A 57671-nucleotide genomic window follows, 5' to 3' on the forward strand; every position below is an offset into this window, starting at 1 on the left:
CAACAAAAATAGTCGCATCGATATAGGTACAGGCTGCTTTCGGACGACCAGTTTTCGCATTAATCGTCGCTTCTTCAGTCTTGAATGATTCAATTTGCACAGTTAAATCATAAGGCAACTCTTCACCTAACTGACGCATGATTTTTTCACGAATCACTTCAGAAGCCAGGAAACGTTCTGAACGGTCGGTAATTTGATCCAGTGAATAAAGCGGTGGCTGGAACGGCAAATATTTTTCAATGGTATTACGTAGATGCTCAAGGTTGGCACCACGTAAAGCCGATACAGGAACAATCTCGGCAAAGTTCATCAATTTTGCACGTTCCTGAATTAATGGAAGTGCCTGATTTTTGTTCTCAAAAGTATCTAACTTGTTGATGACCAGGATCACCGGCATTTCTGCATTTTTCAGCTTTTCCAGTACAAGCTCATCGTTTTGCGTCCACTTTTGCGCATCCACAACGAACAGCACCAGATTGACATCGCGAAGTGCAGAATGTGCAGCACGGTTCATCATTTTATTGATGGCACGTACTTCTTTTTTATGCATTCCCGGCGTATCGACAAACACTGCCTGAGATTTTTCACGGCTATCAATCCCGACAATCTTATGACGCGTAGTTTGTGGTTTACGTGAAGTGATTGAAAGTTTTTGACCCAGCAAATGGTTCATCAATGTCGATTTACCCACATTCGGGCGTCCCACAATAGCGACAAAACCACTTTTAAAATCAGAAGGAATGGTGGTTCCTTGTGCACTAAAGAATTGATTAATTAAATCGTTACCGCTCTCTTGCGGCTCGTGATCAGCATCGATGTGATCGGAATGAGTAGTCATTAAGACTTTTGCTCCAATTGTTTTAAAATATCTGCCGCAACTGCCTGTTCAGCAAAGCGACGACTTGAACCCTCACCATACAACACAGGCAAGCCCTCAATAATACATTCCACCTTGAAATGCTGATTGGGAGCATCACCTTGAATATCCACTACATCGTAAACAGGGAGAGGTTTTTTACGTGCCTGCAAATATTCCTGTAAGCGTGATTTAGGATCTTTGAGTTGGTCTGTAGGCTCGATATGGTCTAAATATGGGATGTACCATTTCAATACAATGTCTTGTAACACTTTTAAATCATTACAATCGACATAAATTGCACCAATAATCGCTTCTACAGTATCAGCAAGAATAGATTCCCGATGATGTCCACCCGATTTCAACTCACCCGTGCTCAGAATTAAACATGGGCCGAGCTTCAAATCGTTTGCAATTTTGCCTAATGCTTCTTGACGCACCAATGTGGCACGCATACGCGTTAAACGCCCTTCATTTTCATGAGGGTAGGCTTGATACAAATAATGGGCAATGATCATCCCTAACAATGAATCGCCTAGAAACTCCAGACGCTCATAGTTAGTTTTGTGACTAACCGATCGGTGTGTCAGTGCAAGCTGCAATAATTCAGGTTGTTTGAACTGATAACCGATACGGTGGACTAAGCGCATATCACTTAGTTTGGGTTGACCTTTGATCAAAACTTTTCTCGAACTTTAACACTAAATCTATATTGAGTAAGAAAGGCTTTCTTATCTCATACTCTTTTTTCACTTCCAGACCGTCAACGTTCACTACTTTCGCAATTTCATCAAATTTAAGATCACGCACATTATTCATGTCCAAACGTTGACTCATCTGGCTTGAGAATTTTGAAGGAGCAGTATTGGCCGGACTACTTTGCAGCAACTCCACGATTTGGCTATCTACTACTCGATCATCCCAATACGGTCCCCAAACAGCAATTGCAATTTTTGCTAAAAAAGCAAACCCAATAATTGCAATTAAAATCGCAATATACGATGCCCCTTGTTGATTTTTACGCATTTGTTATTTTTTCCAATTATGCTTAATCAATTACACCGTTGCGGTTAAACGACGGTAATTTAAATCCAGGTTCTTTATGCATCCACTTATAGAATGCACGACCTGTTAGGTTTTCCTCTGGTACAAAGCCCCAAAAACGACTGTCAGCACTTTGATCGCGGTTATCACCCATCGCGAAGTAATGACCTTTAGGAACTTTGACTTCCCAATATAAACCATTTTCAGATGAATATTTACCATTTTCAACATAGTTAATAAATGGTGCCTGACGTGCAACGTTTACACCTTCAAGCTCACGCATCTTAAAGGTATGCTTACCTAACGTTTCCTGATGATAAATTGAAGTCGGTGTATCCAGAATATCTTTTTCGCGACTAAATTCCACCGGAACTTTCGCCACTTTTTGTCCATTAATACTCAGTTGTCCATGATCATAAACAATGTGATCACCTGGCAAGCCAACTACACGTTTAATATAACTGATGGTCGGTTGTGGCGGATAACGGAACACGATCACGTCACCACGTTCTGGTTCACCCACGTCAATGACTTTGGTATTCACAATTGGCAAGCGAATACCATAGTTAAATTTGTTGACCAAAATAAAATCACCAGTTTCTAAAGTCGGAACCATAGAATCGGAAGGAATATTAAACGGTTCATACAGGAATGAACGTAGCACCAGAACCACTGCCAGAACTGGCCAGAAGTCATATGCCCAGGTGATGATGAAATTTTCATTACCCTTGCCTAGCGTTTGTCTTTGTTTAAATACAAACTTATCCAGTAGCCACACCAAAAAGAAAATCAGTGTGACGGGTACAAGGATTAAATTAAAATCAAAATCCATGAGCTAAATGACCTCTTTTATTATCTTTCTACTTTTAACACGGCAAGGAACGCTTCTTGTGGGATTTCAACACTACCCACCTGCTTCATACGTTTCTTACCTTCTTTTTGTTTCGACAGAAGTTTTTTCTTACGCGACACGTCACCACCATAACATTTTGCCAATACGTTTTTACGCATCGCTTTTACAGTAGAACGGGCAATAATTTGCGCCCCAATGGCAGCCTGAATGGCCACATCAAACATTTGACGCGGAATCAGGTCTTTCATTTTTTCAACCAGTGCAATACCACGATGGCGTGCATCCTGACGGTGACAGATCATTGCTAAAGCATCGACTTTATCACCATTAATTAACACATCCACCTTAACCAGAGATGAACTCTCAAAACGGACAAAGTTATAATCGAGTGATGCAAAACCGCGTGAACATGATTTCAATTTATCAAAGAAATCCATCACTACTTCAGCCATTGGAATTTCAAAAGTAATCGAAACCTGATTGGCCATAAACTTCATGTCTTTTTGCACACCACGGCGCTCTACACATAAAGTCATCACATTACCCAGATATTCCTGAGGAACCAGGATATGACATTCGGCAATCGGTTCACGTAAATCTTCAACCGTTGAACCATCAGGCATTTTTGATGGACTGTCGATGTATATCGTTTCGCCATTCTTCATCACCGCTTCATAAATTACGGTTGGTGCAGAAGAAATGAGGTCAAGATCGTACTCACGCTCTAAACGCTCTTGTACGATTTCCATATGTAGCATACCCAAGAAGCCACAGCGGAAACCAAAACCTAATGCATCTGAACTTTCTGGTTCAAAGAATAAGGCAGAGTCGTTGATTTGCAGCTTATGCAATGCTTCACGGAACGGTTCAAAATCACTTGAATCAATCGGGAACAAACCGGCATAGACCTGCGGTTTGACCTTTTTAAAACCTGGCAAGATTGCCACGTCTGGTGTAGTCGCAAGGGTGATTGTATCGCCCACTGGCGCACCAAAAATATCTTTGATCCCTGCAATGATAAAGCCTACTTCACCAGCTTCAAGCATGCCTGTTTCAGTATGTTTAGGATTGAAGATACCCACTGAGGTAATGATGTGCGATTGACCTGTTGATTTAATCAACATTTTATCGCCCTTACGCACACGTCCCTGTTTGATACGCACCAAAGACACAACGCCTAGATAATTATCAAACCATGAGTCAATAATTAGAGCTTGTAGCGGTGCATCACGGTCACCTGTAGGCGCAGGAATAACATTGACCAGAGTTTCAAGCACCCCTTCAATGCCTAGGCCAGTTTTCGCTGAACAGGTTGGGGCTTCAGTCGCTTCAATCCCGATAATGTCTTCAATTTCCTGAATCACACGCTCAGGTTCAGCCTGCGGTAAATCAATTTTATTGAGTACAGGGAGTACTTCCAGTCCTTGTTCAATGGCGGTATAGCAGTTTGCAACCGACTGCGCTTCCACTCCTTGTGCCGCGTCGACAACCAAAAGAGCGCCTTCACATGCCGCAAGCGAACGTGATACTTCGTAGGAAAAGTCCACGTGTCCTGGTGTGTCAATAAAGTTTAATTGGTATTCTTGACCATTCGGATGGGTATAGTACAACGTCACCGATGCCGCTTTAATGGTAATACCACGCTCACGTTCCAGTTCCATAGAATCCAGAACCTGAGCCTGCATTTCGCGATCTTGCAAACCACCACAGGTTTGAATAAAGCGATCCGCCAGTGTCGATTTACCATGATCGATATGCGCAATAATCGAAAAGTTACGAATGTTTTTAATATCAACAGATTTTTTAGCTTGCGCCATGGGCTACCTTGAGAAAAAACACGCCATGCAACCAATAATTAATGCATGGCAAAAGCCGAATAGAAATTGCGTAGGATTATAGCAGATGGATTTTTCAATGTATTCTAAATAATGAACTCCTTTTTCGCTTTGTGCAGTCATTTTCAAAGCAAAGCTGGGTTGAACTCATTTATTCAGTTTGAAGCAATTACATCGTATTGGCTAAAATCTAGCGGATTCACCTGTTCCGATATAGGCTGATAAGCTTGAATAAACGTCGGTGACATGCGTTTTGGCCGACCTGAAGCAATTTCCACACAGGCCCATTTGGTATTTCCCATAAACAGAACCGCTTGGTCGTACGGACGGTAAAACACATATTGGCGAAAAGAATACAAGGCATTGATATCATCCAGCCAGGTACGCAAGATAATCTTTTCGCCTGCAAATGCCGCTTTACGATATTGCACATGATGCTCTACTGCGACCATGGCATGTTTCAGCTCCAGATATTCATTCAAGCCTAAACCTACGGCATCAATATGTGCAGTGGCGACATCCTGCATCCAGTGCATATACACCACATTATTCACGTGTCCCAAACGGTCAATATCTTTTGCTTGAACGGTCATTTCCAAATCAAAAACTGTGCTCATATATTCTTTAAACCCTTACTCATTGCAAAAATTTCGTTCAAGGAAATACAGTCTACGTAATTTTGGATTACAGTAAAATTGCAAAATATAAAAAAACCACTCATCTATAGAGTGGTTTTTCATTTGATGGATCAATGCTATTCAATACGCATACCTAGAATTGCGCGTTGATCTTGGCGAATAATGGAAACACGTGCAATCGAACCTTTTTTCAATTCAGATGCAGATTTAACGAATTCTTCACTATTCAAAATCGTTTTATTATTCACCTGAGTAATAATATCGCCCGCCATTAAGCGAGATTGTGAAGCAATTCCACCGCGCTTAACTTCCTGTACCAGAATGCCGCCTTTCAGATCCAGTTGCTTTTGCTCATTCGCGGTTAAATTACGAATTGTTATACCTAAAACGGGACCTTTATTTTGTGCTGCTTGTTCAGCCTGTGCCGGTGTATCATCCGGCGCAGTGGTCAAAGTTGCCGAGATATTACGGGTTTTATCATCGCGTAAAACTTGCAATTGAATGTTCTGATTTGGTGTAGTTCGGTTTAAGTAATTAAGCAAATCCGAAGTTCTTGAAATGGGTGAGCCATTATATTTCAGGATCACATCGCCCGACTTAAAGCCTGCTTTGGCTGCGGGTGAGTTTGGTGCTACCTGTGTGACCAGTGAACCTTCAGGTTTGGACAGGTTATACGATTCTGCCAGATTGCGATCGATATCTTGCAACATGACACCCAAATAAGAACGAGTCACCTTGCCATTCTTTTTCAACTGCTCTGCCACGTCCATGGCTACATCAATAGGAATGGAAAATGACAAGCCCATATATCCGCCAGTGCCACTAAAGATCCGTGAGTTTACCCCAACCACTTCACCGTTCTGGTTAAACAAAGGACCGCCTGAGTTACCCGGGTTTAACGCCACATCGGTTTGAATAAATGGCACTGAGGTTTCCCCCATCATATTACGCATTTTCGCACTGACAATACCGGCAGATGCAGAATAGTCAAAACCGAAAGGTGAACCGATGGCCAGTACCGGCTCACCGACTTTGAGCCGGTCTACATTTCCGGTACGTAATTCAGGGAAATTGGAACCACTGACTTTTAGTAATGCCACATCGGTACGTGCATCGCTTCCGACCACTGTGGCATCAATTTCACGGCGGTCATTTAGCATGATGGTGACTTTAGAAGCATCTTCAATCACATGGTGATTGGTTAATAGATAACCATCCTTACTAATAAAGAATGCACTACCATAAGCGGTTTTATCCTGCTGATTCTGTTGCTGCGGAACAATCACTTGATTGCCAAAAAAACGTTTTAAAATTTCAGGGATCTGTTGTTGTATCAGTTCTTCCTGAGTCATTTTTTTGACGACATTTACACTGACCACCGCCGGACTGACTTGTTCAACCAGATTAGAAAAGTCTACCGAAGAAGCTGCTTGTGTTTGCATGGCCGCCATTGTAAATACAGCAGCATACATTCCTTTTTTTATATCGCGATTGTTCATATAAAGCCTGCACTCCATTCATTATAAGTATGCATAGACAGTATTTAGCATAAAATATATCTGTCTTGGGTAATAATATGTTTGGATATATTTGTATAAACAACAACTTAAATATTTCTTAAAAGTTTGTTGCTTTATTACTTTTTCTCATCATACATTAGCATATTAGCCCTTGTCTTTTGATCAAAAAAGCGGTGTTATTAGCAAACTTTTTTTCGAATTAGCTGATGGACATGTCTAATTTAAATACAACGCATCATTTTGACGTGATCATTGTGGGCAGTGGTGGCGCAGGTTTAAGTCTAGCTTTATCGCTACCCGATCATTTCAACATTGCTGTTTTGGCAAAATCGACACTTACCGATGCCAGTACCTATTTCGCTCAAGGCGGCGTTGCTGCAGTTCTGGATAAAACTGATTCCATTGCACAGCATATCGATGACACCATGATTGCCGGTGCGCAGTTATGTGAACGTGAAGCCGTCAAGCAGACTGTAGAAGGTGGCAAACCCTCGGTAGATTTTCTGTTAAAGCATGGTGTGCAATTTACCTTAGACGAACAAGAACAACTCCATCTAACCCGTGAAGGGGGTCATTCACAGCGCCGCATTATTCATGCCGCAGATGCAACAGGTCGTGCCATTTCAACCACTTTGGTACAACGCGCCCAAGAAAAATCAAACATCACCATTTTTGAAAACTATATTGCAATTGATCTGATTAGCTCGCAAAAATTAGGCATTAGAGATCAGGACAATCGTGCCTTGGGCTTATATGCACTGGATGAAAAAACTGAAAAAGTGCATACCTTTTTAGCGCCTTCTACAGCCTTGGCTTGTGGTGGAGCCATGAAAGCCTATCTATATACCTCTAATCCGGATATTGCCACCGGTGATGGCATCGCCATGGCTTATCGTGCCGGATGCCGCGTGGCCAATATGGAATTTAACCAGTTCCATCCGACCTGTCTGTATCACCCTCAAGCCCGTTCATTTTTAATTACCGAAGCCATGCGTGGCGAAGGGGCTTATTTACGCTTGCCTGATGGTGAACGATTCATGCTGCGTTTTGATGAACGTGCTGAACTGGCACCACGGGATATTGTGGCACGTGCCATTGACTATGAAATTAAGCGTTTAGGGATTCGTCATGTCTGGCTGGATATCACGCATAAACCGGCCGAGTTTGTCAAAGAGCACTTCCCGACCCTATATGCACGTTTACTTGAATTAGGCATCGACATTACCAAGGACATGATTCCTGTGGTTCCTGCAGCCCACTACACCTGTGGTGGCGTGGTGGTCGATGAGCATAGCCAAACCGATATTTCCGGCCTCTATGCGATTGGTGAAACCTCTTATACCGGCTTACACGGTGCTAACCGTATGGCCAGTAACTCACTTTTAGAATGTTTTGTGTATGGCATGAGTGCTGCAAAACATATTGAAAGCCAGTTTGATCGCAATTATGCCTCTCCTGATGTTCCAACCTGGGATGATTCGCAGGTCACAAATCCAGATGAGGACGTGGTGATTTTGCAAAACTGGGATGAACTGCGTCAGACCATGTGGAACTATGTCGGCATTGTGCGCACCACCAAACGTCTACAACGTGCTTTACATCGTATTGAAATGCTGAAACGGGAAATCACTGAATATTATCAGGATTACCAAGTCAGCAAAAATCTGATTGAATTGCGTAATTTAGTTTTGGTGTCTGAGATGATTGTGCGCTGTGCCATGGAGCGCAAGGAATCGCGCGGTTTGCATTACACCCTAGATTATCCGGAGCTTGGACCTGAATTGCGTAAAACAGTACTGACTCCGCCAAACTTTCAGGTGGAAACACCGTTGGTGAATGCCGATGTTTAAACCCGTATAGTCCAAATAAAAAAGCCGAACATTTTTGTTCGGTTTTTTAAATCTATTACATCTATTTATTGCTGGGGTGGTATCGAATAAGTACCTACCGCATGTGCAATGGGTTCATCCAGATCAATAGAATATAACCATACGTCACCGACAATGAGGGCTTTACCCACTTTCATTAATTGGCACACTGCACGAATATCCTGTGCTGCGGTCGGTTTTCTTAAAAAATTAACGGATAAACTGGTCGTGACAGCCAGCGCAACGATACCGATTTCACCCAGTATCGCAATATAAAGTGCATAATCGGCAGCAGTCATCATGGTCGGCCCAGACACCGTACCTCCAGGTCTTAAATCTGCACTCCCCACATGATAAATAATGGATGCGCCTTTTTCAGTGACTGTTTCTATTTCGCATTTTTCCAGACTTTGCGGAAATTCATGTTGCAAAAAATCAATAATTTCGGCTTTATTACTTTTCATTGTTTATAAAAAATCTTCCATAATGTTGCCCACTATAGAAGATTTTTCATTCAAACCCAATCGCTGAGAATGACTACACCGATTGCAAACATGCAAGTGCCTGGCGAAATACCTGTTCAGGGTTTTGTGTAGCATCTAAACGCTTAATTCGCTCAGCCTGTTGTTCCCAAAGTTCCTGATAGCCAGACCGGACTTTTTCAAAGAAAGCGGCTTTTTCCTGTTCAAAGCGATCCAGTGCACCACGTTCACGCGCGCGTGCCATCCCCAGTTCAGTCGGCGCATCCAGCCAAAACGTAATATTGGGCATATGCGATACAAAATTGGCATTCAATAACTGCAATTTTTCTTTGCTTAAACCACGCCCTGCACACTGATAGGCAAAACTGGCATCGGTAAAACGGTCACACAATACAGTTTTACCAGCAGCTAATGCCGGAACAATGACTTGTTGTAAATGCTGTGCACGTGCCGCATACATTAAGAGCAGTTCAGTATCATTAGCCATGCTTTCTTCATGGTTTACAGACAGCAATAACGAGCGGATTTGCTCTGCCATGGGTGTGCCACCCGGTTCACGCGTTAAGACGACGTCTTGACCTTGCTGAACAAAGTACTCATGGACTTTACCAATGAGTGTGGTTTTCCCGACACCTTCAGTGCCCTCAAAACTAATAAACATCCCCACTCCTTAATTTTTTGAACGAATGACAGTTAAATATTCTTGCACAGCACGATTATGCTCATCCAAACTTGCCGTAAATTTATGCCCACCATTACCGGTAGCGACAAAATAAACGTTATTCGAGTTGTCTGGGTGCATGGCAGCTTCAATGGCTTTCTGACTTGGCAATGCAATCGGAGTTGGCGGTAAGCCATTGTTGGTATAAGTATTATAAGCTGTTGGTGTACGCAAATCGGTGCGGGTGATATTACCAGTATAACGATCTCCCATGCCATAAATCACCGTTGGATCGGTTTGCAGACGCATGCCTTGTTCCAAACGACGGATAAATACGCCTGATACCTGATTTAGCTCACTATCCAGACTGGTTTCTTTTTCCACAATGGAAGCCATAATCAGTGCTTCATATTTATCCTTATAAGGTAAACCGCTGGCACGGTTGTTCCACGCCTTATCCAAAGCCTTCATCTGACGCTTATATAGATCGGTCAAAATCTTCTTATCAGTTTCACCTTTGGCAAAGAAATAGGTATCTGGCGCAAACAGGCCTTCAGGATGGCTAAACGGAATACCTAAAGCTTGCAGCATTTGTTCTTGAGGAAGATTCAACACTTCTTTGGTGACTAAATCATCTTTTTTCAATTGTGCAATCAGCTGTTTGAACGTGGTGCCTTCAATCACCAGAATACGGTTCATCTGTGCATTTTCAGCATTCGATACCAGTTGCATTACTTCACGTACTGACATGCCCTGATGCACTTCATAAACACCGGCTTTCATGCTATCATGAATGATGAACTTTTGATAAAGCTTTAACACGACAGGAAAGCTGACTTTATCTTCCTTGGCTAAACGATCAATAAACCCTGAATAGGTATCTCCGTCGTCAATGGCCAGCATCTGCTTTTGACCTTCCACAGGATAAGCTTTAAATAAGCTTGACCATAGGATCACCACAATCAAAACCACAAGACCTGCAAATAGAACGACGAAGCCTTTAAATGGAAATGCGCTTGTTGCTTTCTTTTTTGATTTTTTTTTGCTGCTAGACATATTAATGAATCTGATCTAATTGAAGAATATTAAAGAGTTCAATACAGGGTTGAACATTCAAAGCTTGCTGGTTAAGTTCAGTCACAAGTTTCATTGGACTTAAGGCATTACAGAAAAACAGGCTTTCAAATTTTGAGATGTCATCCATATCAATAAAACGCTGTTCACAGTGAATGCCATGCTGCTGCATCCGGGACAAAATTTCCGCCCGCATCACACCATGGACGCCATTATAACGAAGTTCTGGCGTAATCCATGTATTGTTTAAACGAATGAAACAATTACTGCTTACTCCTTCAACAACAGTACCTTGTACATCGGTCACTAAAGCTTCTGCCCAGCCGCGTTGCTCGGCTTCATGTTTTAACAATACCTGTTCCAGACGGTTCAGGCTTTTTAATCCCACCAAAGCAGGCATACTGAGGCCCAAAGCTTGCTGCAATACACCAGACTTAATTTTTTCAATCTGGAAATCATCCACCACCTGAGGATAAAAAAATACCCAAAGATCCGCAGGATGATCAGGCAAGCTATAACCGCGCTGCCCTTCACCGCGGCTAATGATTATTTTTAAGGTGCCATTCACCTGCAAAAATTGCTGCTGCAACACAGCCAGAGTTTTTTCAATGCAGCTTAAATCTGCTTGCAGCATCAGCCGTTCACAACTTAAACGCAGTCGTGCCCTATGCAGGTTTTCAAGTTCAATCTTGCCTTGTCGCACACGTGCAGTGGTAAAACATCCGTCACCATAATGGAAAGCCCGATCCAATAATGAAATTTCGCTGATTTGCTGTGCATTTTTAAAACATGGCATAACAGAACATCCTGTAAATGATGGCCTAGTTTAAAAACAGCGACATTAAATTAATAGCTTTTTTATTCATATCAAATTCATTTCTTATTATTTTTTCAACAAAAAAGATAACGCTATCCTTCGCCTTGTTACAAAACATTAATAATTCAAATTCAAAGGATAGCAAAATGCATTCATTAAAAATCGGGGTTTTAGCAGCTCTTATTTCCGCAACATCTTTTACTGCGCTGGCAAAAGACTTTTTAAATGTTTCATACGATCCAACGCGTGAATTATATGAAAACTATAATAAAGAATTTGGCACATATTGGAAGAAAACCACAGGTCAAGACATCAACTTTAAACAGTCACACGGTGGTTCTGGTAAACAGGCACGTTCTGTAATTGATGGTCTGGATGCCGATGTGGTGACTTTGGCACTTGCAGCAGATATTGATGCCATTGCAGAAAACTCAAATCTTATCCCTAAAAACTGGCAGAAACAGTTCCCGAATAACTCTACACCTTATACCTCTACTATCGTGTTCCTGGTACATAAAGGTAATCCGAAAGGCATTAAAGACTGGGGCGATTTGGTGAAAAATAATGTCGGCATTATTACTCCAAACCCTAAAACTTCTGGTGGTGCACGCTGGAACTATTTAGCGGCATGGGCTTGGGCAAAACATCAGCCAGGCGGTAACGATGCCAAAGCACAGGAATTTGTGCGTCAAATCTATAGAAACACCAAAGTTCTGGACTCTGGTGCACGCGGTGCAACCACGACCTTTGCTGAACGCGGTATTGGTGATGTATTGCTGGCCTGGGAAAACGAAGCGCATTTAGCCATTCGTGAACAACCGGGCAAATTTGAAATCATCACACCAAGCTTATCCATTCTTGCTGAACCACCGGTTGCCATTGTCGAGAAAAATGCACAGAAAGATGGCAACCTGAATTTAGCCAAAGCCTACTTAAATTACCTGTATTCACCTGCAGGTCAAACCGTTGCAGCGAACAATTTCTATCGTCCGCGCAATGCCGCAGTATTGGCAAAATACAAATCCGTATTCAAACCTTTAAAGCTGGTCACGATTGATAAAGAATTCGGCGGATGGACTAAAGTTCAAAAAGCCCACTTTGAAAATGGCGGTATTTTCGACCAGATCGTGAAAGCCAATAGCACGAAATAATTTGAGTTCATCGATCAAAGCATCAGCTTTATGCATAAGGCTGGTGCTTAGAATATAAACCAAGCCTTCATTATCTTTTTTATTCATATAAAATTCGTTTTTTATTATTTTTTATGCATAAAGAATGGCGTTATTCTCTGCCCATGTAATGAAACATATTAAGAATATTGAGGTCCGCATGAGCATTTCAGCAAAATTGAAACTTGGGGTTTTAGCCGCAGTCGTATCGACCTTTTCTTTGGGTGCTGCAGCAAAAGATTTTCTCAATGTATCTTACGACCCAACACGCGAACTGTATGAAAACGTGAATAAAGATTTCAGCAAATACTGGGAAAGCCGTACTGGACAGAAAATTAACTTCAAACAGTCACACGGCGGTTCAGGTAAACAAGCTCGTGCGGTGATTGATGGCCTCGATGCAGATGTCGTGACTTTAGCACTTTCTGCCGACATTGATGTGATTCAAGAAAAAACCAAACTGTTACCGGCAGACTGGCAAAAGAAACTCCCTCAGAACTCAACCCCTTATACTTCTACCATTGTATTTCTGGTACGCAAAGGCAACCCGAAACATATTAAAGACTGGGGCGACCTGGTTAAACCGGGTATAGGCATTATTACCCCAAACCCTAAAACCTCTGGCGGTGCACGCTGGAACTATTTAGCGGCATGGGCTTGGGCAAAACACCAAGCGGGTGGTAATGATAAAACTGCACAGGAATTTGTGCGTAAAATTTATAAAAACACCAAAGTCCTCGACTCAGGTGCACGTGGTTCAACCACCACATTTGCTGAACGTGGCATTGGTGATGTATTGCTTGCATGGGAAAACGAAGCTCACTTAGCCATTCGTGAACAGCCGGGCAAGTTTGAAATTGTGACCCCTTCTCTTTCAATTTTGGCTGAGCCACCCGTGGCGATTGTTGAAAAAAATGCAGAGAAAAAAGGCAACCAATATCTGGCCAAAGGCTACTTGAATTTCCTTTACTCGCCACGCGGCCAGCAAATTGCGGCTGAAAATTTTTACCGTCCACGCGACGAAAAAACCTTGGCTCAATACAGCAAGGTATTTAAGCCATTAAAACTGGTCACCATCGATCAGGAATTTGGCGGCTGGAGCAAAGTTCAAAAAGCGCACTTTGAAAATGGTGGTGTATTTGACCAGATCGTGAAAGCCAATAGTGCAAATTAATAGCGTTCGATAGACAGGAGCATCGACATGATTCATACCGTAATTGTTCCGGGTGTAGGTGGCAGTGAATCTGCGCACTGGCAATCTTGGTTACAACGACAACTCATGTCATGCTCTCGTGTGCAACAACAGGACTGGAACAAGCCTGTGTTACAAAACTGGATTGCCGAATTTGTCAACACAGTAGCACCGATCCAAAACAGCATCCAGATTGTTGCACATAGTTTTGGTTGTTTAACCACTGTGGCAGCATTAGCCCAGCACCCGGAATTAAATCAAAAAATTAAAAATTTGATTCTGGTTGCACCGGCCAATCCAGCCCGTTTTGGTGAAGCTGGTTTTTCGCGAGATAGCCAGCAAGATTATCAACACTATTTTCACCAACTTAAAATTGCCGTGCCAACAACACTGCTGATTAGTGAAAATGATCCCTGGTTAAATTTTGAAGATGCCCAGCAACTTGCGCAAGTATGGAAGCTGAGTCCAATTAACCTGGGGCAGGTTGGACATATTAATGTTGCTTCCGGTTTTGGACCTTTTCCTGAAATTTATGATTATTTAATTTCAGAAAATGTGTTGCACCATATCAATTTTACTGATGAGAACAAGTGCTTTTTTAAATTTGCAATTTGAAGTCTGCAAATTATGCTTGTGCCGAATTAAACTTTTATTTTTGCTGACTTAATTGGTCAGCATCGCTCTTTTCAGGAGTCATCATGTCGCAGCGATCCCGAGTGCTGCCAGGATTTGGTCTTTCTCTAGGCTTTACCCTAGCGTATTTGTCATTAATCGTACTTATTCCACTTTCGGCAGTGTTTATTAAATCACTGGGAATTGGATGGGACGGTTTATGGGAAATTTTAAGTTCAGAACGTATCTTAAAATCTTTGCAGTTAAGTTTTAGTGCTGCCCTGCTTGCAGCCTTAGTCAATGTGGTCTTTGGTTTACTGCTGGCGTGGTGCTTGGTCCGTTATAGCTTCCCTGGCAAGCGTATTGTTGATGCTTTGGTCGACTTACCTTTTGCCTTGCCTACAGCTGTGGCCGGTATTGCATTGACATCTTTATATGCCCCTACAGGCTGGATTGGTCAGTATCTGGAACCGATGGGAATTAAAGTGGCCTATACCCCAATCGGGATTACGCTTGCGCTGATTTTTATTGGTATTCCTTTTGTGGTCCGTACCGTACAACCGGTTTTGAGTGATCTGGAAACCGAACTGGAAGAAGCGGCATCGGCATTGGGTGCGAACCGTTTTCAGATTATCACTAAAATCATTCTACCGATTCTGTTCCCTGCACTATTGACCGGTTTTGCCTTGGCCTTTGCACGTGGTGTAGGTGAATACGGCTCGGTGATCTTTATTGCCGGTAACCAGCCCTTCGAGACTGAAATTGCGCCACTGATGATTATTTCCCGTTTGGAAGAATATGATTATGCCGGTGCAACCACCATTGCAGTTGTCATGCTGGTACTGTCCTTTGCCATCTTGTTCCTGATTAACCTGTTGCAGGCGTGGGCAAGCAAACGTACCGGGAGAACTGCACGATGAGTTTAATAACCAACAGCAATGCTTTGGCTGAGAAATTGCAGTCACGGGATGCTACCCGTGAACCAACCTGGATTCGTTACCTGCTCATCACCATTGCCCTGATTTTCTTTTTAAGCTGCCTGATTCTGCCTTTAATTCTGGTCTTTGTTGAAGCGTTTAAACAAGGCGTCGGGGTTTATTTTCAGGCATTGGTACATCCAGATACTTTATCTGCGGTAAAACTGACCTTATTGACTGCTGTGATTGCCGTGCCATTAAACGTGGTGTTTGGTGTAGCAGCTGCATGGTCGGTAGCGAAGTTTAATTTCCGTGGCAAATCCATTTTGACCACTATTATTGATTTACCTTTCTCGGTTTCACCTGTAATTGCAGGCATGATGTTAGTACTGATTTTCGGTACTCAAGGCTGGTTTGGTGGCTGGTTGATGGACCATGACATTAAAATCCTGTATGCCGTTCCTGCCATTGTGCTGGCAACCGTGTTTATTACTGTTCCTTTTGTGGCGCGTGAACTGATTCCTTTGATGGAAGCACAAGGTACAGAAGAAGAAGAGGCCGCAATTGTACTGGGTGCTTCAGGTTGGCAAACCTTCTGGAAAGTAACCTTACCCAATATTAAATGGGGTCTGATTTACGGTGTCATTCTGTGTAATGCCCGTGCTATGGGTGAATTCGGAGCAGTATCGGTGGTGTCTGGTCACATTCGTGGTGAAACCAATACCTTACCGCTACATGTAGAAATCCTTTACAACGAATATACCTTTAGTGCTGCGTTTGCGGTGTCCTCACTGTTGGCTTTACTGGCGATTGTGACCCTAGTTTTAAAAACATGGGTAGAGATACGCCAAGAACGACAAAACAAACGTAATGACGATTCAACAGTTTCTTAAGGAATGACATCATGAGTATTCAAGTTAAAAATATTGAAAAACACTTTGGTGCATTCCATGCACTTAAAAATATTTCACTCGACTTTCCAGATGGTCAGTTGGTGGCATTACTCGGTCCATCAGGCTGTGGTAAAACTACCCTGCTGCGTATTATTGCCGGCCTGGAATCGGCTGATGGCGGTCGGGTCATTTTAGAAGGTGAAGATGCAACCAATGTGCATGTGCGTGAACGTGAAGTGGGGTTTGTCTTCCAGCACTATGCCCTGTTCCGTCATATGACCGTATTTGACAACATCGCCTTCGGTTTGCGTGTGCGCCCTCGCTCTACCCGACCATCTGAAGCCGAAATTAAAAAACGTGTCACTCGTTTACTTGATCTGGTTCAATTGGGCTTTTTGTCCGATCGCTATCCGGCACAACTTTCAGGTGGTCAACGTCAACGTATTGCCCTGGCACGTGCTTTGGCGGTTGAACCTCGCGTATTACTGCTAGATGAACCATTTGGTGCACTGGATGCCAAGGTGCGTAAAGAACTACGTCGCTGGTTACGTACCCTGCATGATGAATTGCACATCACCTCGATTTTTGTCACCCATGACCAGGAAGAAGCACTCGAAGTTGCTGACCAGATCGTGGTCATGAATAAAGGTAATGTTGAACAGATTGGTTCACCGCGTGAAGTTTACGAAAAACCGGCAACCCCGTTTGTATTCGACTTTCTGGGTCAGGCCAACCGATTCGAAGGCCAACACCAGCAAGGCATTATCCAGATTGGTGATGAGCGTCTGCAATTGCCACAAGCCAAAGATGCGCCGCAAGGTAATGTGATTGCCTTTGCCCGTCCAAGTGAACTGCGTATTCATGCCTCTCCGCAAGAAAATGCCATTCAGGCGACTTTCCTGCGTGAAATATGGATTGCCGGTAAAGTCCTTGCTGAGCTGCAAGATCGCCAAGGCAATTTAATTGAAATTTCGCTTAACTCGGAAGAAGCAAAATTACATCAGTTTAAGCCAAATCAAACAGTGTGGTTAAGCCCAACGGCATTGCATTTGTTTGCCAATGACGTCGCTTAATAACAAATAGATGGGGCCAAAACAGCCCCATCCCTTTTAAGGTATACAGCATTATGAATTTCCAACAATTAAGAATTATTCGAGAAACCGTTAGACAGAATTTTAATTTAACCGAAGCTTCGGCGGCACTTTACACCTCACAGTCTGGTGTCAGTAAACATATTAAAGATTTAGAAGATGAACTGGGCGTACAGCTGTTTATTCGTAAAGGTAAACGTTTACTGGGCCTCACTGAACCAGGTCAGTCTTTACTGGGCATTGTAGAACGCATGCTGGTCGATGCAGACAATATCAAACGTCTGGCAGATGACTTTAACCGCGTGGATGAAGGCACCCTGACCATTGCAACCACGCATACCCAGGCGCGTTATGTATTGCCACCAATTGTCAACCAGTTCAAAAAAGAATTTCCAAAAGTTCATTTGATTCTGCAACAGGCCAGTCCGGTTGAAATTACCGAAATGTTGCTGCAAGGCGAAGCGGATATTGGGATTGCTACTGAGTCTCTGACCACGGAAGAAAATCTGGCTAGCGTGCCTTACTATAATTGGCAGCACAGTATTATCACCCCGCAAAACCATGCGCTTGCCAACAAAGCAGACATCACGCTGGAAGATTTGGCACAATATCCGATTATTACCTACCATGGCGGTTTCACAGGCCGTTCTAAAATTGACAAGGCCTTTGAAGATGCCGGCATTGATGTTGATATTGTGATGTCAGCCCTGGATGCCGATGTCATCAAAACCTATGTCGAATTGAATATGGGGGTCGGCATAGTCAATAATGTTGCCTATGATGCGGAACGGGATTATCGCCTTAAACAGATTCCAACCGATATCTTTGGGGTAAATACCACCTGGATTGCGGTACGTAAAGGACATTTGCTGCGTGGTTATGGCTATGAGTTTATTTCACTCTGCTCGCCAGAAGCAGATATCAAAGCACTGAAAAAAGTGGCTTATCCTGAAGATTAAAAATTTGATTGATTAAAAAAGGGATATTAAGTATCCCTTTTTTAATTTAAATTCTTGTCTGCTCAATTTTAGCCTACAACGCAAACCATTTATGAAATATCAACAGCCCCTACTTATTAATAAAATAAATAATTCACTGATTATTCTAAATAAATGTGAATAAGATCAAAACTTTTGTTGCATATTGTAAATAAAACAGAATAAAGTAGTTGTGACGAATAAAAAACACTCAATTACATCGTGTGAAATTCTTTCTCATATACTCAATTTTTAGCAAAAACATTATTTCATCTGGGGTTGTTCATGAAAGTTACGGCTTTGGGCATGGGTATGTGCTTTTTTTTGCCTACTCACGTATTTTCCGCAGCCCTGGAAACTTCCAACCAAAGTATTGCTCCATTTTTACAACCCAATCATTATGCTGAATTTTCTACAGCAATTATCGACGCGGATATTTCAGGCAAAACACTTCGACCAGACGAGAACAATCCCTCCACATTTAGCGAGACGTCTACTCAAGATTTCATTCATTCCTTTTATATTTCCAATGCCGTATTAAAATTTCAAGCTGCTCCTCATTGGTCTATTGGGCTAATTTACAATCAACCCTTTGTTACAGATGTAGGCTATGCCTTCGAACCGGTCAGCAGCAGCCCGGTAAATTTAGTCAATGCGGTACGTTTTAAAATGGACACTCACAATCTGACCACACTTTTAGGCTATCAACCCGATTCGGCATGGAATTTTTATGGCGGTTTAAGTTATCAGACCCTAGACACTCAGCTGAAAATTTCAGGACAATCGATGGGAATACAGGCTGATTATATTGCAAGTATGGATAAAGACTCGGCCTTGGGCTGGTTGGCTGGTATCAGCTATCAAATTCCTAAATATGCCCTAAAGACCTCACTCAGCTATCGCTCTAAAATTCAACATACGCCACAATTTTATGAGCAGACTTCATCCATTCCTGCAATTCCAGTCTTGAATTTAAGCTCTGAACAGTACATCAGCATCGAAACACCGCAGTCGCTAAATCTCGAGTTTCAATCTGGAATCACGCCTCGTAATGTCGTCTATACCTCTTTGCGCTGGGTCAATTGGAAAAATTTTAAAATGGTTTCTCCCCTGATGAGCCTAGGTAAAGCTACACCGGTCAACTTGGTGGATTATCAAAAAAATCAGCTTTCAGCCACCTTAGGACTTGCCCATATTTTTAATGAACGATGGACATCGGCCCTGGATATAGGGATGGATTCAGGTATTAGCAATCCAGCCTCCACCTTAAGCCCTTCGGATGGTTATTATAGTTTTGGCATTGGTGGATTTTATAATGTGCAGTCTAATTTATTTATTGCTGGGGGCGTCAAATATTTCAGGCTGAACAAAGCCAAAGTTGAGCAAAATCAAGATGGTTCAGGTAATTTATTTGGCGTGTTATCTTCGGTAAATAATAACAAAGCTATTGCTTATGGCCTCAAGGTGGGTTATCGCTTTTAACTCAAACCCGCTTAATTTACATAATTTAATTTTCAAAAATAAAAAAACGAGCCGAAGCTCGTTTTTCTATATGCTTTAAACTTACCAGTGGAAGCTTACACCGACTTTACCTACTGGCAACCATTGATATTTATCATCATTTGCGATTTCATTCGCTTCTTGATCTACTGCAACTTGAGCGGGTATGGTATTACCTGCTACTGGCGCTAGATTATTTTGTGTTAATTGAACCTTTGGGTTACCTGTGTAGTAAGCACCTACTTCACCAAATAATCCCCAGTTCTTATTAATTTTTGGTGCGAAACCAAAGCCTACATAAGGAGCAATGTCGTTTTCGTAGGACATTTGACCACGTACATTCCCTTCTTGACCTGCAACAGCTAATTGATAGTTATTGCCGTTAATGCTTAAGGTTTCACCATCTCCAATACGTTTTTGTAAATCGTATTGGCTATCAAGATAACCTACACCGGCAGCCATGTATAAGCCTTGGGCCCAAGGATTTGTGCTTGCACCCCAAGGACGAATTTCTGCATTTAAATAAGCCAGCTTATTGTCCATGTCTATGTCATATTTTGTACCATTTACTGATACATCATCTGTCCAAGAAATATCACCGCCGTTATAACCTAAGGCTAAACCTACATACGGGTTCGCAGTCCAAAGTAAGGCACCACCATAACCAGTTGTCCCTACTTCAGCACGAACACCTGTTGGAATAAGCTGGTTACGTTCAAACGCATAGCCATCTTGTACTACTGCATCGTCAGCTGCCATTGCTGTGCCTGCAAGAGCAGTCAATACAGATGCTGCCAAAATCGTAGCTAAAGTTTTCATGATAGATCTCCTCAAAAAGTTGCTATTTTCATTTAGTGCTTTTGTGATAATTAAAACTATAAAATATTAATTGCTTAACTTTTATTCGAAATTTGCTGAGTTTTTGTTATTTTTTGATACATTTTCTGTTTGCTTTTGATTATTAAATCATTTTTTGTTTACTTAATATTCATCGCTGATTATTTATCTTATTTTTCGCCTCTTTCATAATTAATTCCGATCCAAAGCCACTTTTTCATCTATTTCTAGCTCAATATAGTGTAAAATCTTGAAAATTTTTTTTGGAAATGGAAGATCATGTCTCAGCTTTCAACAATCATTGAACAAGCTTTTGAAGACCGTGCAAATTTCACTGCGGCAGACTGCTCCGCTGAAATTCGTAGTGCTGTAGAAGAAGCTATTGCTGGCCTAGATAACGGTACACTTCGTGTGGCTGAAAAAATCGACGGTGAGTGGGTTGTTCACCAATGGCTTAAAAAAGCTGTTTTGTTATCTTTTAAATTAAATGACAACAAGCCAATCGAGTCTGGTGATCTTCGTTTCTACGACAAGGTAGATACTAAGTTTGGCGATTGGACTGAAGAACAGTTTAAAGCTGCCGGCGTACGTGTAGTACCACCTGCTGTTGCCCGTAAAGGTTCTTTCCAGGCGAAAAACGTGGTATTGATGCCTTCATATGTAAACATCGGTGCTTATGTGGATGAAGGTACCATGGTCGATACATGGGCAACTGTAGGTTCATGTGCGCAAATCGGTAAAAACGTTCACTTGTCTGGTGGTGTGGGTATTGGTGGTGTTCTTGAACCACTTCAAGCGAATCCAACCATTATTGAAGACAACTGCTTCATCGGTGCACGTTCTGAAATCGTTGAAGGCGTAATCGTAGAAGAAGGTTCTGTGATTTCTATGGGCGTATTCATTGGTCAATCGACTAAAATCTTTGACCGTGAAACTGGCGAAATCCATTACGGCCGCGTTCCTGCAGGTTCGGTGGTAGTTTCAGGTAGCCTTCCATCTAAAGATGGTACTTGCAACCTGTATGCTGCAATCATCGTGAAAAAAGTAGATGCGAAAACCCGTGCAAAAACCAGCTTGAACGATTTATTACGCGAAGACTAATATGTAGTCTGCTGCGGAACATTGATTGTTCCTCGGAGCTTCAACCGCTCCTCGTCTCTACGGTCAGACATGATCGTAGAGATTTTTATTTTTGTGCTCTGTCATTTTTTGCTGTGGTAATTATTTGTTATGAATACGCTTCGATCTTCCGCTATTCCTGTTTCTGATCCGTCTGCGGGTTTACGCATCACGGAGATTTTCTATTCATTGCAAGGTGAAGCCAATGCTGCGGGTTTACCGACGGTGTTTATTCGCTTAACCGGTTGCCCTTTACGTTGTACCTATTGTGATACCACTTATTCTTTTGAAGGTGGCGAGCGACAATCACTAGAAGATATTATTCAAACCACGCTCGATTTTAAAACCCCTTATATTTGTGTGACCGGTGGTGAACCATTGGCACAGCCTAACGCCCTGCCTTTGATGCAGCGTTTAGCTGACTTGGGCTGTGAAGTCTCACTTGAGACCAGTGGTGCTTTAGATGTGTCTAAAGTCGACCCGCGCGTTTCAAAAGTTTTAGATTTAAAAACCCCGACTTCCGGTGAAGTTGCACGAAATTTGCTTAGCAATTTCGACCATTTAACTCAGCACGACCAAATCAAGTTCGTGATTTGTAATCGGGAAGATTATGAATGGTCAAAACAGCAGGTTGAACAATACCAACTCGCCGATAAGGTGAGTACTGTTTGGTTCTCGCCTGCTTTTGCGGTGGAAAAAGGTGCGGTACGTTTGCCTCAACTTGCCCGTGATTTAGCACAATGGATTTTAGATGACCATCTCCCTGTTCGTTTCCAGCTGCAATTACATAAATTGCTCTGGAATGATGAAACTGGTCGTTAATCCATTTTTGTTCTTGTTTATTTTTTGGAGATTTTAATATGCGCCCTCGTGCCATAGTTTTATTATCTGGCGGCTTAGACTCAACAACCTGTTTGGCTTGGGCGCAAGCACGTTATGAATGTATTGCTTTAAGTTTCATGTATGGTCAGCGTTCAACCACTGAACTGGATGCAGCTAGAGCATTAACACAAGGTGCTGGTGTAGAACATCGTGTCATTAATATTGATTTGGGTAACTTGGGCGGCTCTGCGTTAACTGATCATAGCATTGATGTACCAGAGCATGAACAAGATGGTATTCCTGTAACTTATGTTCCAGCACGTAACACAATATTTCTGTCTTATGCGCTCGCAGCTGCCGAAGTTTTTGGTGCAGAAGCCATTGTCATTGGCATCAATGCCGTTGATTATTCAGGCTATCCTGACTGTCGCCCTGAATTTATTGAAGCTTTTGCCAACATGGCACGCCTGGCAACCAAGGTGGGTGTAGAAGGAAAACCTCTTAAATTTGAAACACCTCTGTTACATTTATCCAAAGCAAATATCATTCGCTTAGGTATAGAACATGGCGTAGACTATAGTCAAACGGTGTCTTGCTACCAAGCAGACGACCAAGGACGTGCTTGTGGTAAATGCGATAGCTGCCGCTTACGTAAACAAGGTTTTGCTGATGCGGGTATCGCCGATCCGACACGTTATATACCGTCATAACAGGGTACAGTACATGAAAAATTTGAAGTCAAACATTATTCTTTCTACATTGGTTTCTGCGGTTGCATTAATGGCGACTGCTTCAAATGCAGCTGAAACTAATAAGCTCCAAGAAGCTTATAAAAGCACTAATGTAAAATCTGCTTTAATTAATGTTTGTAAAGAAGAAACTGGCAAAAGTAAAAAACTTAGTTCAGCTGAAGTAAGCAAATACTGTAGTTGTGCAGTTGAAGCCGATGGCCGCTTAACCAATGCACAAAAATGGGAAATCCAAAGTACCATTAACCAAAAGAAAAGCCCTGCAACTTTAGCTTTTGTACAAAAACAAAATAAAGACTTACAAGCTTGTTTCGGCCCACAATTGACTGGCAAACTTAAAAGCCTGACTGAAGAAGCAATGAAATCTGCTCAACAACCTAAAAAGTAAGTTGATTTAGATTGAATAAAAGCCTGCATCGTTGCAGGCTTTTTTATGCTTAAAATTTATATCCCAACTTCAGCATAAACAGGGCTAAATTCGCTATCATGTCAGCATAAACTTAAGATCAATATGATAAATTCGACTTGATAAGGATCCACACATGTCTGCTATTACGTTGCCCAATCAAAGCTTCCCAACCACAAGCGGTGAAATTAACCTGACTGAAATGCCAACAGAATGGCTGATTGTATATTTTTATCCTAAAGATTCTACCCCGGGCTGTACCACTCAGGCGATCGGGTTTTCGTGTTTAAAAGATCAATTTGATGCCTTAAATACCACCATTCTTGGGATTTCACGTGATTCAGTGAAAGCTCATCAGAACTTTACAGAAAAGCAAAATCTGAGCATTAACCTGATTAGCGATAAAGAAGAAGTACTGTGCAACCTTTTTGACGTGATCAAAGAAAAAAATATGTATGGCAAACAGGTGATGGGCATTGAACGCTCAACCTTTATTTTCCATAACGACGAATTAGTCAAAGAATACCGTAAGGTCAAAGCCGCAGGACATGCAGAACAGGTACTTGAAGACTTAAAAGCACTTCAAGCGGCTTAAATCCTACATTAAAAAAAGGCATTCATTTTCTAATGCCTTTTTTTATTCACTTAGCTGATTAAAGAAATAGCAATCGACCACATTACGCAGCCAATCAGCACATCCAGTATTTTCCAGGCTTGTGGGCGTTGAAAAATCGGTTGCAAATAACGTGCTGCATAGCCCAAGCTAAAAAAGAACAGCAATGATGCACTGATTGCCCCTAGGGCAAAATACAGTTGCGTGTTGGGATATTGGGTAGAAATTGAACCCAGTAACACGACCGTATCCAGGTATACATGCGGGTTCAGCCAGGTTAAGCCTAAACAAATCAACAAGACTTTCCATAAACTAGGCACATTGTTTTGACTAGCCTCTAAACGTTGTTCATGTTTCCAGGCCTGATAAAAGTGCTGTGCGCCATATATCAACAAGAAAGTCGCACCCAAATACTTGGCAATACTCAGCCAATCAGGATGCAATAGAACCAGTTCTGAAAAACCCAATACGCCGGCTGCAATCAATATGGCATCAGACAAGGCACAACATAGACAAATGCTAAAAACATGTTCTCGTTTTAAACCTTGTTTCAATACAAATGCATTTTGTGCACCAATAGGTAGAATCAGACTTAAACCCATGGCAAAACCGTGTATGGCACTATTCAACATAACGACTTAACTTAAAATAATTTAAAAATCTTGTAGTGAATTATCGCCGTTTAAAATGCAAATTAAGTATGATTAAGAAAATATAAACTTTACTAAGTTTTTCTTAGGTTGTGATTATGCTCTCAAATAAATCATGTGAAGCTTTTCTTGCCGTTGCGGAATCCGGCAGTTTTGACGAGGCTGCACAGCGGCTATGTATTACCGCTTCTGCAGTCACCTTACGGGTGCAGGCTTTGGAAAAAGATTTGGGACAGATTTTATTGCTGCGCGAGCGTCCCTGCCGGGTGACGCAAGCCGGTCAAAAGCTGCTGGAACATTTACAGCATCAGCGCCTACGTGAACAGAATCTTTTACAACAATTCATGGGGCAATCCAGCCAGCATGAGTTTCATCAATTCAGTATTGCCACCAATGCCGACTCTTTATCGACCTGGCTACTTAAGGTCCTGCAAAGCACATTGATTGAGCACAAAATTGCGCTAAAATTGTCTCTGGATGATCAAACCCAAACCCATCAGCTGCTGGAAACCGGTCTGGTCAATGCCTGCATCTCGACTGAATCGACTGCCATGAAAGGCTGCGAAGTACATTACTTGGGTCAGATGACTTACCGTATGGTGGCAACACCTTCTTTTGTAGAAAATTGGTTTAAAGATGGAATTCACCGTGATGCTTTAAGACATGCCCCAGCCATTATTTTTAATGATAAAGATTTGATGCATCATCAGGTGATCCTGAACTTATTTGGTCTGAACCAGCAAAGCTATCCGCATTATTTTATTCCCTCCTCGACTGCCTTTGTAGAAGCAGTACATTTGGGTTTAGGCTTTGGTTTAGTGCCGCAATATCAAATGGGTGATGATCTGCAAAGCGAGAAATTGATTGAAATTATTCCAAATGCCAAAACCGAAATGAAACTGTATTGGCATCACTGGAAGCAGCAATCTGCGCTACTGCAACAATTGACGATTGACCTGCTAGAAAAGGCTCAACATCAGATGAATTAAAAACGAAAATCAGCAGATATATTATAGCAAATCCTAGCGCTTATTTGCGTTGCCATTGTCCAGACACTTCAATATTGACTTTTTCCCCGATGCCACCAAAAGCTTTTTTCATGCCAAAATCACTGCGCTTAACCATGGTTGTAGCTTCTACCTTCATAAGTTGTGGATCAGATGGATTAGGTTCTAGGGAGGTATCCAGGATCACCGGCCGAGTGATACCGCGCAAGGTCAGATCCCCTTTGATCTTGTATTGATTCTTTCCTAAAGGTACAAATTCATGACTGTTGAAAGTCGCAGTTGGATATTTCTCTGCATAAAATAAATCTTCACCCAAAATCATATTTTCCAGTGAAGGCTTACTCAAACTTAGGCTATTTACATCCAGTACAAACTGTGCCGAGGCATTTTGTGGTCTTGCAGGATCAAAGCTCATACTGGACTGAACCTGCTCAAATTTGCCTTTTACGATCGAAAAGCCCATCGACTTGATATCAAAACCAACATGCGTTGCTGGCGTGAGGGTCCACTGCTGGGTATTGGCATGCGCGTTGATCGCATTAATATTTAAACTTAGCACACCCGTAATGAAGATACATTTCAAGCTTGTGTTGAGGTTCATCTTACCCACTCCTAGGTCGCTGCACTGGCTTGCCTCGACCTAGTAGCTTACTGAAGATTATTTAAGATTGGTTTTATCTTGAGTCAGGTATTTGTGCTGCAATTGTTGGTAAATGGCCGTTTTTTTAAATTTATGTAAAAACTCGCTAGTCCCGAGTGGAAAAGCAGATTCGATAATTTCACCACGGTAATAGGCTTCACGTAGTGGCGTCGCTGAAATTGCCCCAACCAGGCTATCAAGTTCCAGCATCTCCCATTCAGGAAACAGCTTCAGATAATAGGAAGATTCGTCCTTAAAATGACCGATCAAACCGATTTTGGCATCTGATTCAGCAACTTCTGTTACTAGAGATTTAAGCAGTTGTTGCCATTTTTGATCGTCATATACATCAATCACATGTACAAATTTGATCCGCTTTTGATCTGCTTCTGAAAAATTGGACAAAATCATCTGTTCACGCTCGGAAGCACTAAACGGATTTTTAATATTGCGTTCATTCTGTGCCGAGCCCAAAGCCAGAATCACATTCTGGCTGTGCTGCAATGCAATTTTAATGGTTTGCATATGTGCCAGATGAAAGGGCTGAAAGCGACCAATGAAAACCAGATAATCAAATGTATAGTTCATAACGGTTCAAGTTTTTTATGACTCGTGAGTTGTGCCGCCAAAATAAATATGCGACATAATAAAGGCCATAAAATCAAATTAAATTTTAAAGCAAGGATAGTACGATGACACTGAGCTGTATTCAACAACCACATCAACATTTGAATGCGAATTTAGAGCATGGGGTGCTCACCTTAGCCATTAACCGTCCTGAAGCTAAAAATGCCTTGTACGGCGAGCTGTATCTAAAAATTGCCCAGGCACTGGATGAAGCCGATCAGGATAAAGAGGTTCGCGTGGTGATTTTACGTGGTTCAGATGTTGATTTCAGTGCCGGTAATGACATGCAGGATTTCATGAAATTTATCCAGACGCCTCTTGCAGGCAAAGCCGGTGATGCCCCTCCATTTGTAGTACTCAAATCTGCTGCGAAATTTTCCAAGCCTTTAATTGCAGCGGTGCGTGGTGTTGCCATTGGCATCGGGGTGACCATTTTACTGCATGCGGATCTGGTTTATAGTGATAATACTGCCCTGTTCCAGATTCCATTTGTGAGCCTGGGACTTTCTCCTGAAGGTGCTTCAAGCAAACTTTTGATCCAGCAAGCGGGTTATCATAAAGCAGCAGAGTTGCTATTCACCGCGCAAAAATTTAACAGCGAAAAAGCCTTGAGTGCTGGAATTGTAAATAGCATTGAAGAAGATGTTTATGCTACTGCACTGAAACAGGCACAAACTCTGGCTGCACTTCCTCTCGCGTCGATCAAACAGACCAAAGCTTTAATGAAGCACAATCTTGAAGAAATTATTGGCTGTATTGATGATGAAGCTGAAATCTTTATGAAGCGTGTATCTTCACCTGAAATGGCTGAAGCTGTTGCGGCATTTATGCAGAAGCGTAAACCAGATTTTGCACAATTTAACTAATTTTTTATAGTTAAATGAAAAGCCACTGAATAATGACATTGTTCGGTGGCTTTATGCGTTTTAATAGATATAAATTTCAAGCTTTAAAAGCTGAGTAGATAAAGATGACCCAATCAAGCGAAACCCAAACTGAAAAGAAACGTTATTTTGAGCCAGCCCCAACAGATATTGATGTTGAAAACTTTAAAAAAGTCGTACAAAGCCGGCGTTCGGTACGTAAATTTACGAAAAAACCCATTCCTGCGGAAGTGCTGGATGATTGTTTAGATCTTGCCTTGCTTGCACCTAACTCATCCAATTTACAGCCCTGGACTTTTTATGTGGTGCAGAACCCTTCCAAAAAGAAACAGCTGGTCAAAGCTTGTTTAAGTCAATTGGCAGCAAAAACAGCTTCAGAATTAATTGTTTGTGTCGCACGTACCGACCGTATTGATGAAATGGCAAAGATGAATATTTCTGAGTTTCCATTTCCTGAAGCACCTGCTGCTGTGCAGAAGTATTACAAGTTTATTCCGTATAATTATAAAACGGGTTATTTTAATGCTCTGGGTAACTTTAAGAAAGTTGCTTTCAAAATTGCACGTACACTGGATAAGCAATTGCCAGTAACTGCTTTTAACCCGGCAGATGCAAAACTTTGGGCAAGCAAAACTACAGCGTTGGCTTGTGAAAATCTAGTTTTAGCTTTGAGAGCTTATGGTTTTGATAGCTGTATGATGGAAGGTTTTGATGAGCCGATGGTTCGTGAAATTCTGAAATTAAATGACGAACAGTATCCCGTAATGGTGATTGGTGCAGGTGAACGGGCTAAAGACGGCGTGTTCTTCCCGCAGTACCGTTTTGATCGTGAGCTGTTTGTCCAGAAGGTTTAAGAACAAAGCTGTTATTATTTTTAATCATTAAAGCAGTATTTAATACAGATTGTTAGGCTGTGGTATATGGAGCACGATCAGCCTAACTAATTTTTTGTTCCTAATTAACCCGAATCGCGGATAAGAAATGGACTTGAAAATCAGAAGGGCTAGAGCCATCAGTTGAGTTACCACACAAAACTCACAACTCTAGTCCTTATGTTCAATAGTACCGAATTATTCTGTGTAATTGATGATTTCTTTCTTAAATTTGAAGCAACTTATTGGAAATTTCTAAAGCAAAGCAATCACTGTTTAAGAAGCCGAAAAGCACAACTAAGTATCTCTGAAATCATCTTTATCGCCATTTGGTATAAGTGTTCTCACTTCAATAATTTCAAAGCATTTTTTTCATGGTTGAAACAGGATAGAAGTCATTTATTTAAGAGCTTACCCTGTTATCAACGCATGATTCATCTCATTAATATGCATCAATTGGCTCTACATGCTTTACATGTAGCTGTAATGAAAGCTCAAGATAGCCAATATTTATGGATTGATTCAACGACTCTGCCTGTCTGTAAAAATCAGCGTATTCAGCGGCATAAATCATTAGCCAAGATCGCATCTCGAGGTAAAAGCTCAATGGGATGGTTGTATGGCTGTAAATTACATATCGTGATGAATCAATTAGGTGAAATCGTGTGTTCTGCATTATCCAATGGGGATGTTGCAAGTATTAAAATGGTTGAACAATTAGTTGAAGGTTTACAGGCGAAACTCTATGCCGACCGTGGCTATATCAGTCAGGAATTAAAAAGTAAATTAAAAGAGCAAGACATTGATTTAATTACCTATCATCGAAAGAACATGAAGTCTGTTGAATTACCCGAATCAGATGAATATCATTTAAAGCAGCGTAATAAAATAGAAACGTTATTCAGCTTATTGAAAGGGCAATACAATTTAGTGACGAGTAAAGCCCGTTGTATGAGTGGCTTTTTAAGTGGAATCTATGCCTCGTTATGTGCATATCAATTGAGCTACCGAAACAAGCCAATAATTCAGATTATGAAGTGATTGGCTTAAACAGGATCCGGGTTATATAACAATAACACCACCCCAATGGGGATATACGCCTAAGCAAGGCAATAATTTTCAATTAATTGACAAGTTATTAGTTGATGGCATTGATAAAGGCAATAAAAAAGCAGGACGAGATGGTTATAGTATTCCAATAGCATTAACTAATCGTGTTCAGGTCCTAGATAAAACGTATGACCCTAAAAAATACACAGGTGTAATTTGGGAAACAGCCCTACCTCGATATAAAACTTTAGATGGCGAGTCAACATCTATAGTTTCAATGGTTAAAACTTATGCTTTTGATTATAATTATACCAAACCTATATATGCTGAACCATCAGTTCGATATGGTAAAATACATATCAAAGGAACTCCACCAGTAAAAATTGGAGATAAATAAATGAAAATAAAAATGCTAGTGCTATCTTCAATTTTCATTTTGTTAGCTTGTAGTCAACAAAAAAACTATGACCAACTCCCACCATTATTATTAAAATGTAATGATATCGACTATAGTTCTGATTATTGTTTAAATCAGGACTATAATATAAAACCATTAGAGCCAAGAAAAAAGAATAAAGATTCTTGGTTTTATATTTTTCTATCTGGCGGTCATCCATCTCAATATAGTGGTCCAGATGAGCAAAATATAATAATTTATGCGTTGGAAAATGCCGTATTGGAGATGAATAACCATTTTATTGATTCTTCGGGTGGAATAAGTAGAGAACTAGTTTTTAGAGGGAATGATGTAATCATTAGAAATGGTATCGTTTTAAATGTGAATATATCTTTGGGTGATTCATATTTTTCACCAAATTTTGCAACTGGCGAACAAATCAATAATTCGAGTGTAGGTAAAAACACAAACTCTGAAATTATAAAATATGGTTTTTTATATGCGGACAACCTATATGACTGTAAACAAGGTACCTATGTCCCATGCAATAGTGATCAATTAAAAATATTAGAAAATTCTCAAAGATTGAAAAAAAGAGAAAATATGTTCATTAAAAACATTAAAAATAAAGCTAATGATTTAACTTTACAATCATGGGGAGGAGGAATATTTAACTCACAATTAATACTTAAAAATAGAATTAATATTTATGGTTCAAAATCTACTATTATAAATAATAAAATCATATCAAATGCAGAGTTGAAAGCTGAGAACTCGATATTCCCTTTAATTCAGATTAAAAAATCTAATTTAATCGCTCATTCACAGCAAATTTTCCCAGATGAAAATGATGATAAAACAGCTATTTCTACTGTGACATATATCAAATTTTCACCTAATACTGTAATAGATAACAATTCCTTTACTCTGACTCAAAAGAATGACCAAGCTTACGCTATAGTATTAGACCATTCTCCTCGTGTCCGCATTACCAACAATACATTTAACGGGTTTAAAGTACCTATTTTGATGGATCAATGGAGTTCTATCGTCGACGAAAAAGGCAATGAAATTAAACCTGAAAATTTCACTGGTTATGGCAATGTAATTAACCCTGATAAATTTTCAGGTAATGTTACGTTGAATCGTAAAGGTGAAATTGTGAAGGAATAAAATAGAACAATTGATTAAATATTTCAATGGATCAGCAGTTTAATTAGCAAGGTATGGTAAGTAAACGTGCTGTAGCATTCAATACACCTCGTCAGCAACCTGAGTTTTCTCACATAATAGCTACTCAATGGGTTACGGGTTTGGGAGCAACAACGCTTAGGTATGGCGAATGAACAAGTTTCCGATATTCATTCACCTGAAATTCAAGATGTCGTGGTTGATCGTGATTATGTGATGTTGGCTGGTTTACCTATCATGCAGTTTAGTCAGATTGCAACGCAAAAATTGAATGGAAAATTAGAATCTGCTTCTGCTTCATTTAATGCGGTTCAATTCAACCGTATTGGTGCCCCAACTCATGTTTTTGATGATGAAAACAATACCCGCTGGCAAACGGATTATTCTGCTTTTGGGGAACGTTTAAATACTATCAGCACGCATAATGATGAAGCGAAACTGATTAGAGTGACCCAAAATTTACCTATTTCCCAGTCTATGGATGATTTACGTTATACGATTTCAATTCGTTTACCTGGGCAAAATGAAGATCCAATTACAGGTTTATATGACAATGGTTATCGTCAGTATGATCCGAGTGTAGGTCGTTATTTAACCCCTGACCCAATGGGGACTGTAGATGGTTTAAATCCTTATTTGTATGTGGGAAATAATCCGTTAAATAAGGTTGATCCTTATGGGTTGTATCAAACCGATATGCATTATTACATCACATATTTTCTTGCTATTACCGCAGGGATTGATTCAGATAATGCGAGAAGGATTGCATTGGCAACGCAGTTTGTAGATGTGAATGACAATACAAGTCCGTTACCTGAAGGAAGTCATTGGTATAATTATGGTAGTATTGGATATAATAATGCTACAACTACACGCCTCGAATGGTATCACTTTGTTAATACTCGTAATGGTGTAAATCCTACTTACGATTACAATAGTTGGGATCTCGCAAAGAAACCAAATGAGACTGAAACTACATATAGATTAAGAAGATTAACAGCAAATCTTAATCAAATACCCCAACTTAAAATCATGGTGAAAAACTATAAGAAAGCAGCTAATTGTAATAATTTAAACTTGAGCATGCAATTTTTTGGAGAATATTTGCATGCCTTTGAAGATACCTTTGCGCATCGAGATGCAAATAATGATCCATATGCTATAAATAATGGGACTGGGCATGCATCTGGCGGAGAAAATCCAGATTTTACTTTTAATCATAATGAAAATGGCATATTAGGTCATGGTAGTTGGAATAACAATGAAGCAAGAACATTAATTGAACAAGCCTCAGTGTATGCAAAACTGCTAGAGTATAGAAGAGAAATTCTAAAAATTCCCGATAATCAAACAAAAGTGATTTCATGGAATACTTTATCTCCATATTTACAATCCTTTAATGCGATTAGAGAAAGTTCTAATCCAGATTTGGCAGGCTCAACAGAGCCATGGAAAACTAAAATTACTTATTTACAGAACTTATTAAATAATAAATATACCGCCAATGTTCCACATGGAGACCTTCCTAGTACAAGTGCTCCTAATTGGGGTTATAAACCAAAACAGGGTGGTAATTTTGAGTTGATTAGGTTTTTTAAAGACGAAGAAACTGGAAAAAATGCACTTGGAGCGGGTAAAGATGGTTTTAGTGTTCCACAAGCAATCACCAACCGCATTACAACTTTAAGTACTTTAGCAAAAAATAATAAATATAAAGAATATCAAAATGTGATTTGGGAAACTTCTGTTAAAAAATATGAATCCAAAGATGGTGAAAAGGGGGATGTAGTAACATCAGTGCAGAAATACCAACTAAAAGTAGTTAAAGCTATCCCAAATACGATTGGATATGAATCTTTAGTCATTTTAGGCTCACCACCGAAAGGAACTACAAAATGAAGAAAACCATATTTATATTAGTAACGTGCATCACCTTAGCTTCATGTGATAAAACTGACCTAGGCAACAGTATACAATATGAATTTCCCGAATGTGGTACTAGTCAACTAAATGGAAAAACTATTCCCAAGGTCTGTGCCACTCGTGATTTAATAGCAACTAAAACACATAATGATTACACACCGAAGTTCATCAAAATCATTGTAGGTGCTGGGCATGCAGGCTATGGTTCTTCGACATCGAAAACAGGAGCAGTTTTAGGGTTTGAAAATAAAGAATTTGATATGCAAGGGCATGCATGGGATTTTTCAAAACAAAAAAATCCTTCTTTAGTACTCAGTGGTCATGACATTATTGTAAGAAATGGTATTATTCTAAATGCTAATATCCTCTTAGGTTCAAATATTTATTTTTCACCAAATTTTTCTACAAAAAAACAAATCAATAACTTAAATATCGAGCAAGATGGTTTTTTATATGCAAATAATACGTATGATTGTAAAAAATTAGGAATATCTTCTTGTGATGAACGTAACTTATTAGAAAATGTACTCATTGAAAATATCAAAAATAAAGCAAACGATTTAACTTTACAATCATGGGGAGGTGGAATACTTAACTCACAATTAATACTTAAAAATAGAATTAATATTTATGGTTCAAAAGCTACTATTATAAATAATAAAATCATATCAGATGCAGAGTTGAAAGCTGAGAACTCGATATTCCCTTTAATCCAGATTAATAAATCTATTTTTTTAGCTTATTCACAGCAAATTTTCCCAGATGAAAATGATGATAAAATAGCTATTCCTTCAACTTTATATATCAAATTCTCTCCCGATACAGTCATTGACGGTAATACCTTTACCCTCACTCAAAAGAATGACCAAGCCTATGCCATCGTTTTAGACCACTCCCCTCGTGTCCGCATTACCAACAATACATTTAATGGATTTAAGGTTCCTATTTTGATGGATCAGTGGAGTTCAATTGTTGATGAAAAAGGCAATGAAATTAAACCTGAAAATTTCACTGGTTATGGCAATGTAATTAACCCTGATAAATTCGCAGGTAATGTTACGATGAATCGTAAGGGTGAGATTGTGAAAGAGTAAATTTTATTTCCAAACATTCACTATCATTTAATAATAAAAATCAACAACGTGAGTTTTCTCAGCGTAATGGCTATGTCAATGGGTTAAGGGTTTGGGAACAACAGCGTTTACGTATGGAGAATGAACAAGTTTCCGATATTCATTCACCTGAAATTCAAGATGTCGTGGTTGATCGTGATTATGTGATGTTGGCTGGTTTACCTATCATGCAGTTTAGTCAGATTGCAACGCAAAAATTGAATGGAAATTTAGAATCTGCTTCTGCTTCGTTTAATGCGGTTCAGTTCAATCGTATTGGTGCGCCGATTCAAGTTTTTGATGAAGACAATAATACACGCTGGAAAACGGATTATTCTGCTTTTGGTGAGCGTTTAAACACTGTCAGCACGCATAGTGATGAAGCTAAACTCATTAGGGTGAATCAAAATTTACCGATTTCTCAGTCTATGGATGATTTACGTTATGCGATTTCGATTCGTTTGCCTGGGCAAAATGAAGATCCAATTACAAGTTTATATGACAATGGTTATCGTCAGTATGATCCAACTATTGGGCGTTATTTAACCCCTGACCCAATGGGAACTGTAGATGGTTTAAATCCATATTTGTATGTAGCTAATAATCCGTTAAATAAGGTTGACCCTTATGGTCTGTATCAAACCGATATGCATTATTATATGACTTACTTCTTAGCGATAACCGCAGGAATTGATTCGGATAATGCGAGACGGATTGCGCTAGCAACTCAGTTTGTGGATGAGAATGAATACACTGCACCAATGGTTTCTGGTGATCAAAGTAAATTTATTGACTGACGGGAATCTGTATTTCTGAATGCAAGTACGAATCGTTTAAGATGGTACCATTTTGTTAATGATCGCCCAATGTTCGATTATAGTGCTGGAGCCTATGCATATAGTATTTATGATTTAGCACAACCCAAAGGAATGTCTGATAAAGACTATGCTATATGGCGATTAACATCAAATTTAGATAGGAATATAAAGAAGGATTCTAAATTGATTGGTGCAGGTGAACGAGCTAAAGACGGCGTGTTCTTCCCGCAGTATCGTTTTGACCGTGAGCTGTTTGTTCAGAAGGTTTAATCATTCTCCTACTCATACAGTATTTGATACGTGCAAGGCGACATGGATGTCGCCCATTAGACTGTGGCATATGGACGTACCATCAGTCTAACCAAGAGATTGCATCTTGGTTGACAATGGAACAAGCATAAAAGACATTCTTTGAATACTTAATCTTTGGAAATTTAAGATAATTGCCAGCAGAAAACTTATTCTTCAATTAAAAAGTTTTCTGCCAATTTAGCCATACTTGATAATCATCACGATTATTCATTTGTACAGGCTTGTCACCTAAAGGGAACCCGAATGTAGCTTGAATGCTGCCTGCATAACGATTGTCCCAGCTGAGGCCTATGCCCGCACTTCTCAGCGATACGGTGTTCTTTTCAGTAGAACCTACCCATGTCTGGGCATTCAACTTTAATTTAGCCATATCAAGAAATAGTTTTCCGTTTAGCCGATTTTGGGCATTTGACCATAAGTCCTGCCTTAACTCCAAACTTGATGCCAAACTTTGCGATGCAGAAAACAGACTGCTTTTATAGCCCCGCATGAAGTTTGAACCACCCACATAGTAAGCTTCAGAACTGTCCAGATTATCAGGACTATAAAAACCTTCAACAGATGCAAATAATTCATTACTCTTCATAAGGCTTTGCAGGCGCGATGCTTTCAGAAATACACTCAAATAGTCACCATTAGATTGACGCGAAAGTGCATCTGCAGCTTTGACAGCATCATCTTTAATGTCTAAATGTCCAAATGAACTCATTACTGCAAGCTCATTAAAACCCGCACCGCCCATTGAATCATAGGATGAATGATTTAAGCCTAGCTGCATGCTGTTAATATTGCGGTGATTAAAGTTTTGTGTAATTTCCACATCATCTTCAAGCTGTTTATGACTAAAATTTAAGGACAGCATGGTTTGCTGTTTTGAACTTTGCATCACCGGCTGCTGCAACCAAACGGAGGTTTCTTTAGCATTGCCTTCATAGCCTAAATCTTTTAAATCTTGACCTAATTCATATTCTAAATATGAATAGCTTGCCCCTACCTGTGTTCCTGAACCATGTACCAATGCTGAATAACCAATTTTTCCATAGTTCATTCGCTGACCGCTGCTCATTGCATCCAATGACAGCTGATCCCCCAGCCCCAATATACTGTTCACACGTATACCGCCTGTACCGCGGACTTCACCCGTATATTTACTGCCGAAGTTATCTGCACCTAAATATGCCTGATATTTTTGTGCCGGAACCAGCTCGACATTTAGCAAAGTTTCATTTTGTGACAGTCCAGAAGTAAAAGATAAATTATTTTTCACCCCATTTAGCCGGTTCAAGCGTGATGATATTTCATCAATAGAACCATCACTCAATAACTGTTTATTTTGCAACGGTGCAATTATTTGATTTAGCAGCCACGGCTGGGTATTAGATGCATTGCTTAAATGCACGCCATTCAATTGCGCTTCTACGACTTGAAGGGTAACAATCCCACCATTCAACGTTTGGGCCGGCAAAAATGCATAGCTGTAGCTATAGCCATTTTGTGCATAATAATCACTGACCGTGTTTGCTGCTTGCTGCAATTCCGTCAATGTCAGCTGCTTGCCTTCATAAGCTAGAATTTGTTGGCGAAGTATCAATTCAGAAAACTGTGTATTGCCCTGAATCTCAAATTGGCGAACAAACACTTGCTGCTCCCCATGAACAGAATGTCGCGGCTCAGATGCTTCCGGGACTTTATTTTCTTGTGCAGGCTGAATCTGCGGGCTTTTTACTTCCTGCAATAATTGACCTGCATTTGGGATATTTTCTGCAAAGCAAAGCTGCCCTGTTGCGATTAAACTGCATAAAAGTAACGTCTTAGAACCAGCAACCGCCATTAAATTTTTATTCATTTCAACCCCAATATTTAATCTTAAAATAGACCGTTATTTCATTTATAGAAAAGGCTATATACCAATGTCGATTTCTGAGCATCCTTACTGAAATTCAAAGTTAACTTTTCAGTAATTTCACCCTCTGCAAAACCTCAGCCCCTTCCGCCGCGCAGTCAATGATTTAAATCGCTGTGCTGCCGAAATGGGGCCTGCATCATGTGTCCTTATAGCTCAATTTCATTTTGCAGGAGTGGCTTGTTTCAATTTTTCAAGCGCTGCTTGCTTAGCTGCTGCCGACCCATTACTGCTTGAATTATTTGAATTTATTTGATTTAAGAGCATTTTCAATTGTTCTATATCTGAGCTGTTCATGCCTGAAGAGAACGGATTTGATGCACCGGCTGAATTTAAGCCAGTATCCGGTTTAGGTTTAGGCACAGTATTCGAATCTAAAAGCTTGGCCAGCAATGTAGCAAATTGCTCTGTTGTTATATTTCCAGAAGGATTAAACGCTCCAGTACCATCAATTAATCCAGCTTTTTGTATAGCTTCTATATATGACAGTGCATACCCACCAGCAGGCATATCCTGAAAGCCTGAAGTGTTTGATGGGTTGTTATCTGCTACTCCCAAAATTAATGCAGCTACTTTGGCAAATTGCGCTCGATTCATCTCATCAGAACCCAAGGCATTGCCACTGACTCCATCAAAAACTCCAGCAGATATTAATGCATCAAACTTTACCTTTGTCGCAGCATCCAAATCTTTCAAATCACTAAAATCAGCAGAAGTCTTTGGCCGATTCGCACTATTATTAGAGCTGCCAGTATTAGAAGCTATTCCAGCTGGACTCTCTGCGTTATTAGAATTATTTAGCGGAAGACTTTGAGCCCCCCCCATACCTGCAGAAGGTAAAATACTTGCTGGAAGCACAGTATCAGAAGGCGTACCTGCTGAACGTCCAAAACTAGCAGGTGGTTTAAACTCAATTCCTGGATTCACAGGAACGATAATTGGAGGTGGCATCTGTGTTGGTGCTAAATTAAGGGCACCACTAGAATGAGATAGTTGTATTAGACCATCAATAACTTGTACGGATAACCCAGATGCAGAAGATCCAGATAAAGGTGGAACTGCTGCGTTATTAGCATTATTCGTATTTGAAGTATCTAAGGACAGTGGAAGACTCGGATTACCTCCTGCACTTGCAGAAGGTAAAACACTTGCTGGAAGCGCAGCACTTGCAGCAGCTGGAACAGATGAATTTCCATTATTACTCATGACAGGAACGGCTGGTGGTTGAGCAACATTACGCATATTGCCAATAATAGAACTTCGGCTGTCCTGCATTTTCTTAATGAAGTTCGTCATAACATCAAATGCTTCATTGCGCTTATTAGACAAACCCTGCAAGCGGATCATGTCCATTTGCTGAGAGTTTGCCCCTGAATCTATTTGACTTTTAATTCCTGTTTGCAATGCCTCTATATCTGCTTTATTTAAAATATTGCCTTTCAATAAGCTTCTAATATCTACACCAGCAGCTTGAGCATCAACTTTTAGCTTCTGGAATAGCATGTCTATATTTGATCCGGCAGTAAGCTGGATAGACTTTTGATTTGATGAAGAAAATATCGCCAATAAAGCTTGCAAGCTATTCAATGTCGTATTGAGTTTGCCAATTTGCTCATTTTTAGCCTGCACTCCCGCAATCTGATCTCGAAGCTGACTTTCCAATAAGTTCGCTCTTTGAGTTTGAACAGCCATTAACGCACCAAGATCCATTCCAGCCACATTTATTGGCGAAATCGCAGCTATATTATTCATATTAGGCGTGCTGGCTGGCGTTGCCAAATCACTTATATTTGCATTACTCGCCGCAGTAATATTGGCCTGTGCGCTAAGCTGTAAATTAGCTAACTGATAGTTTTGTGCAGCGTCACCTGTCAACACCAGATTTTGAATATTGACTTGTTTATTGTTGCCCACAGCAGCATCAGAAAATATCCCTTGCCCGATAACACCGAGCTGATCTCCCTGCAAGAGACCATCAAAAACAGCATTGGCTGTATTCAGTATCGCTAAATTTGTCCCGTCATACGTCTTATTATTTGCGCTAATTCCGGTGATATTACTGATAGTGGCCTTATCAATTTTGACCTCGGCCGCTTCAAATGCAAGATCATATCCATTTTGTACAGAATACAACCCGCTCAATTGTGACTTATGAACACCTGCATTTTTGCCACCGCCTTCATAAACAGCATTTCCCTTTATCTTTGAAGTATCGGCATTCTGTACAGAGTTGGCATAACTGCTGCTGTTTTGATTTGAACCATTATATACAGTGTGATAGTCATCTGCTTTAACTGCCAATGGCGTTAAAAATGCTCGCAGTAATGGCCCTGTCTGACTTTCATAAATCCTCCATGCTGCACCACTGCCCGCCATATCACTAATATTCCAACCTAAATCCAGGTAGTTTTGTTTTGATTTAGTCTGACTGTCTGTTAAGGTGCTTTCCGCTCCGGCATCATTCCAGACTGTTATATCACCATCTGCCTGAGTGAAATAACCATTGCTTATGGAAGATCCCCAATTATCTCCAATCAGTACACTTGGGCCATTTTCACTATTCACCTGAGCAGTACTATAAACCTGATCGACAGTGCTGTAATAACCAGCGCCAACCAAGCCTCCTACAGCATAGCGCCCCGTCACACTCCCTTGCACAAAACTGTTGCTCAGCTTTGAATTACTCATACTACCAATGAGTCCACCTACTGACTCACCACCTTGAATCTGTGCATTGATTAAACCTACATTGCGGATATCCGCATCATCAATCTTTCCAAATAAGCCAACATAGCTGCCTTGTCCTTGGTAGCCCTGCTTATCGATTTTCAGATTTTCAATCACATGACCTAAACCATCAAACAATCCTGTAAACGGACTGTTTCCTGCATTTGGCCCACTACCTTCAATCAGGGTGCCAATCGGTGAAAAATTAGCGATACTGCTTGCATCAAGATTAGTGCCTAGTGCGTAGTTTCCAACCAAATCATCTTTCATTGCCTGCAAAGCTGTCACATCAGTAATGACTTGAAATTCTTTTAAATTTGCAACATCCGAGCCACGTTGTGTACTGAAATTTAAACCTTGCTGTAAATGCACCGGTGCTTGTATAAAATAGTCCGCATAGGTTGGCATGGTCTGATCATGAATAGCACTATAAACGGTACCATTACTGCCATCAGTACTTTGCTGTCCGTATTTCAGTACCAGTTTTCCGCCATCACCCTGACTGGCATCTATGACATTATTGATATAAATATTGTTATAGGCATCCAGTGTCAGTGTTTTTCCACTGTCCCATTGAACGGCGTCATTCACTAAAATATCGCCTTTCCCGGCGCTGTTGTTCTGGGTCAGGGAAGAATTGTTCGAGACTGTCGCCTGTGTTTCTGTGGTTTGAATCGTTACATCGGTATTTTTTAGTGCAGCATTCAGTGCTGCACCGGTCATGTTTCCGTTTTTAGCAGCAACCACAAAATCTACCGGATCGATCAGCCATGTTCCCGTTTTGCCATCTGCACTCGCCTTTGTACTTACCTGCGCTAGGTCAGCAATATTTACACTGGCAGCAGAGGTTTCAATAAAACCGCCATTTTGACCATTTTTCCCTTCAGTGACTAAGCTGCCAGAAATGTTTACCGCACCCTTAGACATATCACCTAACAGTACAATTTCACCTTTGGCATTGGTTTCCAAACGGTTTGCCTGAATATAGCCCGTATGGTTCACCACTGCTCTGCCCAGCTGTTTTTCTGCAACTGCGGTCAAATGCACCACTCCATTATCTGCAATAATGGCGCCGCCATTATCAACCAAGCCCTGCAATGTTCCTTGGTCTATGTCATAGCTTGCAAGTTTTCCATTTTGCAGACTGACACGAACTTTATCCGCTGCAGTTAATTCGACCTGACCATTGGGTGCAGTAATAGAACCCGTATTTTTTACAATAGGTGCAATGAGCGCAACCGTCCCGCCATTTGCGATCTGAATATCACCATGATTTTCAACTGCGCCATTTTCCCCACGCCCTGCAAAAGTAAACTTGCCTTGCAATAAATCGTGTTCTTTTAAATCTAGGGTTGAAGCAACAATACCGCCCACATTGACTTGAGCAGTTTTAGAGAAAATCACACCATTTGGATTAATCAGAAAAACCTGACCGTTCGCATTTAGCCGGCCCATAATTTGACTGGCGTTGTTGTCCAGCACACGATTTAATGCGATCGAAGATTGATTCTGCTGATTAAAATTGACTGTTGCATGACTACCAATATTAAAAGTGTTCCAATTGGTTGAAAGATTTTGAGTATGCTGATTAATATTTAGCGTATTACCTGTTTGGGTAAAATCGGCACTGCCAGAAATCACCTGCTGACCTGTTGGCAAAGTTGTGTCATTCATGGCAGCAAAAATGCTGCTACTGAGAGTGAGTAAAACGGCGCTTAAAGCACAGGACATCAGTACTTTAATCATATTTTTATTTGTATCTGAAACAGTTCCATTGCCAGAATGGCGTTTTGCTAATTCTGATACTGCTTGCCAGCAGTGCATTTTATTATTCCAAACCACTCTATAGAATCTGTTCATGATTAATCTCGGGAAAATTCAAGCATTAATCAATTATTAGAACATCACCCTTTACCGCGGTATATCACTAGAATTGGGTATTTTTAAAAAATACAAGATAATTTATAAGCTATTTTGTTTAATTTTCGTTTTATATACATAATATTTAGTTGAACCTCAAAGTGAATCATAACCCCATGGCTAACCAGAAAGTTCATTCCTGCACTTTTCTATCTAACGCATGACATCCATGTCGCCCTTTCACAAATCAAATATCATTCATAATTTATATCCACCATCTGTATAAACTCAAAAGCCGGCTCTTCATAGGGATGGCTTGCCTTTAATGCTTTTGCGACATTAGCTGCTCGATCTTCAGGCACAATGGTTTCCACCCGCCATTCTTCAACCTGTTCTAGCTCTCCGACTTCGCCAATAAACGGATTGGCCCCTTTCACTGGTTTAAACTGGCCTGTACCCAGAACCTGCCAGGCACAATGCTCATAGTTGCCAATGCCACCTGCCCCTGCTTCAAAGACCGCGGTTTTGGTTGATTCCAGATGAGATTCGGGAACATAGTAGATCAATTTAAGCATGCCGGTATTTCTCTAAATTCATTGATTGTTATAGTAATACTACCTCCACACGCATCTCGCTGTATGATTTATTACTTATTCAAAAATAATAAAAATCTAAATAGATAGAGATACAAGTCGCTATTACTTTTCGTGACATTTCTCTTACAGTTCAATCTTTTACACTATTCAAAAAACACTCTATGTTAAAAACAAGATTTAATTTTATAAATTCGGGATGAAAGGTTTTCATTCGCCTCCCGGTCTTAACAACAATATTTTTATTACACCTAAAGTCATTCTAATAAAACAGTGCGAGAAATTATCTTGCGATTTTTAGATACCCTTTACTGTTTCTCTGACTTTGATCCGGTGTAAGCAACTGGAGAAAATAAATGTTATTCATCATCAGTGTGCTTATTCAATTTTTTACAATCTGGGCGATTTTCTTTTTTGGATTGAGCCGTAATACCGGGGCAATTACAACCATTATCGTTGCAGTAGTCACTGCATTTATTAGCCCATGGTCGCTGATTTTTGGTATTCCGCTCATCCTCATCAGTTTAATTGTGATGATTGATGCATTGCGAATGGCATTGATTACCAAGCCTGCGTATAAAGCTCTGGCGAATGCCATGCCGACAATGAGCACCACTGAACGCGAAGCTTTGGATGCAGGCACCAGCTGGTGGGAAAAAGACCTGTTTATGGGAGCACCCGACTGGTCCAAATTTGAAAGCTATCCTTATCCTACACTTTCTCCAGAAGAACAATCTTTTTTAGATCATGAAGTCGAACAGTTATGCAGTATGCTAAATGACTGGGATATTCATCATCACTATAAAGACTTGCCGCCTGAAGCATGGACCTACATTCGTGAAAATGGTTTTTTAGGCCTGATTATTCCCAAAGAATATGGTGGTCGTGCCTTTAGTTCATTTGCCCAAAGCCGCATTATGAGCAAGATTGCTTCACGTTCCTTAACGGCAGCGGTCAGCTGTATGGTACCTAACTCTTTAGGGCCGGGTGAGTTGCTGCTGCATTATGGAACTGAAGAACAAAAAAATCGTTACTTACCCGGATTAGCTAAAGGTGAAGAAATTCCCTGTTTTGGTCTCACCAGTCCGGAAGCAGGTTCCGATGCCGGTGCAATTCCGGATACTGGCGTGGTGTGCTATGGCGAATTTGAAGGTCAGCAAGTGCTTGGCCTACGCATGAATTTTTCCAAACGCTGGATTACCCTTGCCCCGATTGCCACCGTGATTGGACTGGCTTTTAAGCTGTATGATCCCGACGGATTGCTAGGCGATAAAAGCAAAATGGAATATGGCATTACCTGTGCCCTGATTCCTGCCAGTCACGCGGGCGTAAAAGTGGGAGCACGGCATAATCCCGGTTCCCCTTTTATGAACGGAACCGTAGATGGCAAGGATGTGTTCATTCCACTGGACTGGATTATTGGCGGTGCTGAAAATATTGGTAAAGGCTGGCGTATGCTGATGGAATGCTTAGCTGTAGGTCGCGGCATTTCCCTGCCTGCCTTATCTACTGCGGCCAGTGAAATGACCTATCTAAACGTAGGCGCTTTTGCCAAAATCCGTCAACAATTCAAGATTTCAGTCGGCAAATTTGAAGGTGTGCAGGAAGCCACCAGTGATATTGCCAGTGATACCTATATGCTGGAAGCTTTTCGTTATTTGGTCACGTGTGGACTTAATCAGGGGGGTAAACCTGCTGTGATGACGGCAATGGCTAAATACTACGCTACTGAAACCATGCGCCGCGTCGTCAATCACGGGATGGATGTCGTTGGTGGCCGTGCCGTGCAAATGGGGCCACGCAACTTTTTAGCACTTTATTATCAAACTATTCCAGTGTCGATTACGGTTGAAGGCGCCAATATCCTCAGTCGTTCTTTAATGATTTTTGGTCAGGGTTCTATGCGTTGTCACCCTTATCTGTTTGAGGAATTGCAACTGCTGCAAGCCAAAGATAAAGACATAGCTCTAAAAAGCTTTAACGATATGCTGTTCAAGCACCTAGGCTACACCTTTAACCGGACTGCGCGCGCCTTTGCTTATGGCTATGTGGGTGGCTCATCTGATGCACCAAAAAGCGTAGATGACTTTACTCGTCCCTATTACAAGATTATTAACCGTTTAAGTGCCAGCTTTTCAGTCACTGCCGATATGTGTTTAGGCTTACTTGCGGGTGATATTAAACGCAAAGAAATGCTTTCGGGTCGCCTGGCAGATATTCATGCCAATCTGTTTATCAGTACAGCCATTCTTAAATATTATGAACATGGCAAAAAAACTGAGGCTGAACAGGTTCATGCAAAACTGGCACTGGAAAAATCCCTGTTTAACGCGCAGGAAGCTTTTTATGGTCTGTTTGCTAACTTCCCTGTCGGCATTGCGGCTGGCTTAGTAAAATTCATTTGTTTCCCGCTTGGTCGGCCTGTTAAAACACCAAGCGATGCTTTGAAACAACAGGCTGGCGAGATCATTATGCAGGACAATGCTTTCCGCGATGAACTGAAAAAACACGTGTTCTATAAGACAGATGAAAATGATGTTACGGGCCGTATGGAATCAACCTTTAACATGCTATTAGAAATAGAACCCCTATGGGATAAATTCAAGAAAGCAGAATCTAAAGGTCAATTTAAAGGTTTAACTTTTGATGAACGCCTTGCAGATGCTGTAGAAATCGGTTTTATCACTGAAGATGAAGCATCGAAACTTGCTGTTTATAATGCTAAACGTTACGACAGTATGCTGACCGATGTTTTTGATTCTGAGCTTGATCAAACGCTGGAACTGGAAAATCCTTATAATGATGAGGAAGAATCCGCGCCTATGCCTGATCCGAAACAGCAAGAACCTTTATCACCATAAAAATTTAAAAGATAAAAAACGGCTGAGGAGCCGTTTTTTATAGTCCACATTCTAGTGAATCGCTGAATTTGATTATTTTAAACATCTAAAAGTTTAGTTATGCTCTTTTCATTCATTATTACTTCGAAACAAAAGGGCTATGTCCAATAAACAAAATATCAATGAAATAACTTTATCAACAGCAGAAAATATTGCTGATGAGTTAATTTTTAAATCGGCAACAACATTTGTTGAAGATTTAGCTAAATCAGTTCCTGTTGCTTCAATAGCACTAGGATTAACAAAGGCAATATCAAACTATAAAACAGCAAAAGATCAACGCCAATTATTAGCATTTATTCAAGAGGCTGAGAATACTGATGCAAAATTTATAGAAAAATTCTTTAAAGATAAAAACAACACTGAATTAGGTTTTGAAATTCTAGGAATTCTTGATCAGACTTACTTAGAAAAACAAGCTCGAATGATTTTTAGAACAGCAAAATTATTTAAAGAGAAAGAAATTAATAAGTTAGAATTTGATAAATATACTTATATTATTACCCACTTGAATAGTCATCTTATAAACATTTTACAGGAACTCTTTTTCCTAAAAACAAATAACGAAGATCCAGAATTTGAATTTGATATCTCTAATCCCAATATGGAATTGGTTAGCTTTCAATTTTTAAGAGAAGTTGAATCCCCTCTAGTATTTGATGGTAAAACAAAAATTGCTCGATATAAACGAACAGATGAGTTTTATCAATTTTACGAAAAAATCTTTAAAGACTAAATCAAATCACATGACTAGCGACATGGATGTCGCACATTTGGCAGAGATACAAGGATGTATCTTCTGCCAAATAAAAGGTTTTTGTTACTTTTGACCTTTCAAAAGTAAAACGTCGCCTACGCGTTTTAGATTAAAACTTTGAACAATGAGTGCGGCTATAAATATCAATATTGAAGCCATAAAAAAAACCACCTCACGGTGGCTTTTTCAGTCTAAAAAATTAAGAACTTTGAAACAAATAGCTACCGATCAAGAACAACACTTGTAGCCCAACGACTGCCATAAAAAACATCCAGCCTTTTTTACGTAAAGTCGCTTTATCAACATTTGTATAGGTTGCAGTTTTTAGCATTGTGTCACCTCGCTTAGAGATTCAATCCTGAACTTGTATTTAGTGAACCATCTTTCTTCTATATTGCATTGTGATTGTGCATAAAACACACAAATTATTATTCACTCCAATATAAAAGCAAAATCCAAACCAAGTCCAGCGGGAGAAGTAAAAATTTAATACCAACAAAAAAACCACCTACAGGTGGTCTAAAAAATCGAGTGCGATTATATTTGCAAAATCATAGATTCACAATAATTATTATATCAATTGGTAAATTTTAAAGCTAAAAAAAAGCCACCCGAAGGTGGCTTTTTAAATTCGGGAAATATTAACCAATAAACTTGCGCGCATTACGGAACATGCGTAACCATGCACCATCTTCAGTCCATTCTTCTGGTTTCCAAGAATGCTGAATTGCACGGAAGTTACGTTCAGGGTGCGGCATCATAATCGTTGCACGACCATCTTTCGAAGTCACACCGGTAATCGCTTCTGGTGAACCGTTCGGGTTCAATGGATATTGCTGTGTAGCATTACCCAAGCTGTCTACATAACGTAGACTGACTTGGTTGCCTGCATTTAACGCAGCAATCTTGTCTTCAGTTGCAACTACACGGCCTTCACCATGTGCTACCGCGATTGGAAGAATCGAACCTTCCATACCATCTAACAAGATCGAGTTAGATTTTTCTACACGAACGTTGACTGCACGCGCTTCAAACACTTCAGAAGTGTTACGGTGGAAACGCGGCCAGTTTTCTGCACCCGGAATCAGTGGAGCCAATTGCGACAACATTTGACAGCCATTACAGATACCCAATGAGAAGGTTTCTTGACGATGGAAGAATTTCTCGAACTGGTCACGAAGTTTAGGGTTAAACAAGACTGATTTCGCCCAGCCGCCGCCTGCACCCATCACGTCACCGTAAGAGAAGCCACCACACGCTACAATACCTTCAAAGTCATCCAGGCTGATGCGGCCAGCAAGCAAGTCGCTCATGTGCACGTCAATAGTGTTGAAGCCGACTTTATCGAATGCCGCAGCCATTTCCACATGACCGTTTACGCCTTGTTCGCGCAAAATCACCATGTTTGGACGGCGTGAATTGATGTACGGTGCTTCTACAGGTTCGTTCAAGTCGAATGTAGGCTGAGCAATAATACCTTTGTGATTCTTGTCTGTAATCAAAGCAAACTCAGAATCCGCAGTTTCTACGTTGTCACGTAGACGCTGGATTTGATGCGATACTTCAGTCCATGCTACTTGTAGATCAGCACGTTCAAGCACTAAACCATTCACAGTTAACTGGTCAGTATTGTTCACTGTACCTACAACTGCAATTGTATCTTTTAAGCTAGATGCGGCAACTTCTGCTTGAAGTTCTGCCCAATCAGATTTGCTGATTTGAAGAACTGCACCAATTTCTTCAGCAAACAGGCTTGCAGTAGATTGATCTTCTAAAGCCACACCCAGACGCGAAGCGAACATCATTTCTGCAACAGTCGCTAACAAGCCGCCATCACCGATGTCATGGTAAGCCTTGATCAAGCCACGGTTGTTCCAGTCCTGCACCAATGCGAAGAATGCTTTGAAGTCTTCGAAGCTGTCTACATCTGGTGTTACAGAACCAATCGCTTTGTAAACCTGAGCCAGGATCGAACCGCCTAGACGGAACTGACCTTTAGACAAGTCGATACGTACCAGCACTGACTCTAGGTTTTTCAATTCAGGAGTCAATGTTTTGCGAACATCAGTCACAGGAGCAAATGCTGTAATTACACCTGACATTGGAGATGTTACAGACTTGTCTTCATCTTCGTCTTTCCAGGTGGTACGCATAGACAATGAGTCTTTACCTACAGGAATGGCAATACCTAAAGCAGGACACATTTCCATACCGATGGCTTTCACACCTTCGAACAACGCCTGGTCTTCACCTTTTTGGCCTGCTGCAGCCATCCAGTTTGCTGACAATTTAATGTCGCTGATCTGGTCGATTTTTGCAGACATGATGTTACTGATTGATTCAGCCACAGCCAAACGTGCAGAAGCCGCTGGATTAAGAAGTGCTACTGGCGGACGTTCGCCCATCGCCATGGCTTCACCTGTGTAACCGACCAGGCTTGTTGTGGTTACCGCAGCATCTGCTACAGGAACTTGCCAACGACCGACCATCTGGTCACGTGCAACCATACCGGTAATCGAACGGTCACCAATGGTGATCAAGAATGATTTAGAAGCAACGGTCGGATTTTTAAGTACACGGAAAATCGCATCTTTCAAATCCACTTGAGCGGCATCAAAGTCATCGCCTTTGCGTTCAATCGTTTCATATGAACGGCTCATGCGTGGTGTACCACCAAGCATCACTTGCATTGGCATATCCACAGCTTTATTTTCAAACAATGGATCTTCAACGGTTAAGTGACGAGCTTCAGTCGCTTCACCCAACACTGCAAACGGACAACGCTCGCGTGCACAAAGTGATTCAAACAGGCTTAAAGAACTTGGGCGAATCGCCAATACATAACGTTCTTGCGCTTCGTTTGACCAGATCTCCATTGGAGACATGCCCGGCTCAAGTGATGGAATCTTACGCAGGTTAAGTACTGCACCCAATTCATGGTCGTTGACCAGCTCAGGCATCGCATTGGATACACCGCCCGCACCCACGTCATGTACAGATACGATCGGGTTGTAATCTTCCATGCGCCAGCAAGCATCAATCACTTCTTGGCAACGGCGTTCCATTTCAGGGTTTTCACGTTGTACAGAAGCGAAATCCAGGTTTTCACCCAACTTACCGCTATCTACTGAAGATGCAGCACCACCACCTAAGCCGATCAGCATCGCTGGACCGCCAAGCACGATCAGTAAATCGCCCGGTTGAATCGCATCTTTTTCAACATGGTCAGGACGGATGTTACCGTAACCACCGGCAATCATGATTGGTTTGTGGAAACCTTTCACTTCGCCATTCACATTTTGTTCGAAAGTACGGAAGTAACCGTTTAACGCAGGACGACCAAATTCGTTGTTAAACGCAGCACCACCCAATGGCCCTTCAATCATGATTTGAAGTGGCGATGCCATACGTGACGGCTTACCGTAATTTTCTTCCCAAGGCTGTTCAAAACCTGGAATATTCAGGTTAGACACCGTGAAACCGGTTAAACCTGCTTTCGGTTTACCACCACGACCCGTTGCGCCTTCATCACGGATTTCACCGCCTGAACCGGTCGCAGCACCGGCAAATGGTGCAATCGCTGTTGGATGGTTGTGAGTTTCCACTTTCATTAAGATGTGAGCGGCCTGGCTCTTGTATTTATAAACGTGGTGACCGGTTGCTTCGTCTTTTTTCGGATAGAAACGCTGGGTATCAAAGCCCACGATTACAGAAGCGTTATCTTTATAGGCAGATAAAACATCTGTAGGAGATTCTTTATAAGTGTTTTTAATCATTTGGAACAATGACAATGGCTGTTTTTCACCATCGATTGTCCATTCAGAACCAAAGATTTTATGACGGCAATGCTCTGAGTTCGCTTGCGCAAACATCATCAGTTCGATGTCATGCGGGTTACGACCCATCTTGATAAAGGCTTCGGTCAGATAATCAATTTCTTCATCAGAAAGTGCAAAACCAAATTCAGAGTTGGCCTTAACCAGTGCTTGTTTACCCTGACCTAGAATATCAATGCTATTTAAAGGCTTTGGTGCTGTCTCAGAGAATAATGCCGCAGCATCTTCAATTTGATTAAACACACTTTCGGTCATGCGGTCATGTAAAACCTGTTTAACTGCATCAGATACTTCGGAAATACCCTTTAAAGTAAACAAAACACCGCGTTCTAGGCGGTGTATCGGGGTATTACAGTTGGCAAAAATATCAGTTGCTTTAGAAGACCACGGCGAGATTGTTCCTAAACGCGGTGTAACTAAAATTTGAATTTCATCATTTGCTGCTTGGCGAACTTCAAAAGAAGCACCATCGTTTAATAGTTGTAATGCAGATTGATGCTGCTGCTCGTTGAGCGCTTGATCAAACAGATAAATCCATTGACTTTCAATTGATTGAACAGAACTCATTGACGCGAGACGGTTTAAGAGTTGAGTTTTCTTAAAAGAAGAGTGTGCTGGTGCACCGGCCACGATAAACATGCTGATTTTGGCTCCACGGGCAGGTCTTTTGGACCATACCGCCAATGTGACTTAGAGAGAGCGCATATTCTACTGCGTATTGGCAAAATCAGCTAGATAGAAATTCACGAATGTGCCATCAATTCGCTCAAGAACACGCAAGAATATTTTATTTTTCAGATAAAAATTTTGAATCTTATACAAATTTAAGCCTGTACTATGTTGTTTCTAAATATTATTGCAATACTGAAGCTTATGCTCAATTTCGTATCTTTTAGCTAGTGTTACATAATTCTGCATTTTTTCATCCTTGATGTCTTAGAGTTCTTTCATAAATCATTTTTCAATAACTATAAGCTGTTCGTAAAGTTAAAAGAAAACGTAGATTTTAGCAGGCATTGGATTCATGAGTGTGGCATGGCTGCCACACGTTTCCCCTCCCTTGCGCTGCATTTTAAAGCAGTGCTTAAAACTGGCTCAGGAGGTCGTGTATGGGAAACACAAGGTTTTTCTTGCGGACTCCAAATATATTTTGAGATCCTCATTTTGACCTTTCAAAAGTAGAGATATTGCCTACGCAAAGGTGTCAAAATAGTAACAGTCAAAGGAGGCAGTGCTAATTTAAGGAAATCTAATATTGAACATTTTCTAATTCATGAAAGAGATCTCTTGAACAAATGATCAAGCTCAAACACTAGCACACAGTTCAGTGCATTATCAGAAAGACAAATCATGTCGTGCTGCTCTAGTAGGTTGGACTTTTTTTGGCATGATGAATTCAGGTCTTCACTGAATAATGATAAATGGAATAAATGCGTTGGTTAGAACTGCTTTCGACAGTTCGTATTGGTAGCAAAAAACAAAGTTCAGAACAGGCACGTAGCCCATTTCATAAAGATTATGACCGCATTATCTTTTCGCAAAGTTTTCGACAATTAAACCGTAAAACCCAGGTTCATCCGCTGACACAGCACGATGGCATTCACACCCGTTTAACCCATTCGCTTGAAGTGTCTTGTATTGGTCGCTCACTGGGCATGCTGGCAGCGGAAAAAATTAAAGATCAACTGCCAGTTTGGATTTCCCCTGCCGATGTCGGTGCCATTATTCAGGCAGCCTGCCTTTTTCGCTTCATTTACTATGTATTTTGCAGTGGCAAGACCATCTGCCGTTCCTACAGCGTGGTTTCCACCATTATTTGCGGCAATCTTTTGAAAACCATCTAAATGCGCCATCATTTTTGTACTGTCTCGAGTTACTGGCAAATGCTGAACTTCTGTAGCAGAAAGCACAAATTTTACACAGCAATACAGCCAATCAGCGATACGCTGCAACTGATTGCCAGTAACGGCACCAATAAATACTTCATCTTCATTTCCCCCCTCTTTTATACTCACTAACGTATGAGAATTCTAAGTGAGCCCTGACATGAAGATATAGATGCTTTAAATAAGCCACTGTCGCAAACATGCGGACATAAAAAAATGGAGCTTTTTTAAAGCTCCATTTTTTGATCAGTTTTCATTAAGCAGATTTATTTAATGCAAAATCCGCATCCGTAAGTTCAATCACACCATTTTCTTTGACATAGACTTTCCAATGTTCCAGTAGTTCATGCAGTTTTTCTGGATATTGCTCAGCTAAATCATCTGTTTCACCAGCATCCGTAGCCAAGTTATACAGCTGCCATTTGTTCGGCCCATTCGGCGCTGGTATAAATAACGCTTTCCAATCTCCCTTACGCAGTGCCTTTTGCCCAAACAGTTCCCAGCCCGTGATATGGTCTGCATCATGTATGCGGTCTTGCTGCTGATTTAAATAAGGTAAAATACTTTTACCGCGTAACGGCACCAATTCACGACCTTTATATTGCGCCCCCGGATGCTGTATATCCAAAATATCTAAAAGAGTGGGTAGCCAATCCATTACAGTGAGAAATTCTTGGCTAATACCTTGCTGGCGTGTAACACCAGCATATTTAATAAATGCTGGTGTACGGATACCACCTTCACTGGTATGCGCTTTATACAAACGGGACGGTGCTGTTGCCGCCTGCGCCCAATGCTCACCATACCAAACATAAGAATTGCCATTGCCAATATTATCTAAAGCATTGTCATAATATTTTGCAATCACGGTAGAAATATCCGGACCAAATACTGGCAATGCTTCCAGCTGAGCACCTTCTGCACCATTATCCGACAAGAAAATAATCAGCGTATTATCGTATTCGCCTGTATCTTTCAAATGCTGAATGACACGCCCAACATTTTGATCCAAACGATCAACCATAGCCGCATAGACTTCCATTGTTCGAGCTGATTGTTGCTTTTCAGCATCTGACAGTTCATCCCAAAATTTGGTTTTCGCGAGTACTGGATGAATCGTTGCATCTGCACCAACCAAACCCAGCTCACGAGCACGCACTAAACGTTTTTGACGTAGCTCTTCTGGACCAGCATCATACTTAGCTCGGTATTTTTCAATATCTTCTCTAGGTGCCTGAAGTGGCCAGTGTGGCGCTGAAAAAGGCAAATAAGCAAAAAATGGACGGCCTTGGCGCTGCACATCATCCTGCAAATACTCCAGCAAACGCTCAGTAAAATAATCTGAAGAATAAAAATCTTCGGGCAGTGACGTCACATATTCATCATTTTCCGCATATAAACCGCGGGTGACTTTCAGCAGCCCAGGAATCTCTTCTTCTGGAATATCGGCTTCATAAGCATAGTGATTGGCTGCCCCCGGCAGTAGTGTAAATGAACGCTCAAAACCGCGACGCGCAGGAAAACGCTCGGGCGTCAGTCCTAAATGCCATTTGCCAGACAAAACAGTGTAATAGCCAGCATCCTGTAACAGTTCCGGCAGTGCTGCGACCTGATCATTCAAATAACCTTCATAACCTGGCTGGCCTTTTTGTTCGGGACGAATAGCTTCTGCCATCGATCCCAATCCAGCCAAATGATGATCTGTGCCAGACAGTAGCATTGAACGCGTTGGCGAACAGGTCGATGCTGTATGAAAATTAGTAAATCTTAAGCCTTCAAGCGCAATCGTGTCTAAGTTCGGTGTTTGAATTTCCCCGCCAAAGGCACCTAGGTCAGTAAAACCCAAATCATCTGCGACAATTAATAAAATATTCGGCTGCTGTTTTGACATCTGTTTCTATCTACATTTTTATTAAAAATCAACAGTGCCTGAAAACAATCCTTAAGCCTTGTCAAAGATTTGACACTTTCTAGCTGAATTTCCGCAAAACTATGCACTGAATAGTGCATGAAAAGTGTCAAACTATGACGCGCTACTCTAGTGCATTCCATGTAATTTTGGCATCATGCATATAGCAAATAACTGAATAACGATAAATGGAACAAATGCGTTGGTTGGAACTGCTTTCGACAGTTCGTATTGGTAGCAAAAAACAAAGTTCAGAACAGGCACGTAGCCCATTTCATAAAGATTATGACCGCATTATCTTTTCGCAAAGTTTTCGACAATTAAACCGTAAAACCCAGGTTCACCCGCTGACACAGCACGATGGCATTCACACCCGTTTAACCCATTCACTTGAAGTGTCTTGTATTGGTCGTTCACTGGGCATGCTGGCAGCGGAAAAAATTAAAGATCAACTGCCAGTCTGGATTTCCCCTGCCGATGTCGGTGCCATTATTCAGGCCGCCTGCCTGGCGCATGATATTGGCAATCCACCCTTTGGACATGCTGGTGAATATGCGATTCGCGAATGGTTTGATGATGCATCACATGGCAATTTTCTGGAAAAACTCACTTCAGAAGAACAAGCCGATGTACGTCAATTTGAAGGCAATGCCCAAGGCTTACGTTTATTGACCAAAATTGACTACCATCCGAATGACGGCGGTATGCGCCTGACTTATGCCACTTTAGGCGCTTACTTAAAGTATCCGTGGCTGTCTAAAACGATTGCTTCTCAAGGTGACCGCCCTGCCAGTCAACGCGCCAAGTTCGGCTGTTATCAATCAGAAAAAGAGATTCTAAAGCAGATTGCTGAACAGCTCGGTTTAATTCAGCTCGGCGAATATCAGTATTGCCGTCATCCGCTGACCTATTTACTGGAAGCCGCAGATGATATTTGCTACGCCCTGATTGATCTGGAAGATGGCATTATTTTAAATATGCTGTCTTATGAAGAAGTGGAACCTATTTTCCTCGACCTGATTGCGGATTATGGCAGACCGGAAGAACTGTCTATGCCCACCACGACCTGGCAGCAAAAAATTGCCGCTTTACGTGGCCGGGTGATGAAACGGCTGGTGGATGAAGTGACCTCAGCATTTGCCAGACATCACTATGAAATTTTGTCGGGACAACTTAAAGGCAGCTTGTTGCAATATTGTTCCGAAGATATTGAACGTGGCATTGACCGAGCGAAGAATCTGGCGCGTGACAAGATTTTTGAACATCCGCAAAAAGCCGGACTGGAAATTATTGCGCATCAAAGCCTGCAAAATATTTTAGATGCCTTTATTCCACTGACGACGCCACACAAGACTTTAAGCTTTAAAGAACAGCGCTTGATGTCCATGTTGCAACGTGCCGGTGTGAATTTTCAAAGCAATCATTATGAAAATATTATGCAAGTGTTGGATATTATTTCGAAATTCTCTGACCATCAGGCCTATAACCTATCACAAGAGTTACAAGGCAATAAGGCAGGTTTGATCTAAAACATTTTTCGCAGTTGGGCGGATCATAAACCTTATTGATGAATATTCGAGACAGAGCGACTTTAAATCGACAACTAATTTGCTCTTAACAAGCAAAAAAATTCCACGAGCATTTTGCCTTTCATGCAAATGCTCACTACTATGCAACGAACGATAGATAAAGTGACAAATTAAAATGATTGGATGTCTCATTGGTGAAGTGTTTGCTCTAGAAGCACCGACAGTACTGTTAAATGTCAATGGTGTAGGCTATGAAGTGGATACTCCGCTTTCTACATTTTGCCAATTACAGAAAGGCCAAAAAGTCACCTTATGGACGCACCTCGCCGTTCGTGAAGATGCTCAGCTTTTATATGGCTTCTTGAATGCCCAGGAAAAAATCATCTTCCGCACCCTGCTGAAAGTCAACGGCGTAGGCCCTAAAATGGCACTCGGCATATTATCGACCTTAAGCGTAGAAATGCTGATTCATACCGTGGAACATGAAGATATCAACAGCCTGGTGAAAGTTCCTGGTGTAGGCAAGAAAACCGCTGAACGCTTGATGATTGAACTGCGTGACCGTTTTAAAGCCATGTCTGCCGGCACTGCCAATAATCCTGCATCAGCACAGCAAATCCAGTTTAGCGGTAACTCGGCTGTGGCAGAAGCCGAAGCGGCATTGCAATCTTTAGGTTATAAACCTTTAGAAGCACAGAAACTGGTGAATGCAGCCAAAGGTGATTTCACCGAAGCATCAGATATCATTCGCGCTGCATTAAAATCGATGAATAAATAGCCTCATGATTTGAAGTTATAGATGTAAATAGATGCAATGAAAGGCAGCATGGATGCTGCCGCAAAAATATGGCATATGGACATGCCATTATTTCTGCAAAGGGTTTTGTTACTTTGCGCGGTATACTGCTCATCTGTCAAAAGTAAGGCATCGCCTACGCGAAAGCAGTGAATATCTTTCATCATTCGCGGCCGTGCAACTAAATGTGGTATGTATGACCATAACGCGACAATCGAATTCACGAAAATAGAACTGACTTAATATGCAAGACCGTCTCATCAGTGGTTCTGAAAAACCCGAAGATCATTTTGATCGTGCCATTCGCCCGACTTCACTGGATGACTATATTGGTCAGCCAGTGGTACGCGAGCAAATGGAAATCTTTATTGGCGCAGCCCGTGGCCGTGGCGAAGCCCTCGACCATACCCTGATTTTTGGCCCACCGGGTTTGGGTAAAACCACGCTGGCCAATATTATTGCTCGGGAAATGGGCGGTAATTTAAAATCAACTTCTGGTCCTGTTCTGGAACGTGCCGGTGATCTGGCCGCCATGCTGACCAATCTGGAAGAAGGTGACGTTTTATTTATTGATGAAATTCACCGTCTTTCTCCTGTGATTGAAGAAATCCTGTATCCCGCCATGGAAGATTACCAGCTGGATATCATGATTGGTGAAGGCCCTGGCGCACGTTCCATTAAACTGGATTTGCCGCCATTTACCTTGGTGGCTGCAACAACTCGTGCAGGCTTGCTCACCTCTCCACTGCGTGACCGTTTTGGTATTGTGCAGCGTTTAGAATTTTATTCAGTTGCAGACCTGACTCACATTGTTTCACGTTCAGCCAGTTTAATGGATGTTCCCATGACCGCTGATGGCGCAAAAGAAATTGCTCGTCGCGCACGTGGTACACCGCGTATTGCCAACCGTTTGCTACGTCGCGTGCGTGACTATGCTCAAGTCAAAG

48 protein-coding genes and 2 pseudogenes (2 of these 50 cut by a window edge) are annotated in these 57671 nt (G+C 41.1%); 29 read left to right on the forward strand and 21 right to left on the reverse strand.

Annotated features, from left to right (window positions below; all coding sequences use genetic code 11):
* The 7 genes from era to B9T26_RS09070 form a co-directional block, all read right to left on the reverse strand.
* A protein-coding gene (era, locus tag B9T26_RS09040) for a GTPase Era (protein ID WP_086199378.1) crosses the window boundary here: on the reverse strand, positions 1-838 show its 5' portion. 191 nt of this gene lie to the left of the window's left edge; the window shows 838 of its 1029 coding nt (coding positions 1-838); it begins with the start codon at positions 836-838; its stop codon lies off the left edge, out of view.
* Positions 838-1536: a ribonuclease III gene (rnc, locus tag B9T26_RS09045; RefSeq protein ID WP_086199379.1), complete on the reverse strand. Its 699-nt coding sequence runs from the start codon at positions 1534-1536 to the stop codon at positions 838-840. Before rnc ends, era begins: the two co-directional genes overlap by 1 nt.
* The gene (locus B9T26_RS09050) at positions 1508-1882 is read right to left on the reverse strand and encodes a DUF4845 domain-containing protein (RefSeq protein WP_086199380.1); all 375 of its coding nucleotides are present in this window, start codon (positions 1880-1882) and stop codon (positions 1508-1510) included. The genes rnc and B9T26_RS09050 overlap by 29 nt, the downstream gene beginning before the upstream one ends.
* 22 nt (positions 1883-1904) lie before the next feature.
* Positions 1905-2732, reverse strand: coding sequence for a signal peptidase I (lepB, locus tag B9T26_RS09055; RefSeq protein WP_086199381.1), 828 nt, complete (start codon positions 2730-2732; stop codon positions 1905-1907).
* Between the two features lie 20 nt (positions 2733-2752).
* Positions 2753-4570 carry a translation elongation factor 4 gene (gene lepA / locus B9T26_RS09060; RefSeq protein WP_086199382.1) on the reverse strand — a complete coding sequence of 606 codons (1818 nt, stop codon included), beginning with the start codon at positions 4568-4570 and terminating at the stop codon, positions 2753-2755.
* 173 nt (positions 4571-4743) lie between these two features.
* Positions 4744-5205 carry an acyl-CoA thioesterase gene (locus tag B9T26_RS09065; protein ID WP_086199383.1) on the reverse strand — a complete coding sequence of 154 codons (462 nt, stop codon included), beginning with the start codon at positions 5203-5205 and terminating at the stop codon, positions 4744-4746.
* A 137-nt stretch (positions 5206-5342) separates the two neighbouring features.
* A complete protein-coding gene (locus B9T26_RS09070; protein WP_086199384.1) occupies positions 5343-6725 on the reverse strand; it encodes a Do family serine endopeptidase in 1383 nt (460 codons plus the stop codon).
* Positions 6726-6952: 227 nt separating this feature from the next.
* On the opposite strand from B9T26_RS09070, the gene nadB reads away from it, so the two are divergent.
* Positions 6953-8596, forward strand: a complete 1644-nt coding sequence (gene nadB, locus B9T26_RS09075; RefSeq protein ID WP_171262970.1) for an L-aspartate oxidase — start codon at positions 6953-6955, stop codon at positions 8594-8596.
* Between the two features lie 65 nt (positions 8597-8661).
* On the opposite strand, the gene B9T26_RS09080 is transcribed toward nadB, so the two are convergent.
* The 4 genes from B9T26_RS09080 to pabC form a co-directional block, all read right to left on the reverse strand.
* Positions 8662-9078 carry a PaaI family thioesterase gene (locus B9T26_RS09080; RefSeq protein WP_086199386.1) on the reverse strand — a complete coding sequence of 139 codons (417 nt, stop codon included), beginning with the start codon at positions 9076-9078 and terminating at the stop codon, positions 8662-8664.
* A gap of 73 nt (positions 9079-9151) precedes the next feature.
* Positions 9152-9757, reverse strand: coding sequence for a dTMP kinase (gene tmk, locus B9T26_RS09085; RefSeq protein WP_086199387.1), 606 nt, complete (start codon positions 9755-9757; stop codon positions 9152-9154).
* Positions 9758-9766: 9 nt separating this feature from the next.
* Positions 9767-10813, reverse strand: a complete 1047-nt coding sequence (gene mltG, locus B9T26_RS09090; protein ID WP_086199388.1) for an endolytic transglycosylase MltG — start codon at positions 10811-10813, stop codon at positions 9767-9769.
* Position 10814: 1 nt separating this feature from the next.
* Complete coding sequence (gene pabC, locus B9T26_RS09095; RefSeq protein WP_086199389.1) at positions 10815-11627, reverse strand: aminodeoxychorismate lyase; 813 nt, start codon at positions 11625-11627, stop codon at positions 10815-10817.
* A gap of 167 nt (positions 11628-11794) precedes the next feature.
* Here pabC and B9T26_RS09100 point away from each other — a divergent pair, with 167 nt between their 5' ends.
* From B9T26_RS09100 to B9T26_RS09135, 8 genes are all read left to right on the forward strand, one after another.
* Positions 11795-12799 carry a sulfate ABC transporter substrate-binding protein gene (locus tag B9T26_RS09100; protein WP_086199390.1) on the forward strand — a complete coding sequence of 335 codons (1005 nt, stop codon included), beginning with the start codon at positions 11795-11797 and terminating at the stop codon, positions 12797-12799.
* A 178-nt stretch (positions 12800-12977) separates the two neighbouring features.
* Entirely contained in the window at positions 12978-13991 is a 1014-nt protein-coding gene (locus B9T26_RS09105) for a sulfate ABC transporter substrate-binding protein (RefSeq protein WP_086199463.1), read from the forward strand.
* A 27-nt stretch (positions 13992-14018) separates the two neighbouring features.
* A complete protein-coding gene (locus B9T26_RS09110; RefSeq protein WP_086199391.1) occupies positions 14019-14624 on the forward strand; it encodes an alpha/beta hydrolase in 606 nt (201 codons plus the stop codon).
* An 83-nt stretch (positions 14625-14707) separates the two neighbouring features.
* Positions 14708-15541 (forward strand): sulfate ABC transporter permease subunit CysT, encoded by an 834-nt coding sequence (gene cysT, locus B9T26_RS09115; protein ID WP_086199392.1) that lies wholly within the window; start codon positions 14708-14710, stop codon positions 15539-15541.
* Positions 15538-16431: a sulfate ABC transporter permease subunit CysW gene (gene cysW, locus B9T26_RS09120; RefSeq protein WP_086199393.1), complete on the forward strand. Its 894-nt coding sequence runs from the start codon at positions 15538-15540 to the stop codon at positions 16429-16431. Before cysT ends, cysW begins: the two co-directional genes overlap by 4 nt.
* Positions 16432-16442: 11 nt before the next feature.
* Entirely contained in the window at positions 16443-17504 is a 1062-nt protein-coding gene (locus tag B9T26_RS09125; RefSeq protein ID WP_086199394.1) for a sulfate/molybdate ABC transporter ATP-binding protein, read from the forward strand.
* Between the two features lie 53 nt (positions 17505-17557).
* On the forward strand, positions 17558-18481 hold the full coding sequence (locus B9T26_RS09130; protein WP_086199395.1) for a CysB family HTH-type transcriptional regulator: 924 nt from the start codon (positions 17558-17560) through the stop codon (positions 18479-18481).
* 303 nt (positions 18482-18784) lie between these two features.
* The gene (locus B9T26_RS09135) at positions 18785-19981 is read left to right on the forward strand and encodes an outer membrane protein transport protein (protein ID WP_086199396.1); all 1197 of its coding nucleotides are present in this window, start codon (positions 18785-18787) and stop codon (positions 19979-19981) included.
* An 81-nt stretch (positions 19982-20062) separates the two neighbouring features.
* Here the strand turns inward: B9T26_RS09135 and carO are convergent, their stop codons facing one another.
* A complete protein-coding gene (gene carO, locus B9T26_RS09140) occupies positions 20063-20818 on the reverse strand; it encodes an ornithine uptake porin CarO (RefSeq protein WP_086199397.1) in 756 nt (251 codons plus the stop codon).
* A gap of 297 nt (positions 20819-21115) precedes the next feature.
* Between carO and dapD the strand changes: the two genes are divergently transcribed.
* The 5 genes from dapD (at position 21116) to B9T26_RS09165 (ending at position 24527) form a co-directional block, all read left to right on the forward strand.
* Positions 21116-21937, forward strand: a complete 822-nt coding sequence (dapD, locus tag B9T26_RS09145; protein ID WP_086199398.1) for a 2,3,4,5-tetrahydropyridine-2,6-dicarboxylate N-succinyltransferase — start codon at positions 21116-21118, stop codon at positions 21935-21937.
* 129 nt (positions 21938-22066) lie between these two features.
* Positions 22067-22777 carry a 7-carboxy-7-deazaguanine synthase QueE gene (queE, locus tag B9T26_RS09150; protein WP_086199399.1) on the forward strand — a complete coding sequence of 237 codons (711 nt, stop codon included), beginning with the start codon at positions 22067-22069 and terminating at the stop codon, positions 22775-22777.
* Between the two features lie 38 nt (positions 22778-22815).
* The gene (gene queC / locus B9T26_RS09155) at positions 22816-23487 is read left to right on the forward strand and encodes a 7-cyano-7-deazaguanine synthase QueC (RefSeq protein ID WP_086199400.1); all 672 of its coding nucleotides are present in this window, start codon (positions 22816-22818) and stop codon (positions 23485-23487) included.
* Positions 23488-23500: 13 nt separating this feature from the next.
* On the forward strand, positions 23501-23914 hold the full coding sequence (locus B9T26_RS09160) for a hypothetical protein (RefSeq protein ID WP_086199401.1): 414 nt from the start codon (positions 23501-23503) through the stop codon (positions 23912-23914).
* Between the two features lie 154 nt (positions 23915-24068).
* Complete coding sequence (locus B9T26_RS09165) at positions 24069-24527, forward strand: peroxiredoxin (RefSeq protein WP_086199402.1); 459 nt, start codon at positions 24069-24071, stop codon at positions 24525-24527.
* Positions 24528-24577: 50 nt separating this feature from the next.
* On the opposite strand, the gene B9T26_RS09170 is transcribed toward B9T26_RS09165, so the two are convergent.
* A complete protein-coding gene (locus B9T26_RS09170; RefSeq protein WP_086199403.1) occupies positions 24578-25177 on the reverse strand; it encodes a LysE/ArgO family amino acid transporter in 600 nt (199 codons plus the stop codon).
* 116 nt (positions 25178-25293) lie between these two features.
* Here B9T26_RS09170 and B9T26_RS09175 point away from each other — a divergent pair, with 116 nt between their 5' ends.
* Positions 25294-26184 (forward strand): LysR family transcriptional regulator ArgP, encoded by an 891-nt coding sequence (locus tag B9T26_RS09175; protein ID WP_086199404.1) that lies wholly within the window; start codon positions 25294-25296, stop codon positions 26182-26184.
* A 40-nt stretch (positions 26185-26224) separates the two neighbouring features.
* Here the strand turns inward: B9T26_RS09175 and B9T26_RS09180 are convergent, their stop codons facing one another.
* Positions 26225-26803, reverse strand: coding sequence for a YceI family protein (locus tag B9T26_RS09180; protein WP_086199405.1), 579 nt, complete (start codon positions 26801-26803; stop codon positions 26225-26227).
* Positions 26804-26860: 57 nt separating this feature from the next.
* Complete coding sequence (locus tag B9T26_RS09185; RefSeq protein WP_086199406.1) at positions 26861-27430, reverse strand: nicotinate-nicotinamide nucleotide adenylyltransferase; 570 nt, start codon at positions 27428-27430, stop codon at positions 26861-26863.
* Positions 27431-27534: 104 nt separating this feature from the next.
* Here B9T26_RS09185 and B9T26_RS09190 point away from each other — a divergent pair, with 104 nt between their 5' ends.
* The 8 genes and pseudogenes from B9T26_RS09190 to B9T26_RS15545 all read left to right on the forward strand — a co-directional run.
* Entirely contained in the window at positions 27535-28335 is an 801-nt protein-coding gene (locus tag B9T26_RS09190; RefSeq protein WP_086199407.1) for an enoyl-CoA hydratase-related protein, read from the forward strand.
* Between the two features lie 104 nt (positions 28336-28439).
* On the forward strand, positions 28440-29207 hold the full coding sequence (locus tag B9T26_RS09195) for a nitroreductase family protein (protein WP_086199408.1): 768 nt from the start codon (positions 28440-28442) through the stop codon (positions 29205-29207).
* Between the two features lie 198 nt (positions 29208-29405).
* The gene (locus B9T26_RS09200; RefSeq protein WP_086199409.1) at positions 29406-30266 is read left to right on the forward strand and encodes an IS982 family transposase; all 861 of its coding nucleotides are present in this window, start codon (positions 29406-29408) and stop codon (positions 30264-30266) included.
* A gap of 406 nt (positions 30267-30672) precedes the next feature.
* On the forward strand, positions 30673-31845 hold the full coding sequence (locus B9T26_RS09205; protein ID WP_086199410.1) for a hypothetical protein: 1173 nt from the start codon (positions 30673-30675) through the stop codon (positions 31843-31845).
* A 162-nt stretch (positions 31846-32007) separates the two neighbouring features.
* On the forward strand, positions 32008-33762 hold the full coding sequence (locus B9T26_RS09210; protein ID WP_086199411.1) for an RHS repeat-associated core domain-containing protein: 1755 nt from the start codon (positions 32008-32010) through the stop codon (positions 33760-33762).
* Positions 33759-34880 (forward strand): hypothetical protein, encoded by a 1122-nt coding sequence (locus B9T26_RS09215; RefSeq protein WP_086199412.1) that lies wholly within the window; start codon positions 33759-33761, stop codon positions 34878-34880. Before B9T26_RS09210 ends, B9T26_RS09215 begins: the two co-directional genes overlap by 4 nt.
* Before the next feature lie 113 nt (positions 34881-34993).
* Positions 34994-35695 carry an RHS repeat-associated core domain-containing protein gene (locus B9T26_RS09220; protein WP_086199413.1) on the forward strand — a complete coding sequence of 234 codons (702 nt, stop codon included), beginning with the start codon at positions 34994-34996 and terminating at the stop codon, positions 35693-35695.
* 204 nt (positions 35696-35899) lie between these two features.
* Positions 35900-35986: pseudogene (locus B9T26_RS15545) on the forward strand (nitroreductase family protein); the annotation flags it as partial.
* 199 nt (positions 35987-36185) lie between these two features.
* Here B9T26_RS15545 and B9T26_RS09230 read toward each other — a convergent pair.
* From B9T26_RS09230 to B9T26_RS09240, 3 genes are all read right to left on the reverse strand, one after another.
* On the reverse strand, positions 36186-37874 hold the full coding sequence (locus B9T26_RS09230; RefSeq protein WP_227518792.1) for a ShlB/FhaC/HecB family hemolysin secretion/activation protein: 1689 nt from the start codon (positions 37872-37874) through the stop codon (positions 36186-36188).
* A gap of 219 nt (positions 37875-38093) precedes the next feature.
* Entirely contained in the window at positions 38094-42518 is a 4425-nt protein-coding gene (locus B9T26_RS09235; RefSeq protein WP_086199415.1) for a filamentous hemagglutinin N-terminal domain-containing protein, read from the reverse strand.
* A gap of 254 nt (positions 42519-42772) precedes the next feature.
* Positions 42773-43093 carry a YqfO family protein gene (locus tag B9T26_RS09240; RefSeq protein ID WP_086199416.1) on the reverse strand — a complete coding sequence of 107 codons (321 nt, stop codon included), beginning with the start codon at positions 43091-43093 and terminating at the stop codon, positions 42773-42775.
* 374 nt (positions 43094-43467) lie between these two features.
* On the opposite strand from B9T26_RS09240, the gene B9T26_RS09245 reads away from it, so the two are divergent.
* Together B9T26_RS09245 and B9T26_RS09250 are read left to right on the forward strand one after the other, a co-directional pair.
* Positions 43468-45972, forward strand: a complete 2505-nt coding sequence (locus B9T26_RS09245; protein ID WP_086199417.1) for an acyl-CoA dehydrogenase — start codon at positions 43468-43470, stop codon at positions 45970-45972.
* A gap of 139 nt (positions 45973-46111) precedes the next feature.
* Entirely contained in the window at positions 46112-46747 is a 636-nt protein-coding gene (locus B9T26_RS09250; protein WP_086199418.1) for a hypothetical protein, read from the forward strand.
* A 220-nt stretch (positions 46748-46967) separates the two neighbouring features.
* Here B9T26_RS09250 and B9T26_RS15895 read toward each other — a convergent pair whose 3' ends face one another.
* On the reverse strand, positions 46968-47099 hold the full coding sequence (locus B9T26_RS15895; RefSeq protein WP_264754450.1) for a KGW motif small protein: 132 nt from the start codon (positions 47097-47099) through the stop codon (positions 46968-46970).
* Between the two features lie 310 nt (positions 47100-47409).
* Complete coding sequence (purL, locus tag B9T26_RS09255) at positions 47410-51243, reverse strand: phosphoribosylformylglycinamidine synthase (protein WP_086199419.1); 3834 nt, start codon at positions 51241-51243, stop codon at positions 47410-47412.
* 791 nt (positions 51244-52034) lie between these two features.
* Between purL and B9T26_RS09260 the strand changes: the two are divergent.
* Positions 52035-52346 (forward strand): annotated as a pseudogene (locus tag B9T26_RS09260) (deoxyguanosinetriphosphate triphosphohydrolase); the annotation flags it as partial.
* Positions 52347-52746: 400 nt separating this feature from the next.
* Here the strand turns inward: B9T26_RS09260 and B9T26_RS09265 are convergent.
* Positions 52747-54381, reverse strand: a complete 1635-nt coding sequence (locus tag B9T26_RS09265; protein ID WP_086199420.1) for an arylsulfatase — start codon at positions 54379-54381, stop codon at positions 52747-52749.
* A gap of 206 nt (positions 54382-54587) precedes the next feature.
* On the opposite strand from B9T26_RS09265, the gene B9T26_RS09270 reads away from it, so the two are divergent.
* From B9T26_RS09270 to ruvB, 3 genes are all read left to right on the forward strand, one after another.
* Complete coding sequence (locus tag B9T26_RS09270; protein ID WP_086199421.1) at positions 54588-55928, forward strand: deoxyguanosinetriphosphate triphosphohydrolase; 1341 nt, start codon at positions 54588-54590, stop codon at positions 55926-55928.
* Between the two features lie 175 nt (positions 55929-56103).
* A complete protein-coding gene (gene ruvA, locus B9T26_RS09275; protein WP_086199422.1) occupies positions 56104-56706 on the forward strand; it encodes a Holliday junction branch migration protein RuvA in 603 nt (200 codons plus the stop codon).
* 262 nt (positions 56707-56968) lie between these two features.
* Positions 56969-57671, forward strand: the 5' portion of a protein-coding gene (ruvB, locus tag B9T26_RS09285; RefSeq protein ID WP_086199424.1) for a Holliday junction branch migration DNA helicase RuvB. Its footprint extends 305 nt past the window's final position; only the first 703 of its 1008 coding nucleotides appear in the window; it begins with the start codon at positions 56969-56971; its stop codon lies beyond the right edge, outside the window.

The organism is Acinetobacter sp. ANC 4169 (assembly GCF_002135355.1).
Classification (GTDB): Bacteria; Pseudomonadota; Gammaproteobacteria; order Pseudomonadales; family Moraxellaceae; genus Acinetobacter.

Excerpts from the sequence above, each read along its gene's own strand:
- B9T26_RS09270 (WP_086199421.1), top strand. The coding sequence starts at position 54,588 with ATGGAACAAATGCGTTGGTTGGAACTGCTTTCGACAGTTCGTATTGGT.
- B9T26_RS09070 (WP_086199384.1), bottom strand. The coding sequence starts at position 6,725 with ATGAACAATCGCGATATAAAAAAAGGAATGTATGCTGCTGTATTTACA.
- B9T26_RS09200 (WP_086199409.1), top strand. The coding sequence starts at position 29,406 with ATGTTCAATAGTACCGAATTATTCTGTGTAATTGATGATTTCTTTCTT.
- pabC (WP_086199389.1), bottom strand. The coding sequence starts at position 11,627 with ATGCCATGTTTTAAAAATGCACAGCAAATCAGCGAAATTTCATTATTG.
- cysW (WP_086199393.1), top strand. The coding sequence starts at position 15,538 with ATGAGTTTAATAACCAACAGCAATGCTTTGGCTGAGAAATTGCAGTCA.
- B9T26_RS09210 (WP_086199411.1), top strand. The coding sequence starts at position 32,008 with ATGGCGAATGAACAAGTTTCCGATATTCATTCACCTGAAATTCAAGAT.
- mltG (WP_086199388.1), bottom strand. The coding sequence starts at position 10,813 with ATGTCTAGCAGCAAAAAAAAATCAAAAAAGAAAGCAACAAGCGCATTT.
- B9T26_RS09130 (WP_086199395.1), top strand. The coding sequence starts at position 17,558 with ATGAATTTCCAACAATTAAGAATTATTCGAGAAACCGTTAGACAGAAT.
- B9T26_RS09110 (WP_086199391.1), top strand. The coding sequence starts at position 14,019 with ATGATTCATACCGTAATTGTTCCGGGTGTAGGTGGCAGTGAATCTGCG.
- dapD (WP_086199398.1), top strand. The coding sequence starts at position 21,116 with ATGTCTCAGCTTTCAACAATCATTGAACAAGCTTTTGAAGACCGTGCA.
- B9T26_RS09100 (WP_086199390.1), top strand. The coding sequence starts at position 11,795 with ATGCATTCATTAAAAATCGGGGTTTTAGCAGCTCTTATTTCCGCAACA.
- B9T26_RS09050 (WP_086199380.1), bottom strand. The coding sequence starts at position 1,882 with ATGCGTAAAAATCAACAAGGGGCATCGTATATTGCGATTTTAATTGCA.
- B9T26_RS09215 (WP_086199412.1), top strand. The coding sequence starts at position 33,759 with ATGAAGAAAACCATATTTATATTAGTAACGTGCATCACCTTAGCTTCA.
- nadB (WP_171262970.1), top strand. The coding sequence starts at position 6,953 with ATGGACATGTCTAATTTAAATACAACGCATCATTTTGACGTGATCATT.
- B9T26_RS09240 (WP_086199416.1), bottom strand. The coding sequence starts at position 43,093 with ATGCTTAAATTGATCTACTATGTTCCCGAATCTCATCTGGAATCAACC.
- B9T26_RS09175 (WP_086199404.1), top strand. The coding sequence starts at position 25,294 with ATGCTCTCAAATAAATCATGTGAAGCTTTTCTTGCCGTTGCGGAATCC.
- B9T26_RS09125 (WP_086199394.1), top strand. The coding sequence starts at position 16,443 with ATGAGTATTCAAGTTAAAAATATTGAAAAACACTTTGGTGCATTCCAT.
- B9T26_RS09235 (WP_086199415.1), bottom strand. The coding sequence starts at position 42,518 with ATGAACAGATTCTATAGAGTGGTTTGGAATAATAAAATGCACTGCTGG.
- B9T26_RS09165 (WP_086199402.1), top strand. The coding sequence starts at position 24,069 with ATGTCTGCTATTACGTTGCCCAATCAAAGCTTCCCAACCACAAGCGGT.
- B9T26_RS09105 (WP_086199463.1), top strand. The coding sequence starts at position 12,978 with ATGAGCATTTCAGCAAAATTGAAACTTGGGGTTTTAGCCGCAGTCGTA.
- B9T26_RS09265 (WP_086199420.1), bottom strand. The coding sequence starts at position 54,381 with ATGTCAAAACAGCAGCCGAATATTTTATTAATTGTCGCAGATGATTTG.
- lepA (WP_086199382.1), bottom strand. The coding sequence starts at position 4,570 with ATGGCGCAAGCTAAAAAATCTGTTGATATTAAAAACATTCGTAACTTT.
- B9T26_RS09195 (WP_086199408.1), top strand. The coding sequence starts at position 28,440 with ATGACCCAATCAAGCGAAACCCAAACTGAAAAGAAACGTTATTTTGAG.
- queC (WP_086199400.1), top strand. The coding sequence starts at position 22,816 with ATGCGCCCTCGTGCCATAGTTTTATTATCTGGCGGCTTAGACTCAACA.
- B9T26_RS09180 (WP_086199405.1), bottom strand. The coding sequence starts at position 26,803 with ATGAACCTCAACACAAGCTTGAAATGTATCTTCATTACGGGTGTGCTA.
- ruvA (WP_086199422.1), top strand. The coding sequence starts at position 56,104 with ATGATTGGATGTCTCATTGGTGAAGTGTTTGCTCTAGAAGCACCGACA.
- B9T26_RS09135 (WP_086199396.1), top strand. The coding sequence starts at position 18,785 with ATGAAAGTTACGGCTTTGGGCATGGGTATGTGCTTTTTTTTGCCTACT.
- B9T26_RS09185 (WP_086199406.1), bottom strand. The coding sequence starts at position 27,430 with ATGAACTATACATTTGATTATCTGGTTTTCATTGGTCGCTTTCAGCCC.
- B9T26_RS09065 (WP_086199383.1), bottom strand. The coding sequence starts at position 5,205 with ATGAGCACAGTTTTTGATTTGGAAATGACCGTTCAAGCAAAAGATATT.
- B9T26_RS09250 (WP_086199418.1), top strand. The coding sequence starts at position 46,112 with ATGTCCAATAAACAAAATATCAATGAAATAACTTTATCAACAGCAGAA.
- carO (WP_086199397.1), bottom strand. The coding sequence starts at position 20,818 with ATGAAAACTTTAGCTACGATTTTGGCAGCATCTGTATTGACTGCTCTT.
- B9T26_RS09220 (WP_086199413.1), top strand. The coding sequence starts at position 34,994 with ATGGAGAATGAACAAGTTTCCGATATTCATTCACCTGAAATTCAAGAT.
- B9T26_RS09205 (WP_086199410.1), top strand. The coding sequence starts at position 30,673 with ATGAAAATAAAAATGCTAGTGCTATCTTCAATTTTCATTTTGTTAGCT.
- B9T26_RS09230 (WP_227518792.1), bottom strand. The coding sequence starts at position 37,874 with ATGAATAAAAATTTAATGGCGGTTGCTGGTTCTAAGACGTTACTTTTA.
- purL (WP_086199419.1), bottom strand. The coding sequence starts at position 51,243 with ATGTTTATCGTGGCCGGTGCACCAGCACACTCTTCTTTTAAGAAAACT.
- B9T26_RS09245 (WP_086199417.1), top strand. The coding sequence starts at position 43,468 with ATGTTATTCATCATCAGTGTGCTTATTCAATTTTTTACAATCTGGGCG.
- B9T26_RS09170 (WP_086199403.1), bottom strand. The coding sequence starts at position 25,177 with ATGTTGAATAGTGCCATACACGGTTTTGCCATGGGTTTAAGTCTGATT.
- lepB (WP_086199381.1), bottom strand. The coding sequence starts at position 2,732 with ATGGATTTTGATTTTAATTTAATCCTTGTACCCGTCACACTGATTTTC.
- queE (WP_086199399.1), top strand. The coding sequence starts at position 22,067 with ATGAATACGCTTCGATCTTCCGCTATTCCTGTTTCTGATCCGTCTGCG.
- B9T26_RS09160 (WP_086199401.1), top strand. The coding sequence starts at position 23,501 with ATGAAAAATTTGAAGTCAAACATTATTCTTTCTACATTGGTTTCTGCG.
- B9T26_RS09190 (WP_086199407.1), top strand. The coding sequence starts at position 27,535 with ATGACACTGAGCTGTATTCAACAACCACATCAACATTTGAATGCGAAT.
- B9T26_RS15895 (WP_264754450.1), bottom strand. The coding sequence starts at position 47,099 with ATGCTAAAAACTGCAACCTATACAAATGTTGATAAAGCGACTTTACGT.
- B9T26_RS09080 (WP_086199386.1), bottom strand. The coding sequence starts at position 9,078 with ATGAAAAGTAATAAAGCCGAAATTATTGATTTTTTGCAACATGAATTT.
- tmk (WP_086199387.1), bottom strand. The coding sequence starts at position 9,757 with ATGTTTATTAGTTTTGAGGGCACTGAAGGTGTCGGGAAAACCACACTC.
- cysT (WP_086199392.1), top strand. The coding sequence starts at position 14,708 with ATGTCGCAGCGATCCCGAGTGCTGCCAGGATTTGGTCTTTCTCTAGGC.